At 58.1% G+C, this 56,466-nt stretch carries 53 protein-coding genes and 3 tRNA genes (1 of these 56 only partly in view); 36 read left to right on the top strand and 20 right to left on the bottom strand.

All coding sequences use genetic code 11. The features are described from left to right. On the bottom strand, nt 1-264 hold the start of the coding sequence (locus AO068_RS11395; protein ID WP_054096977.1) for a class II fumarate hydratase. The gene continues 1,131 nt to the left of window position 1, outside the view; only the first 264 of its 1,395 coding nucleotides appear in the window; it begins with the start codon at nt 262-264; its stop codon lies off the left edge, out of view. A gap of 169 nt (nt 265-433) precedes the next feature. Here AO068_RS11395 and AO068_RS11390 point away from each other — a divergent pair, with 169 nt between their 5' ends. The 7 genes from AO068_RS11390 to AO068_RS11360 all read left to right on the top strand — a co-directional run bounded on the left by AO068_RS11390 (nt 434) and on the right by AO068_RS11360 (nt 8,252). Next, nucleotides 434-961 carry a DUF2059 domain-containing protein gene (locus tag AO068_RS11390; protein ID WP_003314637.1) on the top strand — a complete coding sequence of 176 codons (528 nt, stop codon included), beginning with the start codon at nt 434-436 and terminating at the stop codon, nt 959-961. 15 nt (nt 962-976) lie between these two features. Beyond that, nucleotides 977-1,270 (top strand): BolA family protein, encoded by a 294-nt coding sequence (locus tag AO068_RS11385; protein ID WP_002554579.1) that lies wholly within the window; start codon nt 977-979, stop codon nt 1,268-1,270. A gap of 187 nt (nt 1,271-1,457) precedes the next feature. Continuing rightward, nucleotides 1,458-2,396, top strand: coding sequence for an oxygen-dependent tRNA uridine(34) hydroxylase TrhO (gene trhO, locus AO068_RS11380; RefSeq protein WP_032701549.1), 939 nt, complete (start codon nt 1,458-1,460; stop codon nt 2,394-2,396). Nucleotides 2,397-2,399: 3 nt separating this feature from the next. Next, nucleotides 2,400-3,032 (top strand): DsbA family protein, encoded by a 633-nt coding sequence (locus AO068_RS11375; RefSeq protein WP_005731278.1) that lies wholly within the window; start codon nt 2,400-2,402, stop codon nt 3,030-3,032. Beyond that, the gene (locus AO068_RS11370) at nt 3,025-4,851 is read left to right on the top strand and encodes an ABC transporter ATP-binding protein (RefSeq protein ID WP_058401265.1); all 1,827 of its coding nucleotides are present in this window, start codon (nt 3,025-3,027) and stop codon (nt 4,849-4,851) included. Before AO068_RS11375 ends, AO068_RS11370 begins: the two co-directional genes overlap by 8 nt. Before the next feature lie 123 nt (nt 4,852-4,974). Beyond that, on the top strand, nt 4,975-7,437 hold the full coding sequence (locus AO068_RS11365; protein ID WP_058408401.1) for an EAL domain-containing protein: 2,463 nt from the start codon (nt 4,975-4,977) through the stop codon (nt 7,435-7,437). A gap of 29 nt (nt 7,438-7,466) precedes the next feature. After that, entirely contained in the window at nt 7,467-8,252 is a 786-nt protein-coding gene (locus AO068_RS11360; RefSeq protein ID WP_058401266.1) for a TenA family transcriptional regulator, read from the top strand. Between the two features lie 28 nt (nt 8,253-8,280). On the opposite strand, the gene AO068_RS11355 is transcribed toward AO068_RS11360, so the two are convergent. The 5 genes from AO068_RS11355 to AO068_RS11335 all read right to left on the bottom strand — a co-directional run bounded on the left by AO068_RS11355 (nt 8,281) and on the right by AO068_RS11335 (nt 12,966). Continuing rightward, nucleotides 8,281-9,207 carry a GGDEF domain-containing protein gene (locus tag AO068_RS11355; protein ID WP_058408400.1) on the bottom strand — a complete coding sequence of 309 codons (927 nt, stop codon included), beginning with the start codon at nt 9,205-9,207 and terminating at the stop codon, nt 8,281-8,283. A 214-nt stretch (nt 9,208-9,421) separates the two neighbouring features. Next, entirely contained in the window at nt 9,422-10,162 is a 741-nt protein-coding gene (locus AO068_RS11350; RefSeq protein ID WP_058408399.1) for a YciK family oxidoreductase, read from the bottom strand. 13 nt (nt 10,163-10,175) lie between these two features. Beyond that, the gene (gene mupP, locus AO068_RS11345) at nt 10,176-10,847 is read right to left on the bottom strand and encodes an N-acetylmuramic acid 6-phosphate phosphatase MupP (protein ID WP_058401268.1); all 672 of its coding nucleotides are present in this window, start codon (nt 10,845-10,847) and stop codon (nt 10,176-10,178) included. Between the two features lie 3 nt (nt 10,848-10,850). Next, complete coding sequence (gene ubiG / locus AO068_RS11340) at nt 10,851-11,549, bottom strand: bifunctional 2-polyprenyl-6-hydroxyphenol methylase/3-demethylubiquinol 3-O-methyltransferase UbiG (RefSeq protein ID WP_002554570.1); 699 nt, start codon at nt 11,547-11,549, stop codon at nt 10,851-10,853. Between the two features lie 85 nt (nt 11,550-11,634). After that, nucleotides 11,635-12,966: a TRZ/ATZ family hydrolase gene (locus tag AO068_RS11335; RefSeq protein ID WP_058408398.1), complete on the bottom strand. Its 1,332-nt coding sequence runs from the start codon at nt 12,964-12,966 to the stop codon at nt 11,635-11,637. Between the two features lie 120 nt (nt 12,967-13,086). Between AO068_RS11335 and mtnA the strand changes: the two genes are divergently transcribed. From mtnA to AO068_RS11265, 14 genes are all read left to right on the top strand, one after another. Then, on the top strand, nt 13,087-14,163 hold the full coding sequence (mtnA, locus tag AO068_RS11330; protein WP_058408397.1) for an S-methyl-5-thioribose-1-phosphate isomerase: 1,077 nt from the start codon (nt 13,087-13,089) through the stop codon (nt 14,161-14,163). 304 nt (nt 14,164-14,467) lie between these two features. Continuing rightward, the gene (gene gyrA / locus AO068_RS11325; RefSeq protein WP_058401271.1) at nt 14,468-17,254 is read left to right on the top strand and encodes a DNA gyrase subunit A; all 2,787 of its coding nucleotides are present in this window, start codon (nt 14,468-14,470) and stop codon (nt 17,252-17,254) included. A 204-nt stretch (nt 17,255-17,458) separates the two neighbouring features. Beyond that, entirely contained in the window at nt 17,459-18,544 is a 1,086-nt protein-coding gene (serC, locus tag AO068_RS11320; protein WP_002554566.1) for a 3-phosphoserine/phosphohydroxythreonine transaminase, read from the top strand. Continuing rightward, nucleotides 18,544-19,638 (top strand): prephenate dehydratase, encoded by a 1,095-nt coding sequence (pheA, locus tag AO068_RS11315; RefSeq protein WP_002554565.1) that lies wholly within the window; start codon nt 18,544-18,546, stop codon nt 19,636-19,638. Before serC ends, pheA begins: the two co-directional genes overlap by 1 nt. Before the next feature lie 57 nt (nt 19,639-19,695). Then, nucleotides 19,696-21,300, top strand: coding sequence for a prephenate dehydrogenase/arogenate dehydrogenase family protein (locus tag AO068_RS11310; protein WP_058401272.1), 1,605 nt, complete (start codon nt 19,696-19,698; stop codon nt 21,298-21,300). After that, nucleotides 21,297-21,986 carry a (d)CMP kinase gene (cmk, locus tag AO068_RS11305; RefSeq protein WP_002554563.1) on the top strand — a complete coding sequence of 230 codons (690 nt, stop codon included), beginning with the start codon at nt 21,297-21,299 and terminating at the stop codon, nt 21,984-21,986. The genes AO068_RS11310 and cmk overlap by 4 nt, the downstream gene beginning before the upstream one ends. Nucleotides 21,987-22,107: 121 nt before the next feature. Continuing rightward, entirely contained in the window at nt 22,108-23,799 is a 1,692-nt protein-coding gene (rpsA, locus tag AO068_RS11300) for a 30S ribosomal protein S1 (RefSeq protein WP_002554562.1), read from the top strand. Between the two features lie 320 nt (nt 23,800-24,119). After that, a complete protein-coding gene (gene ihfB, locus AO068_RS11295; RefSeq protein WP_002554561.1) occupies nt 24,120-24,416 on the top strand; it encodes an integration host factor subunit beta in 297 nt (98 codons plus the stop codon). Nucleotides 24,417-24,440: 24 nt separating this feature from the next. Continuing rightward, nucleotides 24,441-24,683 carry a lipopolysaccharide assembly protein LapA domain-containing protein gene (locus AO068_RS11290; protein ID WP_058408396.1) on the top strand — a complete coding sequence of 81 codons (243 nt, stop codon included), beginning with the start codon at nt 24,441-24,443 and terminating at the stop codon, nt 24,681-24,683. Nucleotides 24,684-25,095: 412 nt separating this feature from the next. After that, complete coding sequence (locus AO068_RS11285; RefSeq protein ID WP_058408395.1) at nt 25,096-26,532, top strand: MBL fold metallo-hydrolase; 1,437 nt, start codon at nt 25,096-25,098, stop codon at nt 26,530-26,532. 262 nt (nt 26,533-26,794) lie between these two features. Further along, complete coding sequence (locus AO068_RS11280; RefSeq protein ID WP_058408394.1) at nt 26,795-27,775, top strand: UDP-glucose 4-epimerase family protein; 981 nt, start codon at nt 26,795-26,797, stop codon at nt 27,773-27,775. Further along, nucleotides 27,768-28,784: an MraY family glycosyltransferase gene (locus AO068_RS11275; RefSeq protein WP_058408393.1), complete on the top strand. Its 1,017-nt coding sequence runs from the start codon at nt 27,768-27,770 to the stop codon at nt 28,782-28,784. Before AO068_RS11280 ends, AO068_RS11275 begins: the two co-directional genes overlap by 8 nt. Before the next feature lie 99 nt (nt 28,785-28,883). Then, nucleotides 28,884-30,878, top strand: a complete 1,995-nt coding sequence (locus AO068_RS11270) for a polysaccharide biosynthesis protein (RefSeq protein ID WP_058401276.1) — start codon at nt 28,884-28,886, stop codon at nt 30,876-30,878. Between the two features lie 159 nt (nt 30,879-31,037). Further along, complete coding sequence (locus AO068_RS11265; protein WP_044345380.1) at nt 31,038-31,385, top strand: ComEA family DNA-binding protein; 348 nt, start codon at nt 31,038-31,040, stop codon at nt 31,383-31,385. 105 nt (nt 31,386-31,490) lie between these two features. Here the strand turns inward: AO068_RS11265 and AO068_RS11260 are convergent, their stop codons facing one another. Continuing rightward, entirely contained in the window at nt 31,491-32,060 is a 570-nt protein-coding gene (locus AO068_RS11260) for a TetR/AcrR family transcriptional regulator (protein ID WP_058401277.1), read from the bottom strand. A 445-nt stretch (nt 32,061-32,505) separates the two neighbouring features. Here AO068_RS11260 and AO068_RS11255 point away from each other — a divergent pair, with 445 nt between their 5' ends. After that, nucleotides 32,506-33,783 (top strand): aromatic amino acid transport family protein, encoded by a 1,278-nt coding sequence (locus AO068_RS11255; RefSeq protein ID WP_058408392.1) that lies wholly within the window; start codon nt 32,506-32,508, stop codon nt 33,781-33,783. Nucleotides 33,784-33,855: 72 nt separating this feature from the next. On the opposite strand, the gene AO068_RS11250 is transcribed toward AO068_RS11255, so the two are convergent. The 3 genes from AO068_RS11250 to AO068_RS11240 form a co-directional block, all read right to left on the bottom strand. Continuing rightward, a complete protein-coding gene (locus AO068_RS11250; RefSeq protein WP_002554553.1) occupies nt 33,856-34,062 on the bottom strand; it encodes a hypothetical protein in 207 nt (68 codons plus the stop codon). Between the two features lie 123 nt (nt 34,063-34,185). After that, nucleotides 34,186-34,668, bottom strand: coding sequence for a GreA/GreB family elongation factor (locus tag AO068_RS11245; RefSeq protein ID WP_058408391.1), 483 nt, complete (start codon nt 34,666-34,668; stop codon nt 34,186-34,188). A gap of 3 nt (nt 34,669-34,671) precedes the next feature. Beyond that, nucleotides 34,672-35,070, bottom strand: a complete 399-nt coding sequence (locus AO068_RS11240; protein ID WP_058401280.1) for a hypothetical protein — start codon at nt 35,068-35,070, stop codon at nt 34,672-34,674. A gap of 151 nt (nt 35,071-35,221) precedes the next feature. On the opposite strand from AO068_RS11240, the gene earP reads away from it, so the two are divergent. Both earP and AO068_RS11230 read left to right on the top strand, forming a co-directional pair. After that, nucleotides 35,222-36,358: an elongation factor P maturation arginine rhamnosyltransferase EarP gene (gene earP / locus AO068_RS11235; RefSeq protein ID WP_058408390.1), complete on the top strand. Its 1,137-nt coding sequence runs from the start codon at nt 35,222-35,224 to the stop codon at nt 36,356-36,358. A gap of 99 nt (nt 36,359-36,457) precedes the next feature. Further along, complete coding sequence (locus AO068_RS11230; RefSeq protein ID WP_002554550.1) at nt 36,458-37,027, top strand: elongation factor P; 570 nt, start codon at nt 36,458-36,460, stop codon at nt 37,025-37,027. 91 nt (nt 37,028-37,118) lie between these two features. Here the strand turns inward: AO068_RS11230 and AO068_RS11225 are convergent, their stop codons facing one another. The 3 genes from AO068_RS11225 to AO068_RS11215 all read right to left on the bottom strand — a co-directional run bounded on the left by AO068_RS11225 (nt 37,119) and on the right by AO068_RS11215 (nt 39,313). Beyond that, nucleotides 37,119-38,138 (bottom strand): alpha/beta hydrolase, encoded by a 1,020-nt coding sequence (locus AO068_RS11225; RefSeq protein ID WP_058408389.1) that lies wholly within the window; start codon nt 38,136-38,138, stop codon nt 37,119-37,121. 40 nt (nt 38,139-38,178) lie between these two features. Next, nucleotides 38,179-38,598, bottom strand: a complete 420-nt coding sequence (locus AO068_RS11220) for an organic hydroperoxide resistance protein (protein ID WP_003373293.1) — start codon at nt 38,596-38,598, stop codon at nt 38,179-38,181. 241 nt (nt 38,599-38,839) lie between these two features. Further along, the gene (locus AO068_RS11215) at nt 38,840-39,313 is read right to left on the bottom strand and encodes a MarR family winged helix-turn-helix transcriptional regulator (protein ID WP_058408388.1); all 474 of its coding nucleotides are present in this window, start codon (nt 39,311-39,313) and stop codon (nt 38,840-38,842) included. Between the two features lie 188 nt (nt 39,314-39,501). Between AO068_RS11215 and AO068_RS11210 the strand changes: the two genes are divergently transcribed. Beyond that, on the top strand, nt 39,502-40,248 hold the full coding sequence (locus AO068_RS11210) for a sulfite exporter TauE/SafE family protein (RefSeq protein WP_058408387.1): 747 nt from the start codon (nt 39,502-39,504) through the stop codon (nt 40,246-40,248). On the opposite strand, the gene AO068_RS11205 is transcribed toward AO068_RS11210, so the two are convergent. Further along, nucleotides 40,238-41,134, bottom strand: coding sequence for a LysR substrate-binding domain-containing protein (locus AO068_RS11205; protein ID WP_058401284.1), 897 nt, complete (start codon nt 41,132-41,134; stop codon nt 40,238-40,240). The genes AO068_RS11210 and AO068_RS11205 overlap by 11 nt on opposite strands. 67 nt (nt 41,135-41,201) lie before the next feature. Here AO068_RS11205 and AO068_RS11200 point away from each other — a divergent pair, with 67 nt between their 5' ends. Further along, nucleotides 41,202-41,435 carry a DUF1127 domain-containing protein gene (locus AO068_RS11200; protein WP_058401285.1) on the top strand — a complete coding sequence of 78 codons (234 nt, stop codon included), beginning with the start codon at nt 41,202-41,204 and terminating at the stop codon, nt 41,433-41,435. Between the two features lie 18 nt (nt 41,436-41,453). On the opposite strand, the gene AO068_RS11195 is transcribed toward AO068_RS11200, so the two are convergent. Beyond that, nucleotides 41,454-42,800 carry a class II 3-deoxy-7-phosphoheptulonate synthase gene (locus AO068_RS11195; protein WP_002554540.1) on the bottom strand — a complete coding sequence of 449 codons (1,347 nt, stop codon included), beginning with the start codon at nt 42,798-42,800 and terminating at the stop codon, nt 41,454-41,456. Nucleotides 42,801-42,971: 171 nt separating this feature from the next. Between AO068_RS11195 and AO068_RS11190 the strand changes: the two genes are divergently transcribed. Then, nucleotides 42,972-43,733: a spermidine synthase gene (locus tag AO068_RS11190; RefSeq protein ID WP_002554539.1), complete on the top strand. Its 762-nt coding sequence runs from the start codon at nt 42,972-42,974 to the stop codon at nt 43,731-43,733. A gap of 421 nt (nt 43,734-44,154) precedes the next feature. After that, nucleotides 44,155-45,861: a DEAD/DEAH box helicase gene (locus AO068_RS11180; RefSeq protein WP_177342374.1), complete on the top strand. Its 1,707-nt coding sequence runs from the start codon at nt 44,155-44,157 to the stop codon at nt 45,859-45,861. 90 nt (nt 45,862-45,951) lie between these two features. On the opposite strand, the gene AO068_RS11175 is transcribed toward AO068_RS11180, so the two are convergent. Continuing rightward, nucleotides 45,952-46,719, bottom strand: a complete 768-nt coding sequence (locus AO068_RS11175) for a DODA-type extradiol aromatic ring-opening family dioxygenase (RefSeq protein ID WP_058401286.1) — start codon at nt 46,717-46,719, stop codon at nt 45,952-45,954. Between the two features lie 101 nt (nt 46,720-46,820). Between AO068_RS11175 and AO068_RS11170 the strand changes: the two genes are divergently transcribed. Beyond that, the gene (locus AO068_RS11170) at nt 46,821-47,483 is read left to right on the top strand and encodes a thiopurine S-methyltransferase (RefSeq protein ID WP_058408386.1); all 663 of its coding nucleotides are present in this window, start codon (nt 46,821-46,823) and stop codon (nt 47,481-47,483) included. Between the two features lie 148 nt (nt 47,484-47,631). On the opposite strand, the gene htpX is transcribed toward AO068_RS11170, so the two are convergent. Continuing rightward, nucleotides 47,632-48,519, bottom strand: a complete 888-nt coding sequence (gene htpX / locus AO068_RS11165) for a protease HtpX (protein ID WP_003418061.1) — start codon at nt 48,517-48,519, stop codon at nt 47,632-47,634. Between the two features lie 267 nt (nt 48,520-48,786). Continuing rightward, nucleotides 48,787-49,998: a pyridoxal phosphate-dependent aminotransferase gene (locus AO068_RS11160; protein ID WP_004657364.1), complete on the bottom strand. Its 1,212-nt coding sequence runs from the start codon at nt 49,996-49,998 to the stop codon at nt 48,787-48,789. A 190-nt stretch (nt 49,999-50,188) separates the two neighbouring features. Here AO068_RS11160 and msrB point away from each other — a divergent pair, with 190 nt between their 5' ends. Then, nucleotides 50,189-50,584: a peptide-methionine (R)-S-oxide reductase MsrB gene (msrB, locus tag AO068_RS11155; RefSeq protein ID WP_002554534.1), complete on the top strand. Its 396-nt coding sequence runs from the start codon at nt 50,189-50,191 to the stop codon at nt 50,582-50,584. A 150-nt stretch (nt 50,585-50,734) separates the two neighbouring features. Further along, nucleotides 50,735-51,220: a glutathione peroxidase gene (locus AO068_RS11150; protein WP_058408385.1), complete on the top strand. Its 486-nt coding sequence runs from the start codon at nt 50,735-50,737 to the stop codon at nt 51,218-51,220. Between the two features lie 6 nt (nt 51,221-51,226). On the opposite strand, the gene AO068_RS11145 is transcribed toward AO068_RS11150, so the two are convergent. Next, nucleotides 51,227-53,575, bottom strand: a complete 2,349-nt coding sequence (locus AO068_RS11145) for a hybrid sensor histidine kinase/response regulator (RefSeq protein ID WP_058408384.1) — start codon at nt 53,573-53,575, stop codon at nt 51,227-51,229. A gap of 80 nt (nt 53,576-53,655) precedes the next feature. Between AO068_RS11145 and AO068_RS11140 the strand changes: the two genes are divergently transcribed. After that, on the top strand, nt 53,656-54,546 hold the full coding sequence (locus AO068_RS11140; RefSeq protein ID WP_058401290.1) for an ATP-binding protein: 891 nt from the start codon (nt 53,656-53,658) through the stop codon (nt 54,544-54,546). After that, nucleotides 54,543-55,025, top strand: coding sequence for a GAF domain-containing protein (locus AO068_RS11135; RefSeq protein ID WP_004657375.1), 483 nt, complete (start codon nt 54,543-54,545; stop codon nt 55,023-55,025). Before AO068_RS11140 ends, AO068_RS11135 begins: the two co-directional genes overlap by 4 nt. A 54-nt stretch (nt 55,026-55,079) precedes the next feature. Here AO068_RS11135 and AO068_RS11130 read toward each other — a convergent pair whose 3' ends face one another. Continuing rightward, on the bottom strand, nt 55,080-55,838 hold the full coding sequence (locus AO068_RS11130; RefSeq protein WP_058401291.1) for a hypothetical protein: 759 nt from the start codon (nt 55,836-55,838) through the stop codon (nt 55,080-55,082). A gap of 294 nt (nt 55,839-56,132) precedes the next feature. Between AO068_RS11130 and AO068_RS11125 the strand changes: the two genes are divergently transcribed. The 3 genes from AO068_RS11125 (at nt 56,133) to AO068_RS11115 (ending at nt 56,465) form a co-directional block, all read left to right on the top strand. Continuing rightward, nucleotides 56,133-56,208: transfer RNA gene (locus AO068_RS11125), tRNA-Glu, on the top strand. 5 nt (nt 56,209-56,213) lie between these two features. Then, a tRNA-Gly gene (locus AO068_RS11120) sits at nt 56,214-56,289 on the top strand. Between the two features lie 100 nt (nt 56,290-56,389). Continuing rightward, a tRNA-Glu gene (locus AO068_RS11115) sits at nt 56,390-56,465 on the top strand. Nucleotide 56,466: the final 1 nt, after the last annotated feature.

The following is a 56,466-nucleotide window of genomic DNA, read 5'->3' as shown; positions in this document are numbered from 1 at the left end:
CGGGAATTGCGCGTCGTGCTGACCGTCGAGCACCTCATCGGCAGCCTGTTCGATCAGGCGGGCAATGTCGGCGGGCAGGTCGCCGTTACGGTCGTTGACGCGTGCCGCGGCTTTCTTGATCAGGGTCAGCGCGTGCAGAACGGGCAACGGCATTCGCTGGTCGCCAATCGCAAAATTGATCAGTGAGCGTTGGGTCTGCGCGCCCCAGTAGGCATCTTCGGGGACTTCGATCGGGCCAATGCTGTCGGTTTCGGTGCGGCTCACTGTTCTTACTCCTTTAAGTGCGTTGCAGGGTTAGGTGTCCATATGCCGACAGGGTTCCCGCGCAGTGCTTTTTAACCGCTGGGTGAACCGGGGGTTGAGCCAAAAGCCCAGATAAGCGCAGAATGGTCGGCCCTGGGGTAATGCCTCGTTTGCTAGATAAGGAAACTCGATGACCCGTCTTCGTGCCATTTGTACCGCGGTAGCCCTGGTCTGTGCCAGCGGCCAGGTCTTCGCCGACACCGCCAGTCACAACGCGAGCGCCGAAACGTTCCTGAAGCTTGCCAACGCCGATCGCCTGGGCGCTCCGGTCTATGCACAGGTTCAGCAGATGTTCGCCCAGCGTTTTGCTGAAACCAAGGCACCTGCATCGAAAAAAGCCCTGCTTGAAACCTATCAGGCCAAAGCCAACACGGCTCTGGACCAGGCCATTGGCTGGAACAAGCTCAAGCCTGAGATGGTCAAGCTGTACACCGCCAATTTCACTGAAAGCGAGCTGAAGGACCTGGTTGCGTTCTACCAGTCTCCGCTGGGCAAGAAAGTGATGACCAAAATGCCTGAGCTGGCTCAGCAATCGGCTCAACTGACTCAGAGCAAGCTGGAAAGCGCAGTGCCGGTCGTCAACAAGCTTCTGGCTGACATGACTGCCGAACTGGAACCTGCCAAGGCAGCCGCTCCAGCTCCTGCCAAAAAGCCCTGACAGGCGATTGCTGCCATGACCATGCAACAACGAATCGAGTCGGCGCTTGCGCTGCTGCAACCGCACCATCTGCAAGTGCTCGACGAGAGCCACATGCACAGTCGTGGTCAGCAGACCCATTACAAGGCTGTTCTGGTCAGTGATCAGTTTCAGGGCCTGAATTCGGTCAAGCGGCACCAGAAGGTTTACGCCACGCTGGGTGCCCTGATGGGCGAGTTTCATGCGCTGGCGTTGCACACCTACACGCCCGAAGAATGGTCGAAGGTCGGTGCAGCGCCTGCTTCACCGACCTGTGCTGGCGGTCACTGATCAGGCTTTTTGGCTGATTTGCGCCCTTTTACCGGGGCGATTGATCCGCTGACCTGCCTGCTGCACTCCGGTTTTTGCTAGAATCCGCACCGCGCCGCCTGGCCGGTGCGTTTTTTTGTCCGCACATTTTTACCCGGTAGGCCCTTTGCGAGGGTCGCCACTGGAGAGATACATGACTCAAGAGCCGATGACTCAGCCGATCGTCGTAGCTGCGCTATACAAGTTCGTGACCCTCAGCGATTACGTGGCATTGCGCGAGCCGCTGTTACAGGCGATGGTCGACAACGGCATCAAGGGCACGCTGTTGATCGCCGATGAAGGCATCAACGGTACGGTGTCCGGCAGCCGCGAAGGCATTGACGGCCTGATGGCCTGGTTGAAGAGCGATCCGCGTCTGATCGACATCGACCACAAGGAATCCTACTGCGACGAGCAGCCGTTCTATCGCACCAAGGTCAAGCTCAAGAAAGAGATCGTGACCCTGGGCGTAGAGGGTGTCGACCCCAACAAGAGCGTCGGTACGTACGTCGAGCCCAAGGATTGGAACGAGCTGATCACTGATCCTGAAGTGCTGTTGATCGATACCCGCAACGACTACGAAGTCTCGATTGGCACCTTTGAGGGCGCCATCGATCCGAAGACCACGTCCTTTCGCGAGTTTCCGGAGTACATCAAGGCGCATTTCGACCCGGCGGTGCACAAGAAGGTCGCCATGTTCTGCACCGGTGGCATTCGCTGCGAAAAAGCTTCCAGTTACATGCTGGGCGAAGGTTTTGAAGAGGTCTATCACCTCAAGGGCGGGATTCTCAAATACCTGGAAGAAGTCCCTGAGCAGGAAAGTCAGTGGCGCGGCGAGTGTTTCGTGTTCGACAACCGGGTCACGGTGCGCCACGACCTGACCGAAGGCGACTACGACCAGTGCCATGCCTGCCGTACGCCGATCAGTGCCGAGGATCGCGCCAGCGAGCATTACTCACCGGGTGTCAGCTGCCCGCATTGTTGGGATTCGCTGAGCGAGAAGACTCGCCGCAGCGCCATCGACCGGCAAAAACAGATCGAACTGGCCAAGGCACGTAACCAGCCCCATCCGATTGGTCGTAACTATCGTCTACCCTCCGAGGCCTGAGCCATGTCTGCCCGCCTGATCTATGTCATGGACCCTATGTGTTCGTGGTGCTGGGGCTTCGCTCCGGTTGCCGACGCATTGGTGCAACAGGCTCGGGCGGCGGGTGTGCCGCTGCATCTGGTCATGGGCGGTCTGCGCTCTGAGGGTGCAGCGCTGGAACCGGCCAAGCGTCGTTACATTCTTGAGCATTGGCAGGCGGTCGAAGAGGCCACCGGCCAGCCGTTTCTTCGCGACGGTGCGCTGCCGGAAGGGTTTGTCTACGACACCACGCCTGCCTGTCTGGCCGTCACTGCGGCGCGGCAGTTGGACCCGGACCGCGCCTGGGAACTGGTCGGGCTGATTCAACGGGCTTTCTACAGCGAAGGTCGTGACGTAACACGTCCTTCATTGCTGGCCGAACTGGCCGAGCAGGCGGGGCTGTCGCGTCAGGCATTTGCCGATGAATTCGAGAGTAAGGAGCGGCAAGCTGCAACGGCCGCTGATTTCGCCTGGGCGCAGGATCTGGGCATCGCCGGCTTTCCGACTCTGCTTGCCGAGCGCAACGGCCAGCTGGCGCTGTTGACCAACGGTTATCAGCCGTTGAGCAGCCTTTCGCCCTTGCTGGGTCGATGGCTGGAGCGTGCAGCCAGTGCGTGATGAATCGCCCGAGGCCGCCCGACAGTCGCACGCCCCGCATGGCGATGCGTTGAGTTGGGCCGAGATCCGTCGTCTTGCATTGCGGCACAAAAAAGCCCTGTGGCTGGCCAATGGTGTCGCGGTTCTGGCGACGCTGTGCAGCGTGCCGATCCCGTTGTTGCTGCCGTTGCTGGTTGACGAAGTGTTGTTGGGGCGCGGCGATGCGGCACTGAAAGTCATGAATCACTTGCTGCCTGATGGCCTGCAAAAGGCTGCGGGCTACATCGGCCTGATGCTCTTGCTGACCCTGGTGTTGCGTGTCGGGGCGCTGGTGTTCAACGTTCTGCAGGCGCGGCTGTTTGCCGGGCTGGCCAAGGACATCGTCTACCGTATCCGGCTACGTCTGATCGAACGGCTCAAGCGTATTTCCCTGCGTGAATACGAAAGCCTGGGCAGCGGCACGGTGACCACGCATCTGGTGACCGACCTGGACACGCTGGACAAGTTTGTCGGCGAAACCCTCAGTCGGCTGCTGGTAGCCACGCTGACCCTGGCAGGCACGGCGGGCATTCTGATGTGGATGCACTGGAAGCTGGCGCTGCTGATCATGCTGTTCAACCCGCTGGTGATTCTGCTCACGGTGAAGCTGGGCAAGCGCGTCAAGCACCTCAAAAAGCTGGAGAACGACAGCACGTCGCGTTTTACCCAGGCGTTGAGCGAAACGCTCGATGCAATTCAGGAAGTCAGGGCGGGTAATCGACAGGGTTTCTTCCTTGGCCGCCTGGGCGTGCGGGCGCAGGAAGTGCGGGATTACGCCATCAATTCGCAATGGAAAAGCGACGCATCGGGGCGTGCCAGCGGGCTGCTGTTCCAGTTCGGTATCGATATCTTTCGCGCCGCAGCGATGCTCACGGTGCTGTTCTCGGACCTGTCGATCGGGCAGATGCTCGCAGTGTTCAGCTACCTGTGGTTCATGATGACGCCGGTGGAGCAACTGTTGAATCTGCAATATGCCTACTACGCGGCGGGTGGTGCTCTGACGCGCATCAACGAGCTGCTGGCGCGTGCCGACGAGCCGCAATATGCCGGCGGTACTGATCCATTCGAAGGTAAGGAAACCGTAGGGGTCGAAGTGCGTGGCCTGACTTTCGGCTATGGCGAAGACCTGGTGCTGGACCAGCTGAACCTGAGCATCGCGCCGGGTGAAAAAGTCGCTATCGTCGGGGCCAGTGGTGGTGGCAAGAGCACCTTGGTGCAGTTGCTGCTGGGCCTGTATACGGCCCGCACCGGAGTGATCCGTTTTGGCGGCGTCAGTCAGCAGGATATCGGTCTGGACACGGTGCGTGAGAACGTTGCCGTGGTGCTGCAGCATCCCGCCCTGTTCAACGACACGGTGCGTGCCAACCTGACCATGGGTCGTGACTGCAGCGACGAAGCCTGCTGGCGTGCGCTGGAAGTTGCGCAACTGGAGTCAGCCATTCGCGATCTGCCGCAAGGGCTGGACAGCGTGGTAGGGCGCTCCGGGGTCAGAATGTCGGGTGGGCAGCGTCAGCGCATGGCCATCGCGCGCATGGTGTTGTCCGACCCCAAAGTGGTTATTCTCGATGAAGCGACCTCGGCGCTGGATGCGGCTACCGAGTACAACCTGCATCAGGCCCTCGCCCGTTTTCTGCGTAGCCGCACAACGCTGATCATCGCTCACCGCTTGTCGGCCGTGAAGCAGGCTGACCGGGTTCTGGTGTTTGATGGCGGGCGGATTGTCGAAGACGGTGGACATCAACAGTTGATTGCCGATGGAGGTCTTTACGCAAAGTTGTACGGACACTTGCAACAAATCTGATGTGCGATGCTTCGATCAGCGCACAGGTTGGCTCGATTGCGGGAGAATCACCTGCCATCATTCACGAATCTAGCCTAGTCTCTGCGCTAGACGTTTATTCAGGCATGTGGTGAGGTGAAACCCATGAAACAACCATGGACCTTCTCCAAGCCCCGTCTGTTGGGCATCGTATGGCCATTCATTGCCGTCGCGCTGTTTCAGGCGTTGCTGGGGTGTGTCAGCCTCTACACCATGTCTGCGGTGCGCAGCTATGTGGCGGGCGAGAGTCTCTGGTCCAAGGGCCAGAAAGATGCCATCCATTACCTGAGCCTATACGCCATCACGCATGATGAGCGTGACTATCTGAAGTATCAGAACGCCTTTTCCGTCCCTCAGGGTGGCCACGCCTTGCGCAAGGCGCTCGATCAGCCCATTCCGTCCATGGCAGATGCCAGGGCCGGGATCATCCAGGGCGGCAATCACCCCGATGACGCTAATGGCATCATCTGGATGTACCTGAACTTCCATAACTTCAGTTTCATGAAGCAGGCCATTCACTTTTGGGAGGTGGGTGATGGCTACCTCATGCAACTCAATGAGCTTGCCCGGCATATTCACGACCGGGTCGGTGAGGGCGGCGTATCTGCCGCCGAGGTCAATCAGTGGCGAGTGCAGATCAATGTCATCAATGAAGGGGTAACGCCCGCAGCACGGGCGTTCAGTGATGCGCTGGGCGAGGGGTCCAGGTTTATCCTCAACCTGCTGATTGCGGTCAATCTGGTCACCGCCGTTTTACTGATTCTTCTGGCGCTGCTGCGTGTGCGTCGTCTGATTGTCCAGCGGCGCGTGTTTGCTGATGCCCTGCAACTTGAGAAAGAGCGCGCCCAGACTACCCTGGAGTCCATCGGCGACGGGGTGATCACCATCGACGTGGCCGGGGCCATTGTCTATATGAACCCTGCAGCCGAGGGCCTGACGCACTGGAAAAGCACCCAGGCCAGCGGGCTCCCGCTGACAGCGCTGTTCAATCTGCTGGATGAAAACGATCAGAAGGACACGTCGACGCTGGTCGAGCAGATCGTTACCGGCAATCTCAAGGGCGGCAGCGCCAACAGCAAGCTTATCCAGCGGCTGGATGGCAGTACGGTCTCGGTAGCGCTGGTCGGTACGCCGATCTACAACGAAGGCGTGGTCAGTGGGGCGGTGCTGGTGCTGCATGACATGACACAGGAGCATCAGTACATCGCCGATCTGTCATGGCAGGCCGCTCATGATCCGCTGACCGGGCTGGTCAATCGCAGTGAATTCGAGCACCGCCTGCAGCGGGTACTGGATACTGTTGACGGTCAGGCAGGCAGCCATTGCCTGATGTTTCTTGACCTTGACCAGTTCAAGCTGGTCAATGACACCGGTGGTCATGCGGCGGGCGATGAGCTGCTGCGCCAGCTTTGCCGGGCACTGCCGCAGGGCTTGCGTGACGGTGACACACTGGCCCGGCTGGGAGGCGACGAGTTCGGCGTGTTGCTGGTCGATTGCCCCGCCGACATGGCCCTCGATATAGCCGAGGCGCTGCGCGAGATCGTGCAGACCCTGCATTTCATGTGGAAAGGTCGGCCATTCATGACTACCGTAAGTATTGGTCTGGTGCAGCTTGGCGATACACCCGCCACGCTTGAGGGGTCGTTGTCTGCTGCCGACATGGCCTGTTATATGGCCAAGGAGAGGGGCCGCAACCGGGTTCAGGTCTACAGTGTTGATGACCTGACCCTGTCGATGCGTTTCGGCGAGATGGCCTGGATACAGCGTCTGCACATGGCAATGGATGAAAATCGCTTTTGCCTTTATGCGCAGGAAATCGCGTCGATCAAAGGTGAAGGCGACGAGGTGCGGCACATTGAAATTCTTCTGCGCCTGCGTGACGAGTCCGGACGAATGGTGGTTCCGGACAACTTTATCCCGGCTGCCGAGCGCTACGGCCTTATGACTACGCTGGATCGCTGGGTGGTGCACAATGTCTTCAAAGTGATCGCCCAATGCCAGAGTGATGATCGGCATCAGGTGCCACAGGCGCTATGTGCTATAAATTTATCCGGTTCAAGTATCGGAGATGATACGTTCCTCGAATACCTGAAGCAGCAGTTCAAGGCGTTTGCCGTATCGCCTGGAATGATCTGTTTCGAGATCACTGAAACCAGTGCCATTGCAGACCTGGACAGCGCAATTCGCTTTATCAACGAGTTGAAAGGGCTGGGCTGTCAGTTTTCCCTTGATGACTTCTGTTCGGGCATGTCGTCCTTTGCCTATCTCAAACACTTGCCTGTGGATTATCTGAAGATCGATGGCAGTTTTGTAAAGGACATGCTCGACAATCCGATCAACAAGGCTATGGTCGAGGTCATCAACAATATTGGTCATGTGATGGGCAAGCGCACCATTGCCGAGTACGTAGAAACGCCGCAGATAGAGTTTGCGTTGCAGGAAATGGGCGTGGATTTTGCACAAGGGTATCTGATAGCACGCCCTGAATTGTTCACTTGCGAGAGTCTTTACATTCAGCCCGTACGGCCTGACCCCCTGATGTTCGGCGCGCCAGGAACGCTACGTTAATCAGTTGAAACCCTATAAGGAGATACCCAGTGATCGACACTTTCGAGAGAACCGGTCCGCTCATGGAAGCCAGCAGTTATCCAGCCTGGGCGCAGCAGTTGATCAAGGATTGCAGCGCTGCAAAGGCACGGGTGGTCGAGCACGAGTTGTACCAGCAGATGCGTGATGCAAAGCTGAGCCCGCAGATCATGCGCCATTACCTGATCGGCGGTTGGCCGGTTGTCGAGCAGTTCGCGGTGTACATGGCCAAGAACCTCACCAAGACCCGCTTTGGTCGTCATCCCGGCGAAGACATGGCGCGCCGCTGGCTGATGCGCAATATTCGCGTCGAACTCAATCATGCCGACTACTGGGTGAACTGGTGTGCGGCGCACGACGTGACGCTTGAAGATCTCCACGATCAACGAGTTGCGCCTGAGCTGCATGCACTGAGCCACTGGTGTTGGCAGACCAGCTCTTCGGATTCACTGGCTGTTGCGATGGCGGCCACCAACTATGCCATTGAAGGGGCGACGGGCGAGTGGTCGGCAGTGGTCTGCTCCAATGGGGTCTACGCCGAAGCATTCCCTGAAGAAACCCGCAAGAAAGCCATGAAGTGGCTCAAGATGCATGCACAGTACGACGACGCGCACCCTTGGGAGGCGCTCGAGATCATTTGCACACTGGTGGGTAACAAGCCGAGCCTGCAGCTGCAGGCCGAGCTGCGTCAGGCTGTTACCAAGAGCTACGATTACATGCATTTGTTCCTTGAACGCTGCATGCAGCTGGACAAGGTCAAGCCTGCGCGTGGGCGTGTTGCCGCGCTGGAAGTGTAGAGGCAGGGCGAGAGAGGCAGAAAAAGTGCTAGCTGGCCATGGCGAGTCGGTTGCGACCTTCGCGCTTGGCGACATACAGAGCGTTGTCTGCCCTGCGCAGCAGGCTGTCGGCGGTTTCTGCCGGCAGCAGTGTCGAGCATCCCAGGCTGACAGTCATGGTCAGTGCCGGGTCTAGCTCGCGAAACTCGAGGTTCCGCACGGCCTGGCGCAGGCGTTCGCCGATCAGTTCAGCCGAGCTGGCTCCGGTGTTGGAAAGAATCACCACGAACTCTTCGCCGCCGTAGCGGAACACACGATCAATATTGCGCAGTTGCGCTTTCAGGCTTTGCGCAACGGTTTTCAGTACATCATCGCCAGTATGATGGCCGTACTCGTCGTTCACTTTCTTGAAATGATCGATATCCAGCATCAGCAATGAAAGCGGTTGCTTGTGACGACGCGATATCTCTATCTCGCGAGCCAGGCCCTGATCCATTGCGATACGGTTACCGGTACTGGTCAAAGGGTCGCGCAACGCCGTCTGTGTCGCAATGCGATACAGCAGGGCGTTCAGCAGCGGGTACACCAGACAGACCAGCAGCGATTCAAGGTCGCTCAGCTGCCGGGTATCAAATGGCTTGGCGCCTTGAAACTCCAGCTCACCGATGCACTTGCCCTCGTGACGCAGGTGAAAAGTGGCGCTGTCGGATGACATCTCGCCCAGACGCAGATTCAGGTCACTTTCGATATGTCGATAGGCCAGACCACTCAATGGCAGGAACCGTTGCACACCCTGAAAAAACAGGGTCAGTATCCGCTCGGCTTCCAGGCTGGTCTGCAATTGTCGCCCAAGCTGATAAACCAGCTCGTGCAGTGACGGGGGTGGAAGTATGGCGTCGGGTCGATTTCGAAAACCCAGGCGTTGCAGTTCAGCCGTATCGAAATCGATTGCATGGGTCTGGGTAGGAAAATTCATCTCTTCGCTCCTCAGCACATATTGCTGGCTTGGCTGGGTTAGAGGGGATGTCGTGCCATTCGGTTCATTTTTGCCCGGACTTATTAAAATCAGTGGTTTAGCTGACGCCATCTCTCTGACAGTGAGGGCGAGTCGGCAATTCCTTGACTTAAAATGCCGCTAAAAACGCCTGCCGTGACAGTTTTCCGTCACGGCAATGTCTGGTTATTTTTGCTCACTGAGCATTCAGCGCCTGCCCGTTTATGCCCTTACTGTCCGGCCCCATCAAGTACAGGTAGACCGGCATGATGTCTTCGGGCGCGGGATTATTCTGCGGGTTTTCGTCAGGGTAGGCCTGCGCACGCATGCCGGTGCGGGTAGCACCCGGGTTGATGCTGTTGGCTCGCACGCTGGTAACGCCTTCAAGCTCGTCGGCGAGGGTTTGCATCAGGCCTTCGGTAGCAAATTTCGACACCCCGTACGCGCCCCATTGTGCGCGACCCTTGCGGCCCACGCTGCTGGAGGTGAAGGCTATCGATGCATCCGTTGAACGCTGAAGCAGCGGCAGCAGTGCCTGGGTGAGCATGAAGGTGGCATTGACGTTGACGTGCATGACCTGCATGAAGTCTTCGCCTGGCAGGTGTTCCACTGAAGTGCGCGGGCCGATGATCGAGGCGTTGTGCAGCAGCCCGTCAAGACGGCCGACTTTGCGCTCGATCATGGTCGCCAGGTCGTGATACTGCGCGGGGTCGGTGCTTTCCAGGTCGAAGGGTATGACCAACGGCAGCAGATGACCTGCTGCCTGTATCTCGTCATGGACCTGAGCCAGGCTGGCTTCAGTCCTGCCCAGCAGCAGAACAGTCGCGCCGTGGGCTGCGTAGGTTTTTGCGGCTGCAGCACCGATGCCGCGAGCGGCACCGGTGACTAGAATGATCCGGCCCTTGAGCAGTTCCGGGTGCGCGGAGTAGTCAAACATGTAAAAACCTCGTTCAGCAGCTGCACAGTGCGTTATCCAGCACCTTGCGCAGTTCCAGCGGATGATCGACCACCACGTCGGCACCCCAGTGATCGGGGTTGTCGTCGGGGTGGATATAGCCGTAGCGCACGGCAGCGGTCTTGGTGCCTGCGTCGCGACCGGACTCTATGTCGCGCAGATCGTCGCCTACGAACAGGACGCTGGCCGGGTCGAGGTCGAGCATCTTGCAGGCCAGAATCATCGGCTCGGGGTGCGGCTTGCTGTGCGTGACATGGTCAGGGCAGATCAATACGGCGGAGCGTTCGGCCAGGCCGAGTTGTTCCATGATCGGCTGAGCAAAGCGCACCGGCTTGTTTGTCACCACACCCCAGATCAGGCCGGCCTTCTCGATGTCGGCCAGCAACTCGGCCATGCCATCGAACAGCTTGCTGTGGACGGCGCAGTCACGCTGATAGCGCTCCAGAAACTCGAGGCGCAATGCTTCGAATTGCGGCGCTTGCGGCGACATTGCGAAGGCCGCTGCCACCATGGCCCTGGCACCCCCTGAAACTTCATCGCGGATCAGTTTTTCCGGTACCGGGGGAAGGCCGCGGTCAGCCAGCATCGCCTGAGCAATGGCGATGAAGTCCGGTGCGGTGTCGAGCAGGGTGCCGTCCATGTCGAATAAAACCGCTCTCAAACGCATCTCTCACGCCTCCCGCAGGGTCTGGATCATGTAGTTGACGTCGACGTCGGAGGCCAGCTTGTAATGCTTGGTCAGCGGGTTGTAGGTCAGGCCGATGATGTCCTTGACCTGCAAGCCTGCATCGCGGCTCCAGGCACCCAGCTCGGAAGGGCGGATGAATTTTTTGAAGTCGTGAGTCCCGCGCGGCAGCAGGTTGAGGATGTACTCGGCACCGACCACGGCGAACAGATAAGCTTTCGGGTTGCGGTTGATGGTCGAGAAAAACACCTGACCGCCCGGCTTGACCATGCGGTAGCAGGCACGGATCACCGACGATGGGTCCGGTACGTGCTCAAGCATTTCCAGGCACGTCACCACATCGAATTGCTCGGGCATCTCTTCGGCCATGTCCTCGGCGGTAATCTGCCGATATTCGACGCTGACGCCTGATTCAAGCTGATGCAGCTGTGCAACGGCCAGCGGCGCTTCGCCCATGTCGATGCCGGTGACTGTTGCGCCGCGCAGGGCCATCGCCTCACTCAGAATGCCGCCGCCGCAGCCGACGTCCAGTACTTTCTTGCCTGCCAGACCGACACGCTCGTCGATCCAGTTGACGCGCAGCGGGTTGATGTCATGCAGCGGTTTGAATTCGCTTTCGCGGTCCCACCAGCGATGGGCCAGGGCCTCGAATTTAGCGATTTCTGCGCGGTCGACGTTGCTCATGGGTGTCCCTCTTGAACTCAAAATTCTTTTTCATCAGTCAGGCTTATAGATAAGCCTGACTGGCATGTGTTCGGTCCGAATCGAATTATTCGGCTTTACCGGAAATACGCTTGCCCCACGCAATCGCGTTGTCGCGCAGTGCGGGTTCATCCATGCGGGTCAGCCGGCGAGCGTCGAGCAATTGCTTGCCGGCCACCCAGACATGGCTCACGCAATCGCGGCCAGTGGCATATATAAGCTGCGATACCGGGTCGTAAATCGGTTGCTGGGCAAGGCCCGACAGGTCGAAAGCGACCATGTCCGCAGCCTTGCCAATCTCCAGCGAGCCGGTCTCGGCCTGAATGCCCAGTGCGCGGGCACCGTTGAGGGTCGCCATGCGTAGCGCGCGGTGGGCATCCAGCGCCGTGGCCGAGCCAGCGACAGCCTTGGCCAGCAAGGCCGCGGTGCGGGTTTCGCCGAGCAGGTCCAGGTCATTGTTGCTGGCCGCGCCATCGGTACCCACTGCAACGTTCACACCGGCCTGCCACAATCGCTCGACCGGGCAGAAACCGCTGGCCAGCTTGAGGTTGGATTCGGGGCAATGAATGACGTTGGTATTGCTTTCCACCAGCAATGCCAGATCCTCATCGTTGATCTGCGTCATGTGCACGGCCTGGAAGCGCGGGCCGAGCATGCCCAGGCGATTCAAGCGGGCGAGAGGGCGCTCCTGGCGCTGTTCGACAGCCTGCTCGACTTCGAATGCGGTCTCGTGGACATGCATCTGAATCATGGCGTCCAGTTCATCGGCGATAACCCGGACCTTTTCGAGGTTTTCATCACCCACGGTATAAGGCGCATGCGGGCCAAAGGCGATCTTGATGCGTGGATGATGAGCAAGGTCGTTGAACAGCTCGATACCGTTGTGCAGTGCTTCATCGGTGGTGTGAGCCCCCGGAATCGGGAAATCCAGCACCGGAACGGTGATCTGTGCGCGCATGCCGCTGGCGTGGACGCGCTCGGCAGCTACCTTGGGGTAGAAATACATGTCGGAGAAGCAGGTGATGCCGCCCTTGAGCTGCTCGGCGATGGCCAGGTCGGTGCCATCGTGGACGAAGTCTTCGTTGACCCATTTGCCTTCGGCAGGCCAGATATGGTCCTGCAGCCAGGTCATCAGTGGCAGGTCATCGGCCAGTCCGCGAAACAGCGTCATGGCTGCATGACCGTGGGCGTTGATCAGGCCGGGGCTGAGTAGCATGCCGGGAAGCTCCTGCATCTGCACTGCATTCTGCCTTAATGCCTCGGCCCGTGGGCCTATATAGACGATACAGCCATCGCGCACGCCGATGCCGTGGTCCTTGAGCACCACGCCTGCGGGCTCGACCGGCACCAGCCAGGCGGGCAGGAGCAAAAGGTCGAGCGGTGCTGTAGCGTTCGGCATGAGAAGGTTTCCATCGTTTATTACGTTGATGGCGAAGTATACCCGAGCGTCTTCGCAGGCGGCTCGCTATAATCAGCGGCTTTTGATGCTGGGTTTCGGATGTTCAAGATGGAGTTGGCGATGCGCGATCGACTGTTGGCTGCAGAGAAAGTTAAGGCCATCGATTGGCGAGACGACGCTCTGTACCTGCTGGACCAGCGGGTACTGCCGTTCGAGGAAGTCTGGCACCGCTATACCACCGCCGAGGGAGTCGCCGAGGCGATTCGCACGATGGTCGTGCGCGGGGCACCGGCTATCGGTATCAGTGCCGCCTACGGCGCGGTGCTGGGCGCACGTGCGCGCATTGCCGAAGGCGAAGACTGGCATCCGGCGCTGGAAGAAGACATGCAGTTGCTGGCCGACTCACGCCCGACTGCCGTGAATCTGTTCTGGGCATTGAACCGGATGCGTGATCGTCTGATGCGTGTCAAGGACGGCGACGATCCGCTCGTGGCCCTTGAGGCAGAAGCCGTGGCGATTCACCTGAGTGATCGCGAGGCCAACCTGACCATGGCGCAACTGGGCGCCGACCTGATCCGCAGGCATCAGGGCAATCTGCAGACGGTGCTCACCCACTGCAATACCGGAGCGCTGGCCACCGGTGGTTTCGGGACTGCGCTGGGCGTGATCCGCGCGGCGCATCTGGAAGGCATGATCGAGCGGGTCTATGCCGATGAAACCCGGCCCTGGCTGCAGGGTTCGCGGCTTACCGCCTGGGAGCTGGCCAACGAAGGCATTCCGGTCACCTTGAATGCAGACTCTGCCGCTGCGCACCTGATGCGTACCAAGGGCATTACCTGGGTCATCGTCGGGGCCGACCGCATCACCGCCAATGGTGACGTGGCGAACAAGATCGGCACCTATCAGCTTGCCGTAGCCGCGATGCACCACGGGGTGCGCTTCATGGTGGTGGCACCGAGTTCGACCATCGACATGGAAATGGCCAGCGGCGACGACATCATCATTGAAGAGCGCGACGGTCGTGAGCTGCTTGAAGTGGGCGGTCAGCGGGTCGGCGCGGATGTCGAGGCCTTCAATCCGGTGTTCGATGTGACACCGGCAGACCTGATCGATGCCATTGTGACCGAGAAGGGCATTGTCGAGCGTCCCGATACCGCGCGCATGGCGCAATTGATGAGTCGTAAACACCTTCACTGATGCGCACAGGCTCGGGCCGTTGCCGCTGTGCAATGCGGCTGGGCGGGCCTGTAAGCGTTTCTCAGGCGTCTTGCACGCCGGTGGCTCGTTTTCAGCGCCTGCAAAGGATGTGAGCACCTCGGCGATTGTGGTAATATCCGGCGGTTATCGGGGACACTGATTGTAGTCGCCCACGCTGCGTAGATTCATGGCATAACTCGTTGATTTGTCGTAAGTCGCTGCCCTGCACATGCTGGCAGCGGCGAGCTTCGTATACCCCGAACGGGTTTGCGAGGTTTCACCAGAAAAAGGAATCAGGCTTCTCATGGGCGAACTGGCCAAAGAAATCCTCCCGGTCAATATCGAAGACGAGCTGAAGCAGTCCTACCTCGACTACGCGATGAGCGTAATCGTCGGTCGGGCACTGCCCGATGCACGCGACGGCTTGAAGCCCGTGCACCGGCGCGTGTTGTTCGCAATGAGCGAGCTGGGTAACGACTGGAACAAGCCGTACAAGAAATCCGCCCGTGTGGTTGGTGACGTGATCGGTAAGTATCACCCGCACGGCGATACAGCCGTGTACGACACCATCGTTCGTATGGCTCAGCCATTCTCGCTGCGCTATCTGCTGGTAGACGGTCAGGGCAACTTCGGTTCGGTCGACGGCGATAACGCTGCGGCCATGCGATACACCGAAGTGCGCATGACCAAGCTGGCGCACGAGCTGCTGGCCGACCTGCACAAGGAAACCGTGGACTGGGTGCCGAACTACGACGGCACCGAAATGATCCCCGCGGTCATGCCGACCCGTATTCCCAACCTGCTGGTCAACGGCTCCAGCGGTATTGCTGTGGGCATGGCGACCAACATTCCGCCGCACAACCTCGGTGAAGTCATCGACGGTTGCCTGGCACTGATCGACAACCCAGAGTTGACGGTCGACGAACTGATGCAGTACATCCCCGGCCCGGATTTCCCTACAGCGGCGATCATCAACGGCCGTGCGGGCATCATCGAAGCCTATCGCACGGGTCGTGGACGCATTTACATGCGTGCCCGCTCCATCGTCGAAGACATCGACAAGGTTGGCGGTCGTCAGCAGATCGTCATCACCGAGCTGCCTTACCAGCTGAACAAGGCACGTCTGATCGAGAAGATCGCCGAGCTGGTCAAGGAAAAGAAACTCGAAGGCATTACCGAGCTGCGCGACGAGTCCGACAAGGACGGTATGCGCGTGGTTATCGAGCTGCGTCGTGGCGAAGTGCCGGAGGTTGTTCTCAACAATCTTTATGCCCAGACCCAGCTGCAAAGCGTTTTCGGTATCAACATCGTTGCCCTGATTGACGGCCGTCCACGCATCCTGAACCTCAAGGACCTGCTGGAAGCCTTTGTTCGTCACCGTCGCGAAGTGGTTACCCGCCGTACCGTATTCGAACTGCGCAAGGCCCGCGAGCGTGGCCATATCCTTGAAGGCCAGGCTGTTGCGCTGTCCAACATCGACCCGGTCATCGCCCTCATCAAGGCCTCTCCGACACCTGCAGAAGCCAAGGAAGCGCTGATCAAGACGCCTTGGGAATCGAGCGCAGTGGTCGAAATGGTCGAGCGTGCCGGTGCCGATTCGTGCCGCCCCGAGAACCTCGATCCGCAATACGGCCTGCGTGAAGGCAAGTATTTCCTGTCGCCGGAACAGGCTCAGGCCATTCTGGAGCTGCGTCTGCATCGCCTGACCGGCCTGGAACACGAGAAGCTGCTGGGCGAGTACCAGGAAATCCTCAACCAGATCGGCGAGCTGATCCGCATCCTCAACAGCGCAACGCGCCTGATGGAAGTGATCCGCGAAGAGCTGGAAGTGATCCGCTCCGAGTACGGCGACGCCCGTCGTACCGAAATTCTCGATGCACGTCTGGACCTGACCCTGGGTGACCTGATCACCGAAGAAGAGCGCGTGGTCACCATCTCCCATGGCGGCTATGCCAAGACCCAGCCATTGGCGGTCTATCAGGCTCAGCGTCGTGGCGGCAAGGGCAAGTCGGCCACCGGCATCAAGGATGAGGACTACATTGCTCACCTGCTGGTCGCCAACAGCCACACCACGCTGCTGATGTTCTCCAGCAAGGGCAAGGTGTACTGGCTCAAGACCTACGAGATCCCGGAGGCCTCCCGCGCTGCCCGTGGTCGTCCGTTGGTCAACCTGTTGCCGCTGAGCGACGGCGAATACATCACCACCATGCTGCCGGTCGACCTCGAAGCGATGCGCAAGCGTGCCGACGAAGAAGGCGAAGCCCTTGAAGGCGAGCTGGACGACGCGGAAAACAGCAGCGAGACCGAAGAAGAGCGCAAGGCCCGTATCAAGGCTGCCGACAAGAAGAAGGCTCCGTTCATCTTCATGTCCACCGCCAACGGTACTGTCAAGAAGACCCCGCTGGTTGCATTCAGCCGTCAGCGCAGCTCGGGCCTTATCGCCCTTGAGCTGGACGAGGGCGACATCCTGATCTCTGCGGCCATTACCGATGGCGAGCAGGAAATCATGCTGTTCTCCGACGGTGGCAAGGTGACCCGTTTCAAGGAATCCGACGTGCGCGCCATGGGCCGTACCGCTCGCGGTGTTCGTGGCATGCGTCTGCCAGAAGGGCAAAAGCTGATTTCGATGCTGATCCCGGAAGAAGGCAGCCAGATTCTGACTGCTTCCGAGCGCGGCTACGGCAAGCGTACGGCCATTTCCGAGTTCCCTGAGTACAAGCGTGGCGGTCAGGGCGTCATCGCCATGGTCAGCAACGAGCGTAACGGCCGTCTGGTCGGCGCGGTTCAGGTGCTTGATGGCGAAGAAATCATGCTGATTTCCGATCAGGGCACGCTGGTGCGTACCCGGGTCGGCGAAGTGTCCAGTCTGGGCCGTAACACCCAGGGCGTTACCCTGATCAAGCTGGCCAGCGACGAGAAGCTGGTCGGTCTGGAGCGTGTTCAGGAGCCGTCGGAAGTCGAAGGCGAAGAGCTTGAAGGCGAAGAGGTTATCGACGGCGTGATCGTCGATGCCGCTGAAGCTGAAGTGGACGATGCCGGTGAAGACCTGCAGGCGGACGCTGCGCCAGATGAAGACGAACCGCAGAACTGAGCTGTAACGTAAATCAGGTAAGGGCTGGCTCGTCTGTGAGTGCATGTGCATTCCAGGCAAGTCCAGCCCTTGCAACATTCGGCCAGCCCTGCAGCCGGATCAGAATTTCAGCAAGGAGCTGCCAGTCGCTGCGGCGTCTGTCTGCTCGTGGCAAGCAACCAGAAACAAGCGCGTACAGACCCAACGTATTTGACGAGAGTGGATATGAGCAAGCGAGCCTTTAACTTCTGCGCAGGTCCTGCTGCGCTTCCTGAAGCTGTTCTGCTGCGTGCCCAGGCGGAACTCCTCGACTGGCACGGCAAAGGCCTTTCCGTCATGGAAATGAGCCACCGCAGTGACGAGTTCGTCTCCATTGCCACCAAGGCCGAGCAGGATCTGCGCGATCTGCTGTCCATCCCCTCCAATTACAAAGTGCTGTTCCTGCAAGGCGGCGCGAGCCAGCAGTTCGCCCAGATTGCGCTGAACCTGCTGCCGGAAAACGGCAAGGCCGACTACATCGATACCGGCATCTGGTCGCAGAAGGCTATCGACGAGGCATCGCGCTATGGCACGGTCAACGTCGCCGCCAGCGCCAAGCCTTACGATTACTTTGCCATTCCCGGTCAGAACGAGTGGAAGCTGTCCAAGGATGCTGCCTACGTTCACTACGCGCCAAACGAAACCATTGGTGGTCTGGAATTCAACTGGATTCCCGAAACCGGCGACGTGCCGCTGGTTGCCGACATGTCTTCGGACATCCTCTCGCGCCCGGTGGACATCTCGCGTTTCGGCATGATCTACGCTGGCGCCCAGAAGAACATCGGCCCCAGCGGCATCGTGGTGGTGATCATTCGCGAAGACCTGCTGGGTCGCGCGCGCTCGCTGTGCCCGACCATGCTCGACTACAAGGTCGCTGCCGACAACGGCTCGATGTACAACACGCCGCCGACTCTCGCCTGGTACCTGTCGGGGCTGGTCTTCGAATGGCTCAAGGAGCAGGGCGGTGTCGAGGCAATCGGCAAGCGCAACGAAATCAAACAGCGCACGCTGTATGACTTTATCGACGCCAGCGAGCTGTACAGCAACCCGATCAACAAGCCCGATCGTTCGTGGATGAACGTGCCGTTCCGTCTGGCTGACGATCGTCTCGACAAGCCGTTCCTGGCCGGTGCCGACGCAAACGGTCTGCTCAACCTCAAGGGCCATCGCTCGGTGGGCGGCATGCGTGCATCCATCTACAACGCAATCGATATCAACGCCATCAACGCGTTGGTGGCCTACATGAAAGACTTCGAGAAGGAGCACGGCTGATGTCCGAGCAAGAACTCAAGGCGCTTCGCGTCCGTATCGACAGCCTCGATGAGAAAGTTCTGGAGCTGATCAGCGAGCGTGCCCGCTGTGCCCAGGAAGTGGCCAGGGTCAAGATGTCCTCGCTGGCTGAAGGCGAAGTGCCTGTGTTCTATCGCCCGGAGCGCGAAGCTGCAGTGCTTCGGCGAGTCATGGAACGCAATCGCGGGCCATTGAGCAACGAAGAGATGGCGCGGCTGTTCCGCGAAATCATGTCTTCCTGCCTCGCGCTTGAACAGCCGCTCAAGGTCGCCTATCTCGGCCCTGAGGGTACGTTTACCCAGGCCGCCGCGATGAAGCATTTCGGGCATGCAGTCATCAGTCTGCCGATGGCTGCGATTGACGAAGTGTTTCGTGAAGTGGTTGCCGGTGCCGTGAATTTTGGCGTGGTCCCGGTGGAAAACTCCACCGAAGGCGCGGTCAACCACACGCTCGACAGCTTTCTTGAACACGACATGGTCATCTGTGGCGAAGTCGAGCTGCGTATCCACCACCATTTGCTGGTGGGCGAAAGCACCAAGACGCAAAGCATCACGCGCATCTATTCCCACGCTCAGTCGCTGGCCCAGTGCCGCAAATGGCTGGATGCCCATTACCCGAATGTCGAGCGCGTCGCCGTTGCCAGCAACGCCGAAGCCGCCAAGCGGGTCAAGGGCGAGTGGAACTCGGCGGCCATCGCTGGCGATATGGCAGCAGGTCTGTATGGTCTGACGCGTCTTGCAGAAAAGATCGAAGATCGCCCGGACAACTCCACGCGCTTCCTCATCATCGGCAATCAGGAAGTGCCGCCGACCGGCGATGACAAGACCTCGATCATTGTGTCGATGAGCAACAAGCCGGGTGCGCTGCACGAGCTGCTGGTGCCGTTTCACGAGAGCGGTCTGGACCTGACACGCATCGAAACCCGCCCGTCGCGCAGTGGCAAGTGGACCTACGTGTTTTTCATCGACTTCGTCGGCCATCACCAGGACCCGCTGGTCAAGGCCGTGCTGGAAAAAATCAGCAGTGAAGCCGTTGCCTTGAAGGTGCTGGGTTCCTACCCGAAAGCGGTTCTTTGAGGGCGTTGTACATGATCCGTTTGTTTGTTGTCTTGTCGGGCTGTCAGGTGTGTTCGCGTGGTTGATGTAATTTCGGAACAAGCGGCCCGGCCATTGATCGGTCGTCTGGTGGTCGTGGGGCTTGGGCTGATCGGCGGCTCCTTCGCCAAGGGCGTGCGCGAAAGCGGCCTGTGCCGCGAAGTCGTCGGCGTCGATCTTGATCCGCAGTCGCGAAAGCTGGCAGTCGAATTGGGCGTTGTGGATCGCTGTGAAGCCGATCTTGCCGTGGCCTGTCGTGGCGCCGACGTGATTCAGTTGGCGGTGCCGATTCTGGCTATGGAAAAGCTCCTGGCGCTGCTTGCACCGCTGGATCTGGGTGACGCAATTCTCACCGATGTTGGCAGCGCCAAAGGCAATGTGGTCAGCGCTGCACGCCAGGCATTCGGCCATATGCCGTCACGTTTTGTGCCTGGGCATCCGATTGCCGGGTCCGAGCAGAGTGGCGTTGAAGCGTCCAATGCGGCGCTGTTCAGGCGTCATAAGGTTATTCTGACCCCGCTGGCTGAGACCGATCCTCAAGCGGTGACGATTGTCGACCGGCTGTGGTCTGCCTTGGGTGCCGATGTCGAGCACATGCAGGTCGAGCGTCACGATGAGGTGTTGGCTGCAACCAGCCACCTGCCACATTTGCTGGCATTCGGTCTGGTCGACTCACTGGCCAAGCGTAATGAAAATCTGGACATATTCAGGTATGCCGCTGGCGGTTTCCGTGATTTCACGCGTATCGCAGGCAGCGATCCGACCATGTGGCACGACATCTTCATGGCCAATCGGCAAGCAGTACTGCGCACGCTGGACAGCTTTCGTACGGATCTCGATGCCTTGCGCGACGCGGTAGATGCAGGCGACGGCGCACAACTGATGGACGTGTTCACACGCGCTCGCGCAGCCAGGGAGCACTTCGGCAGAATTCTGGCCAGTCGTGCCCGGGTCGATACAGCGTCTGGCGACCATCGTGAGGTTCGCGGCGGGCCTGCGGATAGCGTGAGCCACCACATCAAAGGGCCGGTGGATGTCATGTCTGCGGTGCTGTTCATGGTGGCGACGTCGATCAGCGAAGGGTGCGACTTGCTGCTCGAGGACGTTCCGGTCAGTTCCCCTTGTGAGGGGGCGATCGATATCCTGCGCCTGATGGGCGGCGATATCGTGCTGCAAAATGTCCGCAAACTGGCGAGCGGGACGCTCGCAGACCTGCATGTCCGCTCCGCCCGGCTGAAAGGGGCTGATATTCCTGAAGCGCTGGTGCCGTTGGCGATCAATACATTTCCGGTGCTGCTTGTTGCCGCAGCGTGTGCAGAAGGGCGTACCATTCTGCGCGGCGCACAGGCGCTGCAAGCCGACGAGTCAGAGTGCGTCAGGCTGATGGCCGATGGTCTGCTGGCTCTGGGTATCGAGGCCGAGCCAGTGCTGGATGGCATTATTATCGAAGGCGGTGTGCCGGGTGGCGGCGAGGTTGATGCTCGCAGCGATCAGCGTATCGTCATGGCGTTTCGCGTTGCATCGTTGAGGGCTTCGGCGCCCATCCGTATTCAAGCGTGCGCGGATGCCGCCGCATCGTTTCCCCATTTTCTGGCGCTGTGCGCTCAAGTTGGCATGCGTGTAGCGCAAGAGGACAAAAAGTGAAAATCAAAGCTCCCGTTATCACCATCGACGGACCCAGCGGTTCCGGAAAGGGCACTGTAGCCGGATTGCTGGCCAGAAAACTCGGCTGGTGCCTGCTTGATTCCGGTGCCTTGTATCGCCTGCTGGCTTTTGCCGCGCGCAATCATGGCGTCGACCTGACCAATGAAGAAGCGCTCAAGCTTCTGGCCGCTCATCTGGATGTCCAGTTCGAAGCGACTGCGGCCGGGCAGGGGCAGCGCATCATTCTGGAAGGCGAGGATGTCACCCACGCCATTCGCAACGAGCAGGTAGGCAGCGGCGCGTCGCAGGTGGCTTCGCTGCCGGCGGTGCGCGACGCCTTGCTGTTGCGCCAGCGCGCTTTTCAGGAGGAGCCGGGCCTTGTTGCGGATGGTCGCGACATGGGCACCGTGGTGTTCCCGGATGCGCCACTGAAGATTTTCCTCACTGCCAGTGCCGAGGAGCGTGCGCGTCGACGTTACTTGCAGTTGAAGGCCAAGGGCGATGATGTTAGTCTGTCGAGTCTGCTAGATGAGATATGTGCACGCGACGAGCGTGACACCCAGCGAGCGGTAGCCCCGCTGAAGCCGGCGCACGACGCCATACAGCTGGATTCCACTGAATTGTCCATCGAGCAGGTGCTGGAACGCATTCTGAGCGAAATCGCGCTTCGCGGTATCGCCGGATGACGAAGAAGCGTGTGGGAGACCAGTCATAGTCCCGCAGGCTTTCTTTTACTTGAACGAAACCCACGTTGTCTGGAGCGTGGCAGATGGGCGTATTCTTCGCCCTTGATCAACAGGAATTAAAATGAGCGAAAGCTTTGCAGAACTTTTTGAAGAAAGCCTAAAGACCCTCAACCTTCAGGCTGGTTCGATCATCACCGCTATCATCGTTGATATCGACTACCAGGCAGGTTGGGTTACGGTTCACGCCGGTCTGAAATCTGAAGGCCTCATCCCGCTGGAACAGTTCCACAACGACGCTGGCGAGCTGACCATCAAGATCGGCGATGAAGTTCACGTTGCGCTGGACGCGGTCGAAGATGGCTTTGGCGAAACCAAGCTGTCCCGCGAAAAAGCCAAGCGTGCCGAGTGCTGGATCGTTCTGGAAGCGGCTTTCGCAGCTGAAGAAGTGGTCAAGGGCGTTATCAACGGTAAGGTTAAAGGCGGCTTCACTGTCGACGTTAACGGCATCCGTGCGTTCCTGCCTGGTTCTCTGGTTGACGTCCGCCCTGTGCGTGACACGACTCACCTGGAAGGCAAAGAGCTCGAGTTCAAGGTCATCAAGCTGGACCAGAAGCGCAACAACGTTGTCGTTTCCCGTCGCAGTGTCCTGGAAGCCGAGAACAGTGCCGAGCGCGAAGCTCTGCTCGAGTCCCTGCAGGAAGGTCAACAGGTCAAGGGTATCGTCAAGAACCTCACCGATTACGGCGCATTCGTCGATCTGGGTGGCGTCGATGGCCTGCTGCACATCACCGACATGGCCTGGAAGCGCATCAAGCATCCATCGGAAATCGTCAACGTTGGCGATGAGATCGATGTAAAGGTCCTGAAGTACGATCGCGAGCGCAATCGTGTTTCCCTGGGTCTGAAGCAACTGGGTGAAGATCCATGGGTTGCTATCAAGGCTCGCTACCCGGAAAGCACCCGCGTTACCGCGCGTGTTACCAACCTGACCGACTACGGCTGCTTCGCAGAGCTGGAAGAAGGCGTGGAAGGCCTGGTACACGTTTCCGAAATGGACTGGACCAACAAGAACATCCACCCTTCGAAAGTCGTTCAGGTTGGCGACGAAGTGGAAGTCATGGTTCTGGACATCGACGAAGAGCGTCGTCGTATCTCCCTCGGCATCAAACAGTGCAAATCCAACCCATGGGAAGATTTCTCTGGCCAGTTCAACAAGGGCGATAAAATCTCCGGCACCATCAAGTCGATCACCGATTTCGGTATCTTCATTGGTCTGGACGGCGGCATCGACGGCCTGGTTCACCTGTCCGACATCTCCTGGAACGAAGTGGGCGAAGAAGCCGTACGTCGCTTCAAGAAGGGCGACGAGCTCGACACCGTGATCCTGTCTGTTGATCCTGAGCGTGAGCGCATCTCGCTGGGTATCAAGCAGCTGGAAAGCGATCCGTTCTCCGAGTACGTCACTGTCAATGACAAGGGCGCTATCGTTCGCGGTATCGTTAAAGAAGTTGACGCCAAAGGCGCCATCATCACCCTGGCCGACGACATCGAAGCGACCCTCAAAGCCTCCGAAATCAGCCGTGACCGCGTCGAAGACGCGCGTAACGTTCTGAAAGAAGGCGAAGAGATCGAAGCCAAGATCATCAGCGTTGACCGCAAGAGCCGCGTAATCAGCTTGTCCATCAAGTCGAAAGATGTTGAAGACGAGAAAGAAGCCATTCAGAGCCTGCGTAGCAAGCCTGAAGTCGCTGAAAGCACTGGTCCTACCACCATTGGTGACCTGCTGCGCGCGCAAATGGAAAAACAGAACTAAGTTCTGCTTGACCACAAAAAGGACGACTTCGGTCGTCCTTTTTTATTTCTGCTGCTAAGGCCTTACAGGCTCTTGTTTCAGGAATGTCTGCACAGGCACTGCCCAGGCTGCCAAATGTCCTCAGTGGCCTCTCAGGCCGTCTCTATTCTTCGAATGCTTCAGCTCCCTTCCGATACGTCTCGCCTGTAATGTGGGTGTAATCTTTTCATGCCTGGTAGACAGTATTGAACATAAGTCAATAGATGGGCTGTTCAAATTCATCCGGTCATGCTAAAACCTTCCAAGCGCTGATCTAGCTGCTTGAAAAAGAAGGGAAAAATATGACGAAGTCGGAGTTGATCGAACGAATTGTCACCCATCAAGGGCTGCTCTCATCCAAGGATGTCGAGCTGGCCATCAAGACCATGCTTGAACAAATGTCCCAGTGCCTGGCGACCGGTGACCGAATCGAAATTCGGGGTTTTGGCAGCTTTTCACTGCATTACCGTGCACCGCGAGTAGGGCGCAACCCGAAGACCGGCCAGTCGGTTAGTCTCGACGGCAAGTTTGTCCCGCATTTCAAACCAGGCAAAGAGCTGCGGGATCGGGTCAATGAGGATGAAGAAGAGGGCTTTTGAAGCCATTTACCACAGGATCACCAGATGCGTATCTTCAAACGAGTCATTTTGATCGTCACCGTGTTGCTTGCTGTTTTGGCAACAACCGTGTTCGTGCTTGAAAACAGGCAATCTGTCGCGGTAACTTTTTTCGGCTGGTCAGCGCCCCAGCTTCCGTTGGCATTGCCAGTTGTCCTGGCTCTGCTGCTGGGCATGGTTATCGGTCCGGTGCTGACATGGATATCCAGTCTTCGCAAAAAACGTACGCCTTCCCCTCGCTCCGTTTGAGCAGCGCTGATCAGGCGTCGCCGAATGCATTTCTGGCGACGTAATATGCGTATTCTCCACGCCCTTGCACCCCATCGAATGGCATGCGGCGTTTCGAGGCTGGCGTTTGCTTCACGCTTATCGTCGGTATTCTTCAAAAAATCGGGCTTATAATTCTGTCAGTTTATTCTTCTGTTGTACGAAGAGTAGTTACTTTAGTGTGTAGGATTAATCTCTTTTTTAATTCAGGTGCCCATTCTAAAGGGGTAGCCGGTTATCTTCTTTAGCAGCGCCGATTGCTGCTGTCCTGACAGCTTTGTGTCAAGTCTTGAAAATAAGCCTTTCACGTGCAGAATGCGCCGAAACTTACTGTTCAGATCCGATGCCGGATGTTGCAAACATCAAGTACAGGCTGGCAAGAAAAGGTAACTGCATGTCTTATCCGGAAATCATTCATCACGGTGCTGTCGATACGGTAACCGGTTCCTGTCATCAATTGTGTATGGACGCCTCGAGCAACCTGTTGATCGACTGCGGCTCGGTGCAGGAGCGCGGTGAGCGTGCCGCCTCATTCGGGTTCGACCCAGAGACTATCAGGGCGCTGCTGGTCACCCATGTGCACAATGACCATGTCGGGCGTATCCCCGAGTTGCTGGCCTCTGGCTACAAGGGGCCCATACTGTGCAGCGAGCCCAGCGCCCATCTGCTGCCACTGGTCATGGAAGATATCCTGAAGATCGAGTTTGCGCATGACCCCGAACAAATACAGCGTTACCTGGAGCTCATCAACAAGAGAATCATCGCGCTGCCATTCGATAACTGGTTCAGTCTGGTCGAACACGAAACATTGCACTGCCGGGTTCGTCTGCAGCGTGCCGGACATATACTCGGTTCTGCCTATATCGAGTGCGATCTGCACTACCCTGCGCAAGGGCGTTCCCTGCGTGTAGTGTTCTCCGGTGATCTCGGCGCAAGTCACACACCGTTTCTGCCAGCCCCCAAGCCCCCGGAACGCGCGGATGTTCTGATTCTGGAAAGCACTTACGGTGATCGCCTTCACGAGGATCGCAGCATTCGCCAGCAGGCACTTGAGCAGATCATAGACAAGGCACTCGAAGATAACGGCACGGTTCTGATACCGGCGTTCAGCATCGGCCGTACTCAGGAATTGCTCTACGAGCTGGAAGATATTCTGCGGCGCAAAATGCCGTCGAAGCATTCTGCTGAAAACAGTGTGCTCCCGTCTGGAGGTGAAATACCGCCTGCCGATTGGTCGAGGTTGCCGATCATTCTTGACTCGCCTCTGGCGAGCCGGTTCACGAAGGTCTATCAGGCATTCGAAGACTATTGGGATGAGGATGCCCGGCTAAGACTCGATGTCGGCAGAAAGCCGCTGGGCTTCGAGCAACTGATCACTGTCGATACGCATGAGGAGCACCTGCGTACCGTCAACTACCTGACCAGCACTGCGCGTCCGGCCATCGTGATTGCCGGCAACGGCATGTGCGCCGGAGGCAGAATTGTCAATTACCTGAAAGCCATGCTGGGCGACGCCAGGCATAACGTGGTGTTTGTGGGCTATCAGGGCAAGGGCACACCTGGTGCAGCCATTCAGTTGCACGGTCCGTTGGGCGGCTATGTCGAACTGGATCGTGAACGCTTTGATATTCACGCAGGGGTTCATACCGCCAAAGGCTATTCTGCTCATGCTGATCAGGCCGGACTCGTCGGTTTCGTCACGGGCATGAAAGAGTGGCCTGTGCAGATTCGATTGGTGCACGGCGAGGCAACTGCGAAAAAGGTGCTGGGGAATATTCTGGGTCGTAAATACGCGCTTGAAAAAAGAACGGTAGAGCTGCTTATTCCTTGATAGGCGAGCGCGCTAGTTATCAGTTGAAGGCGTAATTGAATTTTCAAGGTGTGCACCTGGCCCTGGTTAATGTAAATCACCTACGTCCCATACGGGAGGACCGAGGGTCACTGATGCAGGCATTTATACAGTTGATTCAGGTGCACTGCCGAAAAGGGTTTTTTACGCCGACGGGAAAGTTATAAAATGGATTGAAGATATTTTCAGTTGTCAAAAAGCGTCACATACGGAATATTTGGCCAATTTTGAAGGGCGTTCTTGCATGAGCGGTGATGTTGCATTGGTTGCAATAACAGGTGCGACAGGTTTCGTGGGCAGTGCTGTTGTGCGCCGATTGATCGAGCGCACCGGTCATTCTGTTCGGGTTGCGGTGCGGGGTGCCTATGCCTGCTCTTCAGAACGCATCAAGGTTGTCAGCGCACAGTCGCTGGCTCCGGATAACCAGTGGTCTGATCTTGTAACCGGGGCGCATGTGGTTATTCATTGTGCTGCCCGGGTCCATGTACTCAACGAGACCGCTGATGAGCCGGATCAGGAATACTTTCGCGCCAATGTCACTGCGACGCTGAATCTTGCCGAGCAAGCCGCAGCGGCGGGGGTCAGGCGCTTTATCTTCCTCAGCTCCATCAAGGCCAACGGCGAGTTTACCCATCCCGGTGCGCCGTTCAGAGCCGACGATCCATGTAATCCACTGGATGCTTATGGCGTTTCCAAGCAGAAAGCCGAGGAGGGGTTACGCGAGCTGTCTGCCCGAACCGGTATGCAGGTTGTGATCATTCGCCCGGTTCTGGTCTACGGCCCGGGAGTCAAGGCCAACTTCAAGAGCATGATGCGCTGGCTCGACAAAGGGCTGCCGCTTCCGCTCGGGTCCATCAATAATCGTCGAAGCCTGGTGGCGGTGGATAATCTGGCTGATCTGGTCATGGTCTGCATCGATCATCCTGCAGCAGCTGACCAGACATTTCTGGTCAGTGACGCGGATGACCTGTCCACAGCCCGGCTTTTGCGTGAAATGGGCAAGGCCCTTGGAAAACCGGCCCGCTTGCTGCCGGTGCCTGAAGCGCTGTTGAAAAGCGCTGCAGCATTGCTTGGCAAGAAAGCCTTCTCACAACGGTTATGCAGCTCGCTGCAGGTCGACATCAGTAAAACCTGTACGATGCTGGACTGGCATCCACCTGTGAGTATTGAACACGCCATGCAGGATACTGCTCGATATTATCTGGAACACGACAAGCATGATTGAGTGGCTGTCAGTAATTGCTATTGCCTTTGTGTCTCTGCTTTTAACGGCGTTGCTGCGCAAGTATGCCCTTGCCAGAAGTTTGATCGATATTCCAAATGCCCGCAGCTCACATTCCATACCTACACCCAGGGGCGGCGGCGTTTCCATCGTCGTTGCCTTTGTCATTGCGATGGCAATTCTGGCCTGGGTGGGGCATCTGTCTGCATCGGTTTTTTTCGCAGTTGTTGGTTCGGGGGGACTGGTCGCCGTGATCGGTTTCATGGACGATCATGGGCACATCGCTGCACGATGGCGCCTGCTGGGGCATTTTCTTGCCGCTGCCTGGGCTTTGTTCTGGCTCGACGGGCTCGCTCCGGTTGACATCCTGGGGTGGACATTCACCCCCGGTGCTGTCGGCCAGGTACTCGCAGCGTTCTACCTGGTATGGATGTTGAATCTTTATAACTTCATGGACGGCATCGACGGTATCGCCGGTATCGAGGCAGTTACGGTGTGTCTGGGCATGAGCATCATTTATGCGCTGGGTGATTATGTCGGGCTGTCGTGGGAGGTGCTTCTGCTTGCCGCTGCCGTTGCCGGTTTCCTTTACTGGAATTTTCCGCCGGCGAAGATATTCATGGGCGATGCAGGCAGCGGATTTCTCGGAATTGTGCTCGGTGTGCTATCCATTCAGGGTTCCTGGGCCTCGCCTCAGTTATTCTGGTCCTGGCTGATTCTGCTGGGTGTGTTTATTGTCGACGCCACGGTAACGCTTGTCCGACGTCTGTTGCGCAGAGAAAAGCTCTACGAGGCCCATCGCAGCCATGCGTATCAGTTCGCGTCACGTCATTACGGCAGGCATTCGCCGGTCACGCTGACTGTGGGGCTGATCAATCTGGTTTGGCTGCTACCTATAGCGATGTGGGTGGCGTTGGGCGATGGCGAAGGGCTGATATGGACGGTAATTGCTTACGTCCCCCTTGTATTACTGGCGCTCAGGTTCCGCGCCGGTGAGGCGGAAATCGGGTAACGAAGCGGTTTTCTGGTTGTCTCAGACTCGTGGTTGTTTCACAAATACCGGTTTGAGGTGATATTTCAACCGGTAGCATAACGGAGCATTAAACAATTGATGAGCAGGTTGCGGGCCAGTTTGCTGGCCCTACCACGCCGCAAAAAGCGAATAATTCAGGTAGCTGCTGACGTTGTTCTTGTCTGGCTCGCCCTGTGGATGTCGTTTCTCGTGCGGTTGGGAATTGATGAGTTGATCAATCCTCTGGAGAAACATACCTGGCTGTTCATCAGTGCGCCGCTTGCAGCTATTCCACTGTTCATTCGTTTTGGCATGTACCGAGCGGTGATGCGCTATTTCGGCAACGACGCCCTGATTGCGATCATCAAGGCCGTTACGATGTCTTCGTTGATCCTCGGTTGCATGGTCTACGTTTACAGCAATCACCAGCAATTGGTCCCGCGCTCGGTCATCTTCAACTACTGGTGGCTGAGCATGGTGATGATCGGCGGCCTGCGTCTGGCCATGCGCCAGTATTTTCTCGGCGACTGGTTCGCGGCAGCGCAACACGTCCCCTTTGCCAAGAGCGACAATGGTCTGCAGAAAGTCGCCATTTACGGCGCGGGCGCGGCAGGAAACCAGTTGGTTGCTGCCTTGCGCATGGGACGCCTGATGCATCCGGTGGCGTTCATTGATGATGACGAATCGATTTCCAATCGGGTGATTTCCGGCCTGCAGGTCTACAAACCCCGAAATATCCAGCGAATGATAGATTCCACCGGTGCTCAGGAAATCCTGTTGGCGATCCCGTCTTCATCGCGCGGGCGTCGCCGGGAAATTCTGGGCTTTCTGGAAGGCTTTCCGTTGCACGTACGAAGCGTTCCCGGCTTCATGGACCTTGCCGCCGGCAGGGTCAAGGTAGACGACCTTCAGGAAGTCGATATCGCTGACCTTCTGGGGCGCGACGCGGTACCGGCCCGAGACAACCTGCTAGAGCACTGCATCAAGGGCAAAACGGTGCTGGTAACCGGGGCAGGTGGCTCGATCGGCTCAGAACTGTGCCGACAGATATTACTGTTGCAGCCCACCCAGTTGCTGTTGCTCGACCACAGCGAGTTCAACCTCTACAGCATTCTTACCGAACTTGAGCAGCGAGCGGCTCGCGAGTCTCTTTCGGTCAAGTTACTGCCCATACTCGGTTCGGTACGCAATCATCCCAAACTGCTGTCGATCATGAAAACCTGGAAGGTCGACACGGTCTATCACGCTGCAGCCTACAAGCACGTCCCGATGGTCGAGCATAATATTGCCGAGGGAGTCATCAATAACGTTGTCGGTACGCTCAATACCGCACAGGCGGCGTTGCAGGCGGGTGTTTCCAACTTCGTTCTGATCTCTACTGACAAGGCCGTGCGCCCGACCAACGTGATGGGCAGCACCAAGCGCCTTGCCGAACTGATACTGCAGGCGCTGAGCCGCGAGACCGCGCCGGTGATCTTCGGCGACAAGGCCAACGTTTATCAGGTCAACAAAACGCGCTTCACGATGGTTCGTTTCGGTAATGTGCTCGGGTCGTCCGGTTCGGTCATTCCGCTGTTTCACAAACAGATCCAATCAGGCGGACCGTTGACGGTGACGCATCCCAAGATCACCCGTTACTTCATGACCATCCCCGAGGCCGCGCAATTGGTCATCCAGGCGGGTTCCATGGGGCATGGCGGGGATGTATTCGTTCTGGACATGGGCGAGCCGGTCAAGATTGTCGAACTGGCCGAGAAAATGATCCACCTGTCCGGTCTGTCCATTCGCTCCGAAAAAAACCCGCAGGGCGATATCTCCATCGAGTTCACCGGGTTGCGTCCCGGTGAAAAACTCTATGAAGAGCTATTGATCGGTGACAACGTCGTCGCCACCGAGCACCCGATGATCATGAGTGCGAATGAGGATTTCCTGCAGTGGGATGTCTTGAAGGGCCGTCTTGTAAAACTGCTGGATGCGGTGGACCGCGACGATTACAACAGCGTGCGTCAATTGCTGCGAGAAACCGTAAACGGGTATGCGCCGGAAGGTGAAATCGTTGACTGGATGTATCAGGAACGCAGCGGCGAACCGTGATTTGATCAACGATTACCGAAGGCCCGGCAACGGCAGACATACGTTGATTGATCTGGACATAGGCAGCAACGCTCGACTTCTTTTCCAGGCGGCGGCAGTGCTCTAAGTTTCAGGCACAGCATGTGAAATGCTGCCTCGAACTGTTATGGAGCCTTATCTATGCGAACCCGTATCTTCAGTGCTTTGATCTTTGCCTTGCTCACCAGTGCCTCGGTTGCGGTCAACGCCACTGCGGCACCGTCTTCCTCCGCCGTGTCGCCCGCCACCATGGAAAACGCAGCGCCCGCGGCCGTTCACGAGCAACGTAACGATAAGGTCAATCTCAATACCGCCGATGCGCAAATGCTTCAGAAAGAACTGGCAGGTATCGGAAAAAACAAGGCCGATGCCATCGTTGCTTACCGGGACGCCAATGGCGAGTTTACCTCCATCGATGAATTGATCGAAGTAAAGGGCATTGGCAAGGCTATTCTGGAGAGGAATCGCGAGAAGCTGGCAATTGATTAAGCCTCGCTCTATCCATTAAAAAAAACAGGCCGATCAATGATCGGCCTGTCTGTTTATGCACGCTTTATCGAGAACGGATCTTGATAACGTTCTGTTTTCGATAAGTCAGTTGGCGCTCTTCTTTATCTCCTGTTTGAGATAGTCCCGGGTCGTGTCCAGAATGCGCTGCGACAGTTCTTCGTCAAAAGCACTACGGGCAAGTACCAGGCCGCCTACCAAGGTAGACAGTACCGGCAGGCTCTTGGATTCAGTACCCGTCTGCGCCAGAGACTGATCGAACAGTTCCAGCAAGTGAAGAATGATTTTATCCGTCGTCGCGCTGGGCTGGTCGCGCTGACCCAGTTCCAGGCACATGGTCGGTAGTGGACAACCGCCGTCTGGCGAATCGCGACTGTCTATAGAGAGGTAGAGATCAATGAATTCACTGAGCGAGTCCTGTCTGGCGAAAACGTCGCTGGTGATTCCTTTTACATTGTCGAGGGCGTGACTCAATGCCTGTTCAACAAGATCATCCTTGGATTTGAAATGCGCGTAGAAACCGCCATGGGTCAAGCCCAGTGCCTTCATCAAAGGTTGTAGGCCCGTAGCACCAATGCCATCGCGACGAAAGCGCATGGACGCTTCCTTGACGATACGTTGATGGGTTTGGGCCTTATGATCGAGCGCGTAACGCATGCGCTGAGTCTCCAGAGATGGGCCAATGTGTAACCGCATTTATACATGGATAGATGAATCGATGCAGCAGGCTTTCAATCGTGATGAGAACTTGTGCCGGAATCAAGTGAAAGAACGCCTGTCTGCTTATCCAGCTAATGAGTGAAGCTGGCTGAAAAACGCAAACTGTTCCCGCGCAGAATGCAGGCCCTCGTTGCTTGAATGAGCGCGCTGCCCTGTAAAACCACGACGTCGTCGACAAGAGGTCGATCATTCTCCAGCCCTTTGTGCAGAAGGCGTGCACGGGATTGCCTGCCTACAGTCCGGAAATTGTTGTCCTACAAGCCTTTGACTTCTGGCGTCAATCCCGGAGAATCTCGCCCGCTGTTTTCGAGGGGAGCGCTGAACTGCCGGCTTTTTCGACGCGCTGCCCTTTTTGATAAACCGGCCACGGAGAGTCGACCGGATGAATGATCAGGCTAACGGCGTCGTAGAACGCCTGGATGTAGCTCCCGAGAGCATCGCCTCTTGGAACCGTAATGACACCACCTGGATGCTCGGATTGTTCGGTACTGCCATTGGCGCAGGTACGCTGTTCCTGCCCATCAATGCAGGCATCGGTGGTTTCTGGCCACTGATGGCGCTGGCGTTGCTGGCGTTTCCCATGACGTTCTATGCCCACCGCGGGCTGACCCGTTTCGTACTGTCCGGGCGTGAAGGGGCCGATATCACTGAAGTGGTCGAGCAGCATTTCGGCAAAAGCGCCGGCGCGATGATCACCTTGCTGTATTTTTTTGCGATCTTTCCGATTCTGCTGATCTACAGCGTGGCCCTCACCAATACCGTGGGCAGTTTTCTTGAGCATCAGTTGCACATAGCGCCGCCGCCACGCGCAGCGCTGGCGTTCGTGCTGATCATGGGCCTGCTGGCCGTGGTGCGTTGTGGCGAGCGGATCATCGTCAAGGCGATGAGCCTTATGGTTTACCCGTTCATCGTCGCACTGCTGTTTCTGGCGGTATTCCTGATTCCGCACTGGACCGGTGGCATCCTGAGTACCGCGACCACCTTTCCCGAGCCTTCAGCGTTCCTGCCTACCCTGTGGCTGGCCATCCCGGTAATGGTATTTTCGTTCAACCACACGCCGATCATCTCGGCGTTTGCCGTTGATCAGAAACGTCAGTACGGCGAAAACGCCGAGGTCCGCAGTTCGCAGATACTGGCCCGCGCTCACGGCTTGATGGTCGTGATGGTGCTGTTCTTCGTGTTCAGTTGTGTATTGACGCTGTCGCCAGCCCAATTGGCCGAGGCCAAGGCACAGAACATTTCGATCCTCTCCTACCTGGCCAACCACTTCAACAACCCGACCATCGCCTTCGTGGCGCCGCTGATTGCGTTTGTGGCTATTTCCAAGTCGTTTCTCGGCCACTACATCGGTGCGAGCGAGGGCCTGAAAGGGCTGGCTTTGAAAACTGGGCGGCGTCCTGCACCGAAGGCGCTGGATCGTCTGACAGCAGCCTTCATGCTGGTTGTGTGCTGGCTGGTAGCAACGCTGAACCCTAGCATTCTGGGCATGATCGAGACCCTGGGCGGGCCGGTGATTTCGGCGCTGCTGTTCCTTATGCCGATGTATGCCGTCTACAAAGTACCCGCCATGCGTAAATATGCAGGTGCATGGTCGAACTACTTTGTGGTGGCCGCCGGTGTGGTGGCGATCTCTGCACTGATCTTTTCGCTGACACGCTGAACCCGGTAGATATAACACTGGAAGCTGCGCTGATATAACAGCGCAGCCTTTGGCCGGGCTCTGCAATCAGGGTCAATCCACAGGTTCGGGATACAACGGCCTGGACAAATGCATGATGCTGGCATAGTCGTAGACGTACTGGCGTCCCGCATGGCTGGTCGAACGCAGTTGGTCGATCAGCTGTCGCTCTTTCTTGTTCAGGTATCTCAACGCCGGATCTTGACTGGACTTCAGGCGATCACGTTCATGGGCGTCAGGGAAAGCGATGACGTTCGTCATGAAAAATCTCCTTGGGTTTTAGTCCTTGTTTGCTTTGATGTTGCCCCGGTTGCGGTGATGATGGCGACGCTTCACCTTACCCACAAAAACTTGGTGCGATCAACCCTGCAGATGCCGGGTGTGTCACATCGTTTGTATGATCTCGTAGGATTGTCCGCTGCCGTTGATGACAATCTGTACGGCATCGTCTTCGAATTTGCCCAGCAGGCTCTGCCCCAGCGGGGCCCTGGCAGTGATGACTGTGACCAGTTGCTCACCTGCGCTGACCTTCAGACCAGCAGCATCAGGGCCGAGAAACAGGTATTGCGTCTGACCGTTCAGGGCTTCGACAGCGATCAGATCACCGGTCTGAATGCCGCGTGATTCATCGAATGGCTTGAGCGACCATTTCCGATACGCCGCCAGCGACTGGCGAATCTCCTCGACACGTCGTGCCTGGCCTGCTGCCAGATACGATGCTTCCAGTCCCAGCGTGTCGTATTTGTTCTCGGCAATGTTCTCTTCGTGGGTTGCCGTTTCGTAGGCGGTCTGTGCCGCCCGTTGCGCGATGTCCAGATCGATTTCCAGCTTGTCGATGATCGATTGCAGCACGTCCTGCTTGTTCATGGTTTATCCGCAGTACTGATTGATGCTGGCGCGACTTTTTTCGCTCGGCGCAGTGCGGTCCTGCTGAATCCAGAAATCACACTTGGAACGGTTGAAGGTACGCTGCTGTTGTTCCTGAGCCTGTTCACGGGCCTGACGGGCCTCGCTTTCACGCAGGCTTTGCTCGTATTTGCGGAACATTTCAGTCTCCGGGGCGGACGGCGCGGCATTTTTTTGTGCAGGCGGGGCGGTGAGCTGGGCGGCGGCGTTTTCCAACGCCTGGGTTTGCGCCGGGGGCAGGCTCTTGTAATACAGCAGAGCGGTCAGGAACACCGCCATTGCGCCCAGCCAGATACCCAGCGCAATGCAGACAATCAATTTCAACGACACATACAGGTCGCGACGGCGGGTAGTGGATGACATGGCTGAACTCCTTGCAGGGCAACAGATGCGATTGTGCCATGCCTGATGGCCGGGCATGAAAACTGTGCTGTCCAGTGGCATCAGGCTGGTGGCAACGGGGCGTTCTGAACGACAATCAACGTTTTTTGCCATCCAGCCTCAGGGAGCCACGATGAAAGTCTCGTGGGACATTTTTTGCAGCGTAGTCGACAACTACGGTGATGCCGGCGTGACCTGGCGTCTGGCACGCCAGCTGGTTGCCGAGCAGGGTCTGCATGTGCGGTTATGGATCGACGACCTGTCGGCTTTCGTTCGCTTGTGTCCCGACGCTGATCTTAAGGCTCAGCAGCAATGGCAAGAGGGCGTGAGGGTGTGCCAGTGGCCCGCTGAATGGATAAACAGCGATATTCCTGACGTGGTCATCGAGGCCTTTGCCTGCCGCCTGCCGACGCCCTATACCGAGTCGATGCTGCAGCGTTCGCCAAGGCCGCTGTGGTTGAACCTTGAGTACCTCAGCGCCGAAGACTGGGTCTCGGGTTGCCACGGTTTGCCTTCGCCACAGTTGAACGGTTTGAAGAAGTTCTTTTTCTTTCCCGGATTTTCCGACGCCACGGGCGGCCTGCTGCGCGAAAGAAACCTGATCGAACAGCGCCAGCGATTTCAGCAAGACAAGGCCGCGAGGCAAGGTTTCTTGCAGGGGTTGGGTGTCGAGCCGTTGCCTGATGCCCGCTTGATCTCGGTATTTGCCTATGAAAATCCCGGGCTGGGCAGCTGGCTTGACGCGCTGGCCAGCGACACTCGGCCCAATCACATGCTGGTGCCGGAGGGACGCATCCTCACCGATCTGCAGCGCTGGCTGGGTGTCGGCGATGAGTTACACGCAGGTTTCATGCAGGTAAGGGGAGGGCTGACCGTGCAGGTGTTACCGTTCATCCGCCAGGAACGCTACGACCAACTGCTGTGGAGCTGCGATTTCAACGTCGTGCGCGGCGAAGACTCATTCGTCCGTGCGCAATGGGCGGGGCGGCCGATGCTCTGGCACATCTATCAGCAGGAAGACGACGCGCACCTGCCCAAGCTTGATGCGTTTTTAGCGCTCTACCTGGCGGGTCTTGCGCCTGAGGCGGCGCATGCTGTGAATCAGTTCTGGCAGAACTGGAATATCGGCAGCGACCTGAGCGAAAGCTGGCTGGCACTCACCGAACACTGGGCTGAAATCGAAAAGCACGCCGGGCACTGGTGCCAGCAACAAGCCGCACAGACTGATCTTGCCACGGCGCTGGTGCAGTTTTATGGAAATTCGCTATGATACGCGGCCTTGATACAAGGCTCTGTACGAAAAAGGCCTGCGCAGGTTGTTTCTCGTACAGAGCCTTTGGTTAATTTCATCCAAATTCGGATATATGCAATGAAAACTGGTAAAGAGCTGAAACCCGGTACTGTGATCCGTCTCGAAAACGATCCTTGGCTGGTTCAGAAAGCTGAATTCACCAAATCCGGTCGTAACAGCGCGATCATGAAAACCAAGCTGAAAAACCTGCTGACCGGTTACAAGACCGAGATCGTTTACAGCGCCGACGACAAGCTGGACGACGTGATCCTTGATCGCAAGGAAGCCACCCTGTCTTTCATCAGCGGTGACACCTACACGTTCATGGACACCACTGACTACACCATGTACGAGCTGAACGCCGAAGACATCGAAAGCGTTCTGCCTTTCGTCGAAGAAGGCATGACCGACGTTTGTGAAGCCGTATTCTTCGAAGACCGTCTGGTTTCCGTAGAACTGCCGACTACTATCGTGCGTCAGGTCGACTACACCGAAGGCTCTGCTCGTGGCGACACGTCGGGCAAGGTCATGAAGCCTGCCAAACTGAAAAACGGTACCGAGCTGAGCGTTGCTGACTTCATCGAAATCGGCGACATGATCGAGATCGATACCCGTGAAGGCGGTTCCTACAAAGGCCGTGCGAAGTAAGCATGGTTTTGTAACCCCGTTACGCAAAAAACCCGCATCGCTGCGGGTTTTTTTACGGCTGAAGTTTGAGCCTCTGCCTTTATTTCGGGCGCTATTTCAGGTGTTCTTTCAACTCCTGAGACGCCTGCAGGATGGCAGAGCGGACAGCCGGGACCTGGCTGACCACGTTGAGCAGACCGTAGTCATGGATCATGCCGTTGTAACGTACCGCCGTGACCGGCACGCCCGCCTGATCCAGCTTGCGCGCATAGGCTTCGCCTTCATCACGCAGCACGTCGGCACTGGCGGTCTGAATCAGCGCCGGTGGCAGACCTTTCAGTTGTTCGGTGGTGGCGCGCAGCGGCGAGGCGTAGATCTCGTTACGTTGTGTGGCATCGGTGGTGTAGTTGTCCCAGAACCACTTCATCATGTTACGGGTCAGGAAGTGGCCTTCGGCGTATTGGTTGTATGAACCGTTATCAAAGTTGGCGTCAGTCACCGGCCACAGCAGCACCTGATACCTGAGCGCCGGAGTGCCTTTGTCTTTGGCCATCAGTGCAACGACCGCTGCCATGTTGCCACCCACGCTGTTACCCGCCACAGCCAGGCGCTTGCCGTCGACGTTGATTTCCTTGCCGTGCTCAGCTACCCATCTGGTCGCTGCGTAGGCCTGGTTGATTGCCGTCGGGTAATGTGCTTCGGGTGAAGGCGTGTAATTGACGAACACCGCTACCGCGCCCGAGCCCACGACCAGGTCGCGGACCAGTCGCTCGTGGGTCTGGAAATCACCCAGTACCCAGCCGCCGCCGTGGAAGAACATGAAAACCGGCAAGGTCCCTTTTACGCCAGCAGGGCGCACGATATTCAGGCTGATCGGCTGGCCATCGACATTGATGGTCTTTTCGCTGACATCGGCTTTGGGCAGCGTCAGTTTGACCCCCGCCTGTGCTCCGACCAGCACGGCCCTGGCATCTTTGGGCGACAACTGCTCGATGGGTTTGCCAGTGCCCGAATTCAAGGCATCGAGAAAGGCCTGAGTGTTGTGCTCGATGGCAGGATCGCCTGCGGCAAACGCGCTGCCGATCGACAGTGCGAGAAGCGTACCGGTCATGACTTTGCTGAAGGTCTTCATGTTCGTTCCCTTGCTCATGTTCGTATCTGTGGCCGGTGAGTTAGACGGTTACATGCAGGCGCACATCGACGTTGCCGCGCGTGGCGTTTGAGTAAGGGCAGACCACGTGAGCGGCATCGACCAGTTGCTGAGCGTCGGCTTGTTCAAGGCCGGGCAGGCTGACGTGCAGGTCGATGTCCAGACCGAAACCACCGGGAATCTGGCCGATCCCTACGTGGGCGGTAATCGAGGCGTCTGCCGGAATGCTGCGTTTGCTCTGACCAGCGACGAATTTCAGGGCACCGATGAAGCAGGCCGAATAACCGGCAGCGAACAGTTGCTCAGGGTTGGTGGCTGCGCCGCCAGCACCGCCGAGTTCTTTCGGAGTGGCCAGTTTGACGTCGAGAATCTTGTCGCTGGAAACGGCACGACCATCACGGCCGCCGGTGGCGGTTGCAACTGCGGTGTAAAGAGTGTCCATGATTTTTCCTCGTTTGATAGGGATTGTTGCGCAAAATACTTGCGCGCTAACTAATTGCAAGGCAAAGGTAGTTCACGGATAGTTAGCGCGCAAGCTAAATTTTGCGAAAAGTCGAAAGAGGTCGTTTTCGGGAGGAAGAAAGCTACCAGGGCGGGTAGCTGGAAATCTTGCCAGCCCCGTGGTGCACGGGGCTCTGGCGCAACGAACGGCAGGTCAGTCCGGGCCGGCGTGAGCCTTTTTCTTAAAGGCTCTGGTGCAGATGGTCACGCAATTCCAACAGCTGTGTCTGCAGGTCACGAAGCCTTTCCATGTTCAGGCCGCTCGCCGACAGAATACAGCCGGGTATGCTCAGTGCCTGGTGTTGCAGTGCACGACCTTGTTCAGTCAGGTGCAGCAATACCACGCGTTCGTCCTCTTTGCTGCGGGTGCGGCTGATAAAGCCCTCGCCCTCAAGACGCTTGAGCAAAGGTGTCAGAGAACCCGGATCGGTGAGCAGGCGAGTGCTGACATCACCGACGGTAAGCCCGTCTTTTTCCCACAGCACCATCATTGCCAGGTACTGCGGATAGGTGAGCCCCAGTGCCTGCAGCAGCGGCTTGTAAACCTTGGTCATCATCAATGAGGTGGAGTACAAGGCAAAACACAATTGGTTATCCAGCAGCAGCGAATCGCAATCGGCAGGTGCAGCGTGGGCAGGGTTTTCTTCGGCACTCATATCAGGTCCTCAAACTCAGTCGAATGAGTTTAACTTAGTGTTGCATTCTTTAATGTGTCAGATAATTTCGAGCGTGCAGGCTCAAAGCGCTGACAGCTTGCGCCGCGCGCAAAAAAACAGGTAACACCGGGTGTTGGTTGCGCGCAGGACTGCGTAGCATTTGGCCATTGACTGGGCGGGGACGTAGTGTGATTGAAATTGTGATGTTTGTGTTACTGGGTGCAGCGATGGGCACCCTGGGGGGGCTGTTCGGAATCGGTGGTGGTCTTGTGGCAATTCCTGCGCTGGGGGTGCTGTTCGGTCTGGATCAGCAACTGGCGCAAGGGACTGCGTTGTTGATGGTGCTGCCTAACGTGTTACTCGCCTTGTGGCGCTATAACCAGCGCAACCGGATTTTGCTGCGTAATGCGTTGATGTTGATCATTCCCAGTTTTATTTTTGCCTGGCTGACGTCGCTGCTGGCGGTGCGTGTGGATCCGCAAAGCATGCGCCTTGGCTTTGTCGGCTTTCTGGTGGTGCTGACCGTGTTCAATGTCGCGCAGATGTATTGGCGCAGCCATCAGGTCGGCAGCGGGTTACGTTACGAAAAGTGGCTTTGGCTGCTGGGTGTCGGGTCGGGCATGACCGGTGGTCTGTTCGGCGTTGGCGGGGGAGTGGTGGCCACGCCGATTCTGACCAGCGTGTTCGGCACGACACAGGTTGTGGCGCAAGGGTTGGCGCTGTCCCTCGCAGCCCCGAGCACCGGGATCACGCTGGTTACCTACGCGCTGCACGATCACGTCAACTGGTCGATGGGCATTCCATTGGCCATTGGTGGTCTGGCGAGCATCAGTTGGGGTGTCAAGCTGGCGCACTCGCTGCCGGAGCGAACGCTGCGCCTGATGTTCTGCGTGTTTCTGGTGCTCTGCGCAGTCATTCTCGCGCTCAAGGTTTGAAGCCGTCGATGATGTAGTCGGCCATGCATTCGGTGATGGGCGAGGGGTTTTTCGGATTGCGCAGCAGTACGATGCTTGCCGTTGGCAGCTCGGGCAATTGTTCGGCCGCGCCGATGATGCGCAAATCTGCAGTGATCAGGCTTTGAAACTGTGCAGTGACTGCCAGGCCCGCGCTGACCACTGCTGTGATTGCTGCCATGCTGGAGCTGCTGTAGGCGATGCGGTAATCACGCTCCACGCTGTCCAGGGCGTTGCACGCCCAGTCGCGACAGAAGCAGTGTGTATTGAACATCGCCAGCGGAATGGGGTTTTGCTCATGCGGAGCAAAACCGCTGGCTTCCATCCAGACCAGGCGCTCGTGACGCAACAGCGTACCGATCTCGGTGCCGGGCTTGCGCGTGACGATGGTCAGGTCCAGGTCATTGCGTTGCAGCAGCAGGTCGGAGGGTTCGCAATGCACCTCTACCTGAACCAGCGGGTAGGCCTGTGCGAACTGCGAAAGTATGCCGGGCAGAAAGCGCATCACGTAGTCGTCGGGCGAGCCGATTTTTACCACGCCAATCATGTGTGGCTCGCGCAGCGTATTGAACACCTCACTGTGCAGCTTGAGGATGCGCCGCGCATAGCCAAGTAACACCTGGCCCTCTGCCGTCAGGTTCAGGGTCCGGCCTTCACGCTGGAACAGTTGACGCTGTACGACATCCTCTTCGAGGCGTTTCATCTGCATGCTGACCGCCGATTGCGTGCGGTTGACCACCTCGCCTGCGCGAGTGAAACCGCCGTGATCGGCAATAGCCACAAAGGTGCGCAGCAGCTCGGTGTCTATGCCTGGGTAACGGGTGCCCGAATAGCTGGCCAATACATCAACCTCCCAGATGCACTGCATAAGAAACATTCGTTGGATTGATCTTATGTCAGGCGCGAGACTTTAGTCATCTCACACGGAGGGCAAGATGATGAATGGTCAAAAAGAGTCTGTATTGATCGCAAGACCTGCCGGGCATGCTCAGCCTGGCAAGGCGTTGGTGTGGTTGAAGCATCACTTGCAGCGCTGGCTGGAGCTGTACCGTCAACGCCGCTATCTGGCGCGGATGAGTGATGACACGCTGAAGGACCTGGGGCTGAGTCGGGCCGACATTCAGCAGGAAGCCGAGCGTCCGTTTTGGGATGACCCGCTCAAGCGCTGAGCGGGCCGCTTGCTCTGCTTAGCGCCGGACCTGCTTCAGGGTTTCGGCAATCAGGAACGCCAGCTCCAGTGACTGATCGGCGTTCATGCGCGGGTCGCAGTGGGTGTGGTAGCGATCCGAAAGACCATCTTCGGTGATGGGGCGGGCGCCGCCGATGCATTCGGTGACGTTTTGCCCGGTCATTTCGATATGGATGCCTCCGGCATAAGTGCCTTCAGCCTGATGCACTTGAAAGAACTGCTTCACTTCGCCGAGGATCTGCGCAAAGTCGCGGGTTTTGTAGCCGCTGCTGGCCTTGATGGTGTTGCCGTGCATCGGATCGGAGCTCCACAGCACTTTGCGGCCTTCGCGCTCGACCGCACGAATCAGCTGTGGCAGGTGATCGCCGACCTTGTTTGCACCCATCCGCGCGATCAGGTTGAGACGGCCCGGATCGTTGTCAGGGTTGAGGATGTCGATCAGACGAATCAGGTCGTCGGTGTTCATGCTCGGGCCGACCTTGACGCCGATCGGGTTGTTCACCCCGCGCAGGAATTCGACATGCGCGCCGTCCAGTTGCCGGGTACGGTCGCCGATCCACAGCATGTGTGCCGAGCAATCGTAGTAATCATTGGTCAGGCTGTCGCGCCGCACGAAGGCTTCTTCGTAATTGAGCAGCAATGCCTCGTGGGCGGTGAAAAAGCTGGTTTCACGCAGTTGCGGCGAGCTGTCCATGCCGCAGGCGCGCATGAACGCAAGCGTTTCATCGATGCGCCCGGCCAGCTGGCTGTATTTCTCGGCCAGCGCCGAGTTGGCGATGAAGTCCAGATTCCACTTGTGCACCTGATGCAGGTCGGCAAACCCGCCCTGCGCGAAGGCACGCAGCAGGTTCAGGGTGGCGGTGGACTGGTTGTAGGCTTGCAGCAGGCGTTCGGGGTCCGGCACACGGCTTTTCTCATCGAAACCGATACCGTTGACGATGTCACCGCGATACGCCGGGAGCGTTACGCCGTCGATGATTTCGTCGTTGGCCGAGCGAGGTTTGGCAAATTGTCCGGCCATGCGTCCGACTTTCACCACCGGGCAACCGGCGGCGAAGGTCATGACGATGGCCATCTGCAGCAGCACCTTGAACGTGTCGCGAATCTTGGCTGCGGAAAACTCCATGAAGCTTTCCGCGCAGTCGCCGCCCTGTAGCAGGAACGCGCGACCCTGGGTCACTTCGGCAAACTGGCGGCGCAACTCTCGGGCTTCGCCGGCAAACACCAGCGGCGGATAGCTGGCCAGGGTCTGTTCGACCTTCAGCAGGTGCGCGGCGTCAGGGTAGTGAGGTTGCTGCTGAATCGGCAGTGCCCGCCAGCTGTCGGGGCTCCAGGGTTGGCTCATTATTGGCTCTAGGGTTGTGCAATCGGGCCAGCATGTTAGCAGTTCGCCGTTGCTCTGCCAGCGTAGGGCAGACCACCGGGATGGCATAGCGCCCGGCAATGTGTGACAAAGCCGCGCGCTTGCCGGACAATTCGCGTTTTGCGCTCGGCGCAGCGATGACCAGGAACGGTAATGACGGAAGAGCGTGAGCGCGTAGAACGAATTCTGGCCGAGGTCCACGACGACTTCGGCATGATCCGCGTGCTGGAAGTGGAGGATTACCGCTTTCTGGAGTTTGGCGAGGCCATCGAGCAGAGCTGCACGTTTACGGCTGACCCGAGCTGGCTGGAATACGACTACACCCGCGCGATGCTGATCGGCGCACTGTGTCACGATGCGCCGGACAGCGCGCTGTTTCTGGGGCTGGGTGCGGGTACGCTGACCCAGGCCTGCATGAAGTTCCTGCCGCTTGAAGACGTTGAAGTCATCGAGCTTCGCCCTGATGTGCCGCGCCTGGCCATGGAGTTCATGGGGCTCGATGACGATCCGCGTCTGTATATCCGTATCGGCGATGCGCTGGAGTTGCTGGACAGCGCAGAGCCTGCCGACCTGATCTTTGTCGACCTTTACACCGATGTCGGGCCGGGCGTCGGGCATTTGGCCTGGAATTTTTTGCAGGGCTGCCAGCAACGCCTCAATCCCGGTGGCTGGCTGATCATCAACCAGTGGGCCACCGACGACGGCAAACCGCTGGGTGCGGCCTTGCTGCGGGGGTTGTACCACCGTCATTACTGGGAGCTGCCGGTAAAGGAGGGCAACGTCATTCTGATCGTGCCTGCCGACCTCGATCAGACGCTGGATATCGAGGCACTGAGTTCGCGTGCCGAGGCACTTGCGCCGCATCTGGGGTACTCGCTGGAGTCGTTGATCAGAGCGGTCCGTTCCGCGACCTGAAAGGGCGAAGCATGTGCTGACTGTTCTGAAATCAGGGGTGAGACAATTCGCCACACCCCGCAGGTCGGGATGCCGGCCATCCGCAAGAGCAGATTAAACGTTTAAGCGGCAACGCCCGCAATCTCGGGCCCGCGCCCTTGTCGGCCAGCCCTCTGCCCGGACCAAGGGCCTTGGGTTGCTCAAGGATGGCGCAATGTTTCGCAAAAAAAGACTCACTAAGGTGCGTATTTCCGGTATAGTGCGCGCCGGCCTTAACAGGGCCCTCGTCAAGGTATTGCAGTACCCCGAAGCCAGCTTCGGTTGCTTGTTCGCACAACGGACTAGCCTGGACGATCCATTCATCAAACGTTTTCGCAAATCCCCGCCGACAAAGCAGCCAGGGTGACCTCAAGGTCGTACACGGCACGCGCAGCTTTGAAGCATGGGTCTTTGCGGATGCACTAGAGGCAGACCCATGACCCAGGAAATCGGCGGCTTCGCCGCTCTCGAACTTCATCCAAATATCGTTGCAGCAGTCGTCGCCACTGGCTACGAAGAGCCTTCGGCCATTCAGCAGCAATCGATCCCGATTATTCTCGCCGGTCACGACATGATTGGTCAGGCGCAAACCGGTACGGGTAAAACCGCCGCGTTCGCACTGCCTATCCTGCATCGCATCGACCCGAGCAAGCGCGAGCCGCAAGCACTGATCCTGGCCCCGACCCGCGAACTGGCACTTCAGGTTGCCACCGCGTTCGAGACCTACGCAAAACAAATGCCGGGCGTGACCGTTGTAGCGGTCTACGGCGGCGCGCCAATGGGCCCGCAGCTCAAGGCTATCCGCAACGGCGCACAAATCGTTGTCGCCACCCCGGGCCGTCTCTGCGACCACCTGCGTCGTGACGAGAAAGTCCTGGCAACCGTGAACCATCTGGTTCTCGATGAAGCAGACGAAATGCTCAAGCTGGGCTTCATGGACGACCTCGAAGTCATCTTCAAGGCCATGCCTGAAACCCGCCAGACCGTACTGTTCTCGGCAACGCTGCCACAGTCGATCCGTGCCATCGCCGAGCGCCATCTGCGTGATCCGAAGCACGTCAAGATCCAGACCAAGACCCAGACCGTTACCGCGATCGAGCAGGCTCATCTGCTGGTTCACGCTGACCAGAAGACCTCGGCTGTACTGAGCCTGCTGGAAGTCGAAGACTTCGACGCCCTGATCATGTTCGTCCGCACCAAGCAGGCGACCCTGGACCTGGCAAGCGCCCTTGAAGCCAAAGGCTACAAGGCTGCTGCACTGAACGGTGACATCGCTCAGAACCAGCGCGAGCGCGTTATCGATTCCCTCAAGGATGGCCGTCTGGACATCGTTGTAGCGACCGACGTTGCTGCCCGTGGTCTTGACGTTCCGCGTATCACCCACGTATTCAACGTGGACATGCCGTACGATCCAGAGTCCTACGTTCACCGTATCGGCCGTACCGGTCGTGCCGGTCGCGAAGGTCGCGCACTGCTGCTGGTGACGCCTCGTGAGCGCCGCATGCTGCAAGTGATCGAGCGTGTTACCGGTCAGAAGGTTGCGGAAGTCCGCCTGCCGGATGCCCAGGCCGTTCTGGATGCCCGCATCAAGAAACTGACCAACAGCCTGTCGCCACTGGTCGCTGATGCCGAATCGACTCACGGTGATCTGCTGGATCGTCTGACTGCCGACATCGGCTGCAGCCCTCGTGCCCTTGCCGCTGCACTGCTGCGCAAGGCTACCAACGGTCAGGCACTGACCCTGGCAGCCATCGAGCGCGAGCGTCCACTGGTTCCGAACAACGCCCCGCGCGGTGATCGTCCAGAGCGCAGCAGCGACCGTGGTGATCGTCCTGAGCGTGAGCGTCGTGCGCCGGTTCCATTGGCCGAAGGCCGTGCTCGTTGCCGTACCGCGCTGGGTGCGCGTGATGGTATCGCTGCCAAGAACCTGCTGGGTGCCATCCTCAACGAAGGCGGCCTGGCCCGCGAAGCTATCGGCCGCATCCAGGTGCGTGACAGCTTCAGCCTGGTCGAGCTGCCGGAAGATGGTCTTGAGCGTCTGCTGACCAAGCTCAAGGACACCCGTGTTGCTGGCAAGCAGCTCAAGCTGCGTCGCTATCGCGAAGACTGATCGGCTTCTGAGCTGATAGGTCAATAAAAAATCCCCGACTGGTTCGGGGATTTTTTTGCGCTGAATTAAGGCGACTCGGCGTTTTCGGATTCAGCCGAACCGATAGATATCCATTCCGAGCGCACCCATGGTGAAGCCTTGATGGGCAACACTGAATGCTCCGCCTGCGCCCCGTGCGAAATACAGCGGCAGCAAATGCTCGTCACTCGGGTGCGCTCGCATCGCATGGGGGGCGAGACTGCGGTAGTGGTGCAGTGCGGCGTCATCGTCGTTTTGCAGCTTGTCGATCATCCAGTCACGAAAAGTCACAGCCCATGGCTCTGCGCTTCCGGGGCCGGCGTTCCAGTCCAGATCGCGCAGGTTATGCGTGATGCTGCCAGAGCCGATAATCAATACACCCTGTTCGCGCAGGCTGGCCAGCGCGCGGCCTACCCGTGTCTGGAGCTCGGGCCCCTGAAGGCTAGGCAGTGAGATCTGCACCACCGGAATATCGGCGTTCGGGTACATCAACGACAATGGCACCCAAACGCCGTGGTCGAACGGTCGTCTGCTGTCGATGCGTGCGGGCAGATCGCTGGCGGCCAGCAGCTCGACTATTGTGCGGCTCAGTTCAGGCAGACCTTTCGCCGGGTATTGCACCGCAAACAATTCAGCTGCAAAACCGCCGAAATCATGCCAGGTCTCGGGTTGTGGGTTGCCGTTGACGATCAGTTCGTGGCTTTCCCAGTGTGCAGACACCACTACGATGGCGCGAGGCCTGGGCAAGCTGGCGGCCAATCGCGTCAGGGCGGGGCCACTCTCGCCGGGCTCCAGCGCGAGCATGGGGGAGCCATGGGAAATAAACAGGCTTGGGAACATTTAACGCTCCAGAATATGAGAATGCCCCATAGTCGTTCATTCTCATGATCTAAATCTAATATAAGTTATGGCGCTTTTTGATCGAATTTTCAGGAGGTTTCATGCAGGCGGATTTTTGGCTGCAGCGCTGGCAGGCAGGACAGATTGGCTTTCATCAGGCGCAGGTCAATCAGGACCTGCGACAGCATTGGCCTCATTTGAGACTTGAGCCTGGGGCTCGGGTTCTGGTGCCGTTGTGCGGCAAAAGCCTGGATATGAACTGGTTGATAGAGCAAGGTTGCTACGTAGTCGGCGCAGAGCTTTCCGAGGCAGCGGTAGCAGGCTATTTCAATGAGCGCGGTGTGCAACCGCAAATCACGCGCAAGGGCGACTTAAGCGTCTATGCAGCGCCGGGCATCGAAATCTGGTGCGGCGATTTTTTCGCCCTGACGGCGCACGATATTGGTCACTGCACAGCCTTTTATGACCGTGCCGCCTTGATTGCCTTGCCTGCGGACATGCGCGAGCGCTATGTGCAGCAGCTTGAAGCGTTGATGCCTCAGGCATGCAGTGGCCTGCTGGTCACCCTTGAATACGACCAAAACCTGCTCGAAGGCCCGCCATTCTCCGTGCCGCACACGTGGCTGAAGGCGTTTGTATCCGGAAGCTGGGAAATCACGAAGGTCAGCGAGCAAGATGCGCTACACAGCAGTCCCAAGGCGTTGAGGGCCGGATTGGAGCGCATGGATGAGCACGTTTATAGGTTGGAGCGTCAATCGCGCTGAGTTGGGCCTGAATCCTTCTCCGATCGCAGAACCGTTTGGCGCAGAACGTCACGAACTGCATTCCTATGTGGAGCGTGAGCAACGAGAGGTGTCCGGTAGAACACCTCTCATTGCTGTGCGCGGAGCGAAAGCTATCGCGTTGGTAGGATCAACCGCGGCGGCGCAGGGCCTCGATGCGTTGCTCCAGTGGCGGGTGGCTCATGAACAGCCCTGCCAGGCCTTTCTTCAGACCGGCGTTGATACCGAACGCCGTCAGACTGTCAGGCATGTTCACCGGTACGCCCTGTTCGGAACGCAGGCGTTGCAGCGCACCGATCATCGCGTCCGTACCGGCCAGTCGGGCACCTGCGTCGTCAGCGCGGAATTCGCGTTTGCGCGAGAACCACATGACGATGGCGCTGGCCAGAAAGCCCAATACCAGCTCGGCGAAAATCGTCGTGATGTAGTAGGCAATGCCCTGACCGTTCTCGGTCTTGAAGATCACCTTGTCGACGAAGTTGCCGATGATGCGGGCAAAGAACATCACAAACGTGTTCACCACACCCTGCACCAGCGCCAGTGTGACCATGTCGCCGTTGGCAACGTGGCCGATTTCGTGCGCCAGTACGGCTTTCACCTCATCCGGCGAGAACCGCTCGAGCAGGCCCTGGCTTACCGCAACCAGTGCATCGTTCTTGTTCCAGCCCGTGGCGAATGCGTTGGCTTCATACGCCGGGAAAATACCGACTTCCGGCATCTTGATGCCCGCATCGCGGGACAGTTGTTCAACGGTCTGCAGCAACCATTGCTCATGGCGGGTGCGAGGCTGACTGATGATCTGAGTGCCGGTACTCATTTTCGCCATCCACTTGGAGATGAACAGCGAGAACAACGAGCCCGCGAAACCGAACACAGCGCAGAAAACCAGCAGCTGATTGAGGTTCAGATCAACCCCGTTGGCCGCCATGAACCCATTGAAGCCAAAAAGGCTCAGGGTGATGCTGGCAATCAGCACGACCGCAAGGTTAGTGGCCAAAAACAGCAAAATGCGCATCATGGTCGAAACGTTCTCCTCAGGTAAATATGTAACTCGATGCCGGGTATATAAGGTGATGCCCGCTGCTATTCAACAGAGGGACTATTTCAAACTGTGTCCTATTCACGCAATCGATGGTAATCCCGCAAAGCTGAACGGTGCCTGAGCCAGAGTGGTCGATGCCTGAAGGGTTGAGGGCGGGGCGCTCAGGTTGTTTTGGCAGGGCACAAATAAACTGCCCCGAACAGGTCGGGGCAGGGATGCGGCGCGAGAGGGGGCGGTGTCTGTTTACTGACGATAACCCTTCAGGAAGTTACCGATGCGGCCAATGGCCTGCTCCAGCTCATCAACGCGCGGCAAGGTCACGACGCGGAAGTGATCAGGGTAGGGCCAGTTGAACGCCGTGCCTTGAACCACCAACAGTTTTTCCGAGAGCAGCAGATCGAGGACGAACTTCTCGTCGTTGAAGATCGGGCAGACCTTCGGGTCGATACGCGGGAACGCATACAGCGCGCCCATCGGCTTGACGCAGCTGACGCCGGGAATATCGTTGAGCAGCTCCCAGGTGCGGTTGCGTTGCTCCAGCAGACGGCCTGGCGGCAGGATCAGGTCATTGATGCTCTGATAGCCGCCCAGTGCGGTCTGGATGGCGTGCTGGCTCGGCACGTTGGCACACAGGCGCATGTTGGCCAGGATGTCGATGCCCTCGATGTAGCTCTGCGCGTTGTGTTTCGGCCCGGAAATGGCAATCCAGCCGGAGCGGAAGCCAGCGACCCGATACGACTTGGACAAACCGTTGAAGGTCAGGCACAGCAGGTCCGGCGCCAGCGAGGCAGTGCAAATGTGCACGGCGTCGTCGTAGAGGATCTTGTCGTAGATTTCGTCGGAGAACACCACCAGATTATGCTGGCGAGCCAGCTCCAGCATGCCCAGCAATACCTCACGGGAATACACTGCGCCGGTCGGGTTGTTCGGGTTGATGATCACCATGGCCTTGGTGTTCGGCGTGATTTTGGCCTTGATGTCTTCAAGGTCCGGCCACCAGTTGGCCTGCTCGTCGCACAGATAATGCACCGGGCTGCCGCCGGACAGCGCCACTGCTGCGGTCCACAAGGGATAATCGGGTGCCGGAACCAGCACTTCGTCGCCGTTGTTGAGCAACGCCTGCATCGACATCACGATCAGCTCGGACACGCCGTTACCCAGATAGATGTCTTCGATGCCGACGCCTTCGACCTGCTTCTGCTGGTAATACTGCATCACAGCCTTGCGGGCGCTGAACAGGCCTTTGGAGTCGCTGTAGCCCTGGGCAGTCGGCAGGTTGCGGATCACGTCCTGCAGGATTTCGTCCGGCGCCTCGAAACCAAACGGTGCCGGGTTGCCGATGTTCAGCTTGAGGATGCGATGGCCTTCCTCCTCCAGGCGTTTGGCGTGCTTGAGCACCGGCCCGCGAATGTCGTAGCAGACGTTTGCGAGCTTGTTCGATTTGTTGAACTGCATGGTGATGATCCCGAAAATGGACGAGCTGTTGCCGGCTTGCAATGAAGGTCGCAGCACGTTCGCCATGAAAATGGGTTTGTATGCGACAAACGCGGGTGCCAGACTGACGTCTGACCTGGCGCAATCATACGTGCCACCTGATCTGTGGAAAAGGTACAGATCGGGGTTTTTCGAATTCGGAGGTGTACCTGTGGACAAGTTGCAGAAAACGCTTGAAGAGTGGAAAGAGATGCTCGACCCGGCGCAGTATCAGGTTTGCCGCCTGAAAGGCACCGAGCGGCCGTTTTCCGGTAAGTACAACGAGACAAAGACAGAAGGCGTCTACCACTGCATCTGCTGCAATGAGCCGCTGTTCGATTCCACGACCAAGTTCGATTCGGGCTGCGGCTGGCCCAGCTTCTACGCACCGCTGGAAGGCAGCGCGGTGGTCGAAGTGCGCGATGTCAGCCACGGCATGATTCGTACCGAAGTGGTCTGTGCCAAATGCGACGCCCACCTGGGTCATGTGTTTCCCGATGGTCCGCCACCGACCGGGCTGCGTTACTGCATCAACTCGGTATGCCTGGACCTGGTCCCGCGCCAGTAGCCGTGAGATTGCTGTGCCGCTGCGTGCAGCGGCTCCGGGCTTATCGACCCGTATCAATACCGAAAATTGGCGTGCGCCGCGCTTCGTTGCAGGCTAACGTCAGTGCTCACATTCCGATCCAGTCACCGCCTAGCCTTGAGGCCTCTTTTGATGAGTGAAAACCTGCTGAGTATCCCGGTCACTACGATCAAGGGAGAACAGAAAACCCTGGCCGATTACGCTGGCAAGGCGGTGCTGGTGGTCAATACAGCCAGCAAATGCGGCTTCACCCCACAATATAAAGGCCTGGAAAAACTCTGGCTGGACTACAAGGATAAAGGGCTGGTGGTGCTGGGGTTCCCTTGCAATCAGTTCGGCAAGCAGGAGCCGGGTGACGAGAGCGCGATTTCCGGGTTTTGCGAACTGAACTACGGGGTCAGCTTCCCGCTGTTCAAGAAGATCGACGTAAACGGCGCTCAGGCCCATCCCTTGTTCGTTCAACTCAAACAGCAGGCACCGGGGTTGCTGGGGAGCGAGCGAATCAAGTGGAATTTCACCAAGTTCCTGATTGGCAGGGATGGCGCGCTGGTCAAGCGTTTCGCGCCGTTGACCAAGCCCGAGGAACTGACGGGTGAAATCGAAGCGCTGCTGCGCTAAGCCGTTTCAGCGGATGTCAGCGATGGGAATCCACTGGTCCAGAATGCCCGCCAGTTCGGCGCGCCGGAACGGCTTGGCGAGGTAGTCGTTCATGCCTGCCGCCTTGCAGCGCTCTCGCTCATCGGGCATGGCGTTGGCGGTAAGCGCCACGATCGGCAGGTTTGGCCAGCGGCCGCTGCTGCGGATCTGGCGGCTGGCTTCATAGCCGTCCATGACCGGCATGTTGCAGTCCATCAACACCAGGTCAAAGTGGCCTTGCTCCAGTTGTTCCAGGGCCTCGCCGCCGTGACTGCTGATGATCACTTCGCACCCCAGCTTGCCGAGGATGCCCTTGGCCACCAGTTGATTGACTGGGTTGTCTTCCACCAACAGTACTCTGGCCATGCGCTGAGCCGTTTGCTCTGGCGCTTTTGTGTCCCTGACGCCTGTCTCTTCCTGACCGAGTACGCGCCGCAGCGTGTGGTAAAGCGCGTTGCGCGCCAGCGGTCGAGCCTGCTGTTGCAGCGGGGCAAGGGCTGTAACCTGTTCGCCGGGCATGAAATTGCCATAGGCGGTGACCAGCAGGATCGGCACGGGTGTAGTGGGGCGGATCGCAAACAGGCACTCGGGGCAGTCGGTAATGACCAGGTCCGGGCTGCTGTCGAGGTCCACGTCTTCCGGGCGATCATCAATGCTGCGTCGTTTGAGATCGACCCCCCAGGTTGGCAGCAGGTTGCCAAGCAATTCCACCAGGCCGCTGCCGGCCGAGCTGACCACAGTGACCCGGCCCCTGAGCGCGGTCTGAGTGACTGCAGGTACATGCACCGGCAACGGCAATTCGGCGCAGAACTGACTGCCGAAGCCGGACTGCGACTGGATACTCAGCGTGCCATTCATGGCTTCACAGAGATTATTGGTCAACGCCAGACCCAGCCCGGTGCCGCCATACTGCCGAGTGATGGCGGTTTCTGCCTGAGTGAACGGCTGGAAGATTTTCGCCTGGGCGTCCTGCGCAATCCCGATGCCGGTGTCGCGGACTTCGATGCGCACCCGGTTTTCTCCGCTGACGTCCTTATGGTGAGTCAGACGTACATCCACGCGCCCGAAACGGGTGAATTTGAGTGCGTTGGACAGCAGGTTGCTGACGATCTGCCGCACACGGGTCGGGTCGCCGGTAACCATGGCCGGAAAGTCCGGCGCAATCAGGCAGGTCAGCTCTACGCTGGGCGCCGCGTTTTGTGACAGCAGGTTGGCGGTGTCTTCGATCAACACCCCCAGGTCGAAGGGAATGCGCTCGATCTCCAGATGACCGGCATCGAACTTGGACATGTCGAGAATATCGTTGAGCAGTTCGACCAGCACCTTGCCGGAGTCGTGGGCGATCATCAGTTGCTGGCGCTGCTCGGCGCTGAGCGGGCTGTCCAGTGACAGCGCGAGCATGCCCAGCAGGCCGTTGAGCGGCGTGCGGATTTCGTGGCTCATGTGCGCCAGAAACGCCGAGCGCGCATGGGCCATGTCCAGCGCCGTACTGCGTGCTATCTGCAGTTCCTCGTTGGATTCGCGCAGGCGTATGTTGCTGGCCTTGAGCTCATTGGTGCGTGCCGAAACAATGTTTTCCAGCTCGTTGAGATGTTCGGTCAGCCGATCTTCGGCCGCGCGCCGTCTGGAGAACTCGCTGCTCATGGTTTCGAACTGACGATTGAAGGTCGCCACCAATACGCCGATTTCATCCTGCTCATGGTGAGGCGGGCAGGTTATTTTCCCTTGGTCGGGGTTGCGCGGATCGCGACTGCTCAGTTCGCGGATCACCCTTACCAGCGGTTTGGTCAGGGTGGCATAGAACAGAATGGTCAGAATGCCGGCCAGCGCCAGGCTGCGCACGAAGCCGTTGAGCAAAGTGATCTCGGCGCGCTGCAGAAAGTGGCTGCCGAACGCGAAGGTGTCCACGGTCAGGTACAGTGTGCCGATGGTTTCATCCGGCAAATGGTTGAGGTGCAGTTTTTCCTGAAACTGGCGGCTTTCACCGAACAGCCAATCGCTGAACACCCGATAGCGCCCTGTCGCCATGGGGCGTTCGACGCTTGCGAGCACGGCGTCATTGTTATCGGTCAGTCTGGCGCTGACCACGGCAGGGGAGCGCAGCAGCCCGAGTGTCAGCTCCTGAGCCAGCTCCGAGTCGATGTTGTAGGCAATGCGCGATGCCGGGTTCTGGATGATTTCCAGCAGTGATTTGATTTCGCGATTGATGGACGCGTCTTCGCTGGCATAATCGATTGCAATCTGGAACAGGCTCAGCAAGGTGCCCAGCGCGAAGCCGATCAATACAGCCAGGCGCGCCTGCTTGAACGAAAGCCTGTTTTTGAGCGATATATCCATGAGTACTTACTGCCACTTCTGGTTGGCCAAGCATAGCTGATAGGCACTGCTGACCAATCAGTTAAATATAAGGAGATCCCGTGGATTCTCGGTTGGATGCTTTTCTGCAACGCGCCGATGCCGTGCTGGCCCGGCTGGAACCGCTGTTGCCAGCCGTGCGCGAGCCGGTCGACTGGTCACAGACGCTTGCCGCGCGCTGGGTGCAAGAGGGCCGTAGCGGCTACCTGATGCCGTTGCAGGTGAGCCTGGATACGCGCCTGACCGATCTGATCGGCGTCGACCTGCAGCGCGACCAGTTGGGGCGCAATACACGTCAGTTCATCGATGGCCTGCCTGCCAACCATGCCTTGCTCTGGGGTTCTCGCGGCACCGGCAAGTCGTCCCTGATCCGCGCTCTGCTGGCCGAGCACGCTTCGGCCGGTTTGCGCCTGATCGAGATCGAGCGCAATCACCTGGGCGACTTGCCCCGCGTGGTCGAGCAATTGCACAAGCTGACGCAACGTTTCGTACTGTTTTGCGATGACCTGTCGTTCGAGTCGGGTGAAGGTGACTATCGCGTGCTGAAAAGCGTGCTTGACGGCTCGCTGGAGCAGGCGCCGGATAACGTGTTGCTGTATGCCACCTCCAATCGCCGCCATCTGGTGCCCGAGAAGGAAAGCGACAACGTTGACTGGAAGCACGTCGACGGCGAGCTGCACCCCAGCGAAGCCGTGGAAGACAAGATCGCATTGTCTGACCGCTTCGGCCTGTGGCTGTCGTTTTATCCGTTTACCCAGGAACATTACCTGAACGTGGTCGAGCACTGGATCACGCAACTGGCAGACAAGGCCGGCTTGCAATGGCAGCGCGACGAAAGCCTGGAAAAGGCCGCGATTCGCTGGGCGACCGCGCGTGGCAATCGCAATGGCCGCTGCGCGTATCAATTTGCACGTTACTGGGTAGGACTTGAATTGTTGGAGCAACACACATGATCGATTTGCAAAACACCGGTGCCGGCCTCAATGGCTACGGTCTGCTGGCCGCCCAGCTTGAGGCATTGCTGGCAGACGAGCGCGACTTCATCGCCAATGCGGCGCAGTTCTCGGCATTCCTCTATACGCAGATCGACGATCTGAACTGGGCGGGTTTTTACCTCAATCGCAACGAAGAGTTGGTGCTGGGTCCGTTTCAGGGGCAGATTGCGTGCGTACGCATTCCCTTTGGTCGCGGCGTTTGCGGGGCGGCGGCGCAGAGTCGGCAAACCCAGCGTGTTCAGGACGTTCACGAGTTTCCCGGGCACATCGCCTGCGACAGCGCATCGAACAGCGAGCTGGTGGTGCCGTTGATCAAGGACGGGCGTCTGATCGGCGTGCTGGACCTGGACAGTCCGAGTGTGGGGCGTTTCAACGAGGTGGATCAGGCGGGGATCGAACGTCTGGCGGCTATCTTTCTGGCATCGACCGACTGTTGAGCCGCTCGACCTGCCGCTGTCCGGAGCATAGGTCCGGCAGCGGCGGGGCAGTCATCAATCGTAGATGACTTTCTTCTTCCATTCGGATTCGGTTTCGTCTGCCTTCAGGCCTTCGGTCAGCGCGTTGTCGTCGTCTTCGGATGGCGCGGTATTGGTCAGTACCATCGAGTTGGCGCGGGCCAGTTGTTTTTCCATCGCCAGCAACTGCTGTTGGTACGTCACCGGGTCCGGCTGGTTGCGCAAATACTGCACGCCGCGTTCGAACGCCAGACGAGCCTGGCCCGGCTGGTCCTGACTGAGGGCCATCTGACCGAGGTTATTGAAGAACTCGATGTGCAGCGTGACCAGAATCGTGCGGATTTCGCGGATCCAGTGTTTGGCTTCGCTGGTTTGCAGAAAGCCGTCATGCGCAGCGCGGGTCACCTGACCATGCAGGGCTTCCAGAAGGAAACGCACGTCCTTGGCCTTGGCTTCGGTCTGGATCGGCGTGACCGGGTTGGGGATGTCGATGCGTTCGCCCTTGCCGATCTGCTCTTCCAGCTCGCCGATGCGGTGCTTGAGTTGAGCGTTACCCTTGTCCAGGCTGAGCATGCGCTGCACGACGTTCAGTTCCAGACGCGTAAGCAGCAGCTTCAAGGCTGGCGACATCAACTGGCCGGGGAATACTTCGGTGATTTCGCTGCAGCGACGCAAGCGATCACTGAGTTCGACCTTGGTGCGGGCCTTCTCCAGTTTGCCGTTTTCAGCGACGTGATTCAGGTAGCCGATCGCGATGAGCAGAGCGATACCTGCTACTACCATCAGCGTGATCATGAGTGGAGTCACTGTGCAAACCTCATTTGTTCAATTAGTTTTAGTGCGAGTGTAGTGGCTAAGCACTACTGCGCATAGATGTCCCTCCTGGAGTTTGTCGGCATCTCTTCTATATAGATTAGGCAGCTGAATGATTGGCGACAGTCGGTCAGCGTCCGAACGGCATCGAAGTTATTGATTTCAATAAATTTTCACATGGGGGTTGACGACCCCTCAATCCATCCATAGAATGCGCGCCACTTACAGCGTAAAGCACACAGCGTAGCGCAAATAAGTAGTGAATGTTGTACGTGTGTCCCCTTCGTCTAGTGGCCTAGGACACCGCCCTTTCACGGCGGTAACAGGGGTTCGAGTCCCCTAGGGGACGCCATTATTGCGGGAATAGCTCAGTTGGTAGAGCACGACCTTGCCAAGGTCGGGGTCGCGAGTTCGAGTCTCGTTTCCCGCTCCAATTTTAAGCAGCTTTGCCTCCGGGCAGGGTTGAGTGAAACCAGAACACATCTTCGGATGATGTCTGGAACTGAAACACACACCATTGTGTTTCAGGCAGTGTCCCCTTCGTCTAGTGGCCTAGGACACCGCCCTTTCACGGCGGTAACAGGGGTTCGAGTCCCCTAGGGGACGCCAT

The organism is Pseudomonas sp. ICMP 3272 (assembly GCF_001466905.1).
Classification (GTDB): domain Bacteria; phylum Pseudomonadota; class Gammaproteobacteria; order Pseudomonadales; family Pseudomonadaceae; genus Aquipseudomonas; species Aquipseudomonas amygdali.
Note: the sequence above shows the minus strand (reverse complement) of the source record. Positions and strands in the feature narration are given on the sequence as shown.

What these genes read in the sequence shown, in the direction of transcription:
- AO068_RS11190 (WP_002554539.1), top strand. Translation starts at nt 42,972, where the DNA reads ATGACGGAAGAGCGTGAGCGCGTAGAACGAATTCTGGCCGAGGTCCAC.
- AO068_RS11180 (WP_177342374.1), top strand. Translation starts at nt 44,155, where the DNA reads ATGGGTCTTTGCGGATGCACTAGAGGCAGACCCATGACCCAGGAAATC.
- AO068_RS11275 (WP_058408393.1), top strand. Translation starts at nt 27,768, where the DNA reads ATGATTGAGTGGCTGTCAGTAATTGCTATTGCCTTTGTGTCTCTGCTT.
- mupP (WP_058401268.1), bottom strand. Translation starts at nt 10,847, where the DNA reads ATGCGTTTGAGAGCGGTTTTATTCGACATGGACGGCACCCTGCTCGAC.
- AO068_RS11145 (WP_058408384.1), bottom strand. Translation starts at nt 53,575, where the DNA reads ATGGATATATCGCTCAAAAACAGGCTTTCGTTCAAGCAGGCGCGCCTG.
- AO068_RS11280 (WP_058408394.1), top strand. Translation starts at nt 26,795, where the DNA reads ATGAGCGGTGATGTTGCATTGGTTGCAATAACAGGTGCGACAGGTTTC.
- AO068_RS11250 (WP_002554553.1), bottom strand. Translation starts at nt 34,062, where the DNA reads ATGACGAACGTCATCGCTTTCCCTGACGCCCATGAACGTGATCGCCTG.
- AO068_RS11335 (WP_058408398.1), bottom strand. Translation starts at nt 12,966, where the DNA reads ATGCCGAACGCTACAGCACCGCTCGACCTTTTGCTCCTGCCCGCCTGG.
- AO068_RS11260 (WP_058401277.1), bottom strand. Translation starts at nt 32,060, where the DNA reads ATGCGTTACGCGCTCGATCATAAGGCCCAAACCCATCAACGTATCGTC.
- AO068_RS11130 (WP_058401291.1), bottom strand. Translation starts at nt 55,838, where the DNA reads ATGATCACGCTGATGGTAGTAGCAGGTATCGCTCTGCTCATCGCGATC.
- AO068_RS11355 (WP_058408400.1), bottom strand. Translation starts at nt 9,207, where the DNA reads ATGAATTTTCCTACCCAGACCCATGCAATCGATTTCGATACGGCTGAA.
- earP (WP_058408390.1), top strand. Translation starts at nt 35,222, where the DNA reads ATGAAAGTCTCGTGGGACATTTTTTGCAGCGTAGTCGACAACTACGGT.
- AO068_RS11350 (WP_058408399.1), bottom strand. Translation starts at nt 10,162, where the DNA reads ATGTTTGACTACTCCGCGCACCCGGAACTGCTCAAGGGCCGGATCATT.
- AO068_RS11285 (WP_058408395.1), top strand. Translation starts at nt 25,096, where the DNA reads ATGTCTTATCCGGAAATCATTCATCACGGTGCTGTCGATACGGTAACC.
- AO068_RS11220 (WP_003373293.1), bottom strand. Translation starts at nt 38,598, where the DNA reads ATGGACACTCTTTACACCGCAGTTGCAACCGCCACCGGCGGCCGTGAT.
- AO068_RS11385 (WP_002554579.1), top strand. Translation starts at nt 977, where the DNA reads ATGACCATGCAACAACGAATCGAGTCGGCGCTTGCGCTGCTGCAACCG.
- pheA (WP_002554565.1), top strand. Translation starts at nt 18,544, where the DNA reads ATGTCCGAGCAAGAACTCAAGGCGCTTCGCGTCCGTATCGACAGCCTC.
- AO068_RS11390 (WP_003314637.1), top strand. Translation starts at nt 434, where the DNA reads ATGACCCGTCTTCGTGCCATTTGTACCGCGGTAGCCCTGGTCTGTGCC.
- AO068_RS11375 (WP_005731278.1), top strand. Translation starts at nt 2,400, where the DNA reads ATGTCTGCCCGCCTGATCTATGTCATGGACCCTATGTGTTCGTGGTGC.
- AO068_RS11205 (WP_058401284.1), bottom strand. Translation starts at nt 41,134, where the DNA reads ATGCAGTGCATCTGGGAGGTTGATGTATTGGCCAGCTATTCGGGCACC.
- AO068_RS11135 (WP_004657375.1), top strand. Translation starts at nt 54,543, where the DNA reads ATGATCGATTTGCAAAACACCGGTGCCGGCCTCAATGGCTACGGTCTG.
- gyrA (WP_058401271.1), top strand. Translation starts at nt 14,468, where the DNA reads ATGGGCGAACTGGCCAAAGAAATCCTCCCGGTCAATATCGAAGACGAG.
- rpsA (WP_002554562.1), top strand. Translation starts at nt 22,108, where the DNA reads ATGAGCGAAAGCTTTGCAGAACTTTTTGAAGAAAGCCTAAAGACCCTC.
- AO068_RS11175 (WP_058401286.1), bottom strand. Translation starts at nt 46,719, where the DNA reads ATGTTCCCAAGCCTGTTTATTTCCCATGGCTCCCCCATGCTCGCGCTG.
- AO068_RS11290 (WP_058408396.1), top strand. Translation starts at nt 24,441, where the DNA reads ATGCGTATCTTCAAACGAGTCATTTTGATCGTCACCGTGTTGCTTGCT.
- AO068_RS11365 (WP_058408401.1), top strand. Translation starts at nt 4,975, where the DNA reads ATGAAACAACCATGGACCTTCTCCAAGCCCCGTCTGTTGGGCATCGTA.
- ubiG (WP_002554570.1), bottom strand. Translation starts at nt 11,549, where the DNA reads ATGAGCAACGTCGACCGCGCAGAAATCGCTAAATTCGAGGCCCTGGCC.
- ihfB (WP_002554561.1), top strand. Translation starts at nt 24,120, where the DNA reads ATGACGAAGTCGGAGTTGATCGAACGAATTGTCACCCATCAAGGGCTG.
- AO068_RS11245 (WP_058408391.1), bottom strand. Translation starts at nt 34,668, where the DNA reads ATGAACAAGCAGGACGTGCTGCAATCGATCATCGACAAGCTGGAAATC.
- AO068_RS11240 (WP_058401280.1), bottom strand. Translation starts at nt 35,070, where the DNA reads ATGTCATCCACTACCCGCCGTCGCGACCTGTATGTGTCGTTGAAATTG.
- AO068_RS11255 (WP_058408392.1), top strand. Translation starts at nt 32,506, where the DNA reads ATGAATGATCAGGCTAACGGCGTCGTAGAACGCCTGGATGTAGCTCCC.
- AO068_RS11225 (WP_058408389.1), bottom strand. Translation starts at nt 38,138, where the DNA reads ATGAAGACCTTCAGCAAAGTCATGACCGGTACGCTTCTCGCACTGTCG.
- htpX (WP_003418061.1), bottom strand. Translation starts at nt 48,519, where the DNA reads ATGATGCGCATTTTGCTGTTTTTGGCCACTAACCTTGCGGTCGTGCTG.
- AO068_RS11150 (WP_058408385.1), top strand. Translation starts at nt 50,735, where the DNA reads ATGAGTGAAAACCTGCTGAGTATCCCGGTCACTACGATCAAGGGAGAA.
- mtnA (WP_058408397.1), top strand. Translation starts at nt 13,087, where the DNA reads ATGCGCGATCGACTGTTGGCTGCAGAGAAAGTTAAGGCCATCGATTGG.
- AO068_RS11195 (WP_002554540.1), bottom strand. Translation starts at nt 42,800, where the DNA reads ATGAGCCAACCCTGGAGCCCCGACAGCTGGCGGGCACTGCCGATTCAG.
- trhO (WP_032701549.1), top strand. Translation starts at nt 1,458, where the DNA reads ATGACTCAGCCGATCGTCGTAGCTGCGCTATACAAGTTCGTGACCCTC.
- AO068_RS11160 (WP_004657364.1), bottom strand. Translation starts at nt 49,998, where the DNA reads ATGCAGTTCAACAAATCGAACAAGCTCGCAAACGTCTGCTACGACATT.
- AO068_RS11270 (WP_058401276.1), top strand. Translation starts at nt 28,884, where the DNA reads ATGAGCAGGTTGCGGGCCAGTTTGCTGGCCCTACCACGCCGCAAAAAG.
- AO068_RS11200 (WP_058401285.1), top strand. Translation starts at nt 41,202, where the DNA reads ATGATGAATGGTCAAAAAGAGTCTGTATTGATCGCAAGACCTGCCGGG.
- AO068_RS11265 (WP_044345380.1), top strand. Translation starts at nt 31,038, where the DNA reads ATGCGAACCCGTATCTTCAGTGCTTTGATCTTTGCCTTGCTCACCAGT.
- serC (WP_002554566.1), top strand. Translation starts at nt 17,459, where the DNA reads ATGAGCAAGCGAGCCTTTAACTTCTGCGCAGGTCCTGCTGCGCTTCCT.
- AO068_RS11230 (WP_002554550.1), top strand. Translation starts at nt 36,458, where the DNA reads ATGAAAACTGGTAAAGAGCTGAAACCCGGTACTGTGATCCGTCTCGAA.
- AO068_RS11170 (WP_058408386.1), top strand. Translation starts at nt 46,821, where the DNA reads ATGCAGGCGGATTTTTGGCTGCAGCGCTGGCAGGCAGGACAGATTGGC.
- AO068_RS11215 (WP_058408388.1), bottom strand. Translation starts at nt 39,313, where the DNA reads ATGAGTGCCGAAGAAAACCCTGCCCACGCTGCACCTGCCGATTGCGAT.